This is a genomic window from Variovorax sp. UC122_21, assembly GCF_044056785.1.
GTDB lineage: Bacteria > Pseudomonadota > Gammaproteobacteria > Burkholderiales > Burkholderiaceae_C > Variovorax.
Map to the genome: position 1 here is coordinate 1,807,501 of NZ_CP172003.1, position 55,948 is coordinate 1,863,448.

At 65.9% G+C, this 55,948-nt stretch carries 52 protein-coding genes, 1 tRNA gene, 2 rRNA genes and 4 pseudogenes (2 of these 59 running past the window's edge); 29 read left to right on the top strand and 30 right to left on the bottom strand.

Features of this window, described 5'->3' with window-relative positions; genetic code table 11:
* From ACHMXE_RS09290 to rrf, 3 genes are all read left to right on the top strand, one after another.
* Positions 1–17 (top strand) — tRNA-Ala (locus ACHMXE_RS09290); it begins 59 nt to the left of the window's first position.
* A gap of 317 nt (positions 18–334) precedes the next feature.
* Positions 335–3,204 (top strand): 23S ribosomal RNA (locus ACHMXE_RS09295).
* Between the two features lie 141 nt (positions 3,205–3,345).
* Positions 3,346–3,458 (top strand): 5S ribosomal RNA (rrf, locus tag ACHMXE_RS09300).
* 143 nt (positions 3,459–3,601) lie between these two features.
* Here the strand turns inward: rrf and ACHMXE_RS09305 are convergent.
* The 7 genes and pseudogenes from ACHMXE_RS09305 to ACHMXE_RS09335 all read right to left on the bottom strand — a co-directional run bounded on the left by ACHMXE_RS09305 (position 3,602) and on the right by ACHMXE_RS09335 (position 8,666).
* Positions 3,602–4,225: an aldo/keto reductase gene (locus ACHMXE_RS09305; protein WP_395345802.1), complete on the bottom strand. Its 624-nt coding sequence runs from the start codon at positions 4,223–4,225 to the stop codon at positions 3,602–3,604.
* Between the two features lie 4 nt (positions 4,226–4,229).
* Entirely contained in the window at positions 4,230–4,658 is a 429-nt protein-coding gene (locus tag ACHMXE_RS09310; RefSeq protein WP_395345803.1) for an aldo/keto reductase, read from the bottom strand.
* 30 nt (positions 4,659–4,688) lie between these two features.
* Positions 4,689–5,417: a hypothetical protein gene (locus ACHMXE_RS09315; RefSeq protein ID WP_395347463.1), complete on the bottom strand. Its 729-nt coding sequence runs from the start codon at positions 5,415–5,417 to the stop codon at positions 4,689–4,691.
* 25 nt (positions 5,418–5,442) lie between these two features.
* Positions 5,443–6,285 (bottom strand): annotated as a pseudogene (locus ACHMXE_RS09320) (MFS transporter); the annotation flags it as partial.
* Between the two features lie 64 nt (positions 6,286–6,349).
* Complete coding sequence (locus ACHMXE_RS09325) at positions 6,350–6,808, bottom strand: MarR family winged helix-turn-helix transcriptional regulator (protein WP_395345804.1); 459 nt, start codon at positions 6,806–6,808, stop codon at positions 6,350–6,352.
* Between the two features lie 84 nt (positions 6,809–6,892).
* Positions 6,893–7,684, bottom strand: a complete 792-nt coding sequence (locus ACHMXE_RS09330) for an SDR family NAD(P)-dependent oxidoreductase (RefSeq protein WP_395345805.1) — start codon at positions 7,682–7,684, stop codon at positions 6,893–6,895.
* A 34-nt stretch (positions 7,685–7,718) separates the two neighbouring features.
* A complete protein-coding gene (locus ACHMXE_RS09335) occupies positions 7,719–8,666 on the bottom strand; it encodes an alpha/beta fold hydrolase (RefSeq protein ID WP_395345806.1) in 948 nt (315 codons plus the stop codon).
* 120 nt (positions 8,667–8,786) lie between these two features.
* On the opposite strand from ACHMXE_RS09335, the gene ACHMXE_RS09340 reads away from it, so the two are divergent.
* Positions 8,787–9,683 carry a LysR family transcriptional regulator gene (locus tag ACHMXE_RS09340; RefSeq protein ID WP_395345807.1) on the top strand — a complete coding sequence of 299 codons (897 nt, stop codon included), beginning with the start codon at positions 8,787–8,789 and terminating at the stop codon, positions 9,681–9,683.
* Between the two features lie 67 nt (positions 9,684–9,750).
* On the opposite strand, the gene ACHMXE_RS09345 is transcribed toward ACHMXE_RS09340, so the two are convergent.
* The gene (locus tag ACHMXE_RS09345) at positions 9,751–10,554 is read right to left on the bottom strand and encodes a helix-turn-helix domain-containing protein (RefSeq protein ID WP_395345808.1); all 804 of its coding nucleotides are present in this window, start codon (positions 10,552–10,554) and stop codon (positions 9,751–9,753) included.
* A gap of 176 nt (positions 10,555–10,730) precedes the next feature.
* On the opposite strand from ACHMXE_RS09345, the gene ACHMXE_RS09350 reads away from it, so the two are divergent.
* The 6 genes and pseudogenes from ACHMXE_RS09350 (at position 10,731) to ACHMXE_RS09375 (ending at position 16,329) form a co-directional block, all read left to right on the top strand.
* Complete coding sequence (locus ACHMXE_RS09350; protein ID WP_395345809.1) at positions 10,731–12,737, top strand: FUSC family protein; 2,007 nt, start codon at positions 10,731–10,733, stop codon at positions 12,735–12,737.
* Complete coding sequence (locus ACHMXE_RS09355; protein WP_203207753.1) at positions 12,734–12,940, top strand: DUF1656 domain-containing protein; 207 nt, start codon at positions 12,734–12,736, stop codon at positions 12,938–12,940. Before ACHMXE_RS09350 ends, ACHMXE_RS09355 begins: the two co-directional genes overlap by 4 nt.
* A gap of 30 nt (positions 12,941–12,970) precedes the next feature.
* Positions 12,971–13,948, top strand: a complete 978-nt coding sequence (locus tag ACHMXE_RS09360) for an HlyD family secretion protein (RefSeq protein WP_203207752.1) — start codon at positions 12,971–12,973, stop codon at positions 13,946–13,948.
* Positions 13,945–15,407 (top strand): annotated as a pseudogene (locus ACHMXE_RS09365) (efflux transporter outer membrane subunit). The gene ACHMXE_RS09360 and the pseudogene ACHMXE_RS09365 overlap by 4 nt, the downstream one beginning before the upstream one ends.
* Positions 15,408–15,410: 3 nt before the next feature.
* Positions 15,411–16,088 carry a LysR family transcriptional regulator gene (locus ACHMXE_RS09370; RefSeq protein WP_395345810.1) on the top strand — a complete coding sequence of 226 codons (678 nt, stop codon included), beginning with the start codon at positions 15,411–15,413 and terminating at the stop codon, positions 16,086–16,088.
* Positions 16,089–16,164: 76 nt separating this feature from the next.
* Positions 16,165–16,329 (top strand): hypothetical protein, encoded by a 165-nt coding sequence (locus ACHMXE_RS09375; RefSeq protein ID WP_395345811.1) that lies wholly within the window; start codon positions 16,165–16,167, stop codon positions 16,327–16,329.
* On the opposite strand, the gene ACHMXE_RS09380 is transcribed toward ACHMXE_RS09375, so the two are convergent.
* A complete protein-coding gene (locus ACHMXE_RS09380; RefSeq protein ID WP_203207749.1) occupies positions 16,319–16,927 on the bottom strand; it encodes a hypothetical protein in 609 nt (202 codons plus the stop codon). The genes ACHMXE_RS09375 and ACHMXE_RS09380 overlap by 11 nt on opposite strands.
* Before the next feature lie 120 nt (positions 16,928–17,047).
* Between ACHMXE_RS09380 and ACHMXE_RS09385 the strand changes: the two genes are divergently transcribed.
* On the top strand, positions 17,048–18,460 hold the full coding sequence (locus ACHMXE_RS09385; protein WP_395345812.1) for a hypothetical protein: 1,413 nt from the start codon (positions 17,048–17,050) through the stop codon (positions 18,458–18,460).
* Entirely contained in the window at positions 18,424–19,038 is a 615-nt protein-coding gene (locus ACHMXE_RS09390) for a hypothetical protein (RefSeq protein ID WP_395345813.1), read from the top strand. The genes ACHMXE_RS09385 and ACHMXE_RS09390 overlap by 37 nt, the downstream gene beginning before the upstream one ends.
* A gap of 191 nt (positions 19,039–19,229) precedes the next feature.
* Here the strand turns inward: ACHMXE_RS09390 and ACHMXE_RS09395 are convergent, their stop codons facing one another.
* Entirely contained in the window at positions 19,230–20,051 is an 822-nt protein-coding gene (locus tag ACHMXE_RS09395) for a LysR family transcriptional regulator (protein WP_395345814.1), read from the bottom strand.
* A gap of 299 nt (positions 20,052–20,350) precedes the next feature.
* Between ACHMXE_RS09395 and ACHMXE_RS09400 the strand changes: the two genes are divergently transcribed.
* Complete coding sequence (locus ACHMXE_RS09400) at positions 20,351–21,169, top strand: helix-turn-helix domain-containing protein (protein ID WP_395345815.1); 819 nt, start codon at positions 20,351–20,353, stop codon at positions 21,167–21,169.
* 20 nt (positions 21,170–21,189) lie between these two features.
* Here ACHMXE_RS09400 and ACHMXE_RS09405 read toward each other — a convergent pair whose 3' ends face one another.
* Both ACHMXE_RS09405 and ACHMXE_RS09410 read right to left on the bottom strand, forming a co-directional pair.
* Positions 21,190–21,726, bottom strand: coding sequence for a LysR substrate-binding domain-containing protein (locus ACHMXE_RS09405; protein WP_395345816.1), 537 nt, complete (start codon positions 21,724–21,726; stop codon positions 21,190–21,192).
* Positions 21,723–22,088, bottom strand: coding sequence for a LysR family transcriptional regulator (locus ACHMXE_RS09410; RefSeq protein ID WP_395345817.1), 366 nt, complete (start codon positions 22,086–22,088; stop codon positions 21,723–21,725). Before ACHMXE_RS09410 ends, ACHMXE_RS09405 begins: the two co-directional genes overlap by 4 nt.
* Before the next feature lie 476 nt (positions 22,089–22,564).
* Between ACHMXE_RS09410 and ACHMXE_RS09415 the strand changes: the two genes are divergently transcribed.
* Both ACHMXE_RS09415 and ACHMXE_RS09420 read left to right on the top strand, forming a co-directional pair.
* Positions 22,565–23,437, top strand: coding sequence for an MFS transporter (locus tag ACHMXE_RS09415; protein WP_395345818.1), 873 nt, complete (start codon positions 22,565–22,567; stop codon positions 23,435–23,437).
* 350 nt (positions 23,438–23,787) lie between these two features.
* Positions 23,788–23,997 carry a hypothetical protein gene (locus ACHMXE_RS09420; RefSeq protein WP_395345819.1) on the top strand — a complete coding sequence of 70 codons (210 nt, stop codon included), beginning with the start codon at positions 23,788–23,790 and terminating at the stop codon, positions 23,995–23,997.
* Positions 23,998–24,022: 25 nt separating this feature from the next.
* Here ACHMXE_RS09420 and ACHMXE_RS09425 read toward each other — a convergent pair whose 3' ends face one another.
* Both ACHMXE_RS09425 and ACHMXE_RS09430 read right to left on the bottom strand, forming a co-directional pair.
* The gene (locus ACHMXE_RS09425) at positions 24,023–24,253 is read right to left on the bottom strand and encodes a hypothetical protein (RefSeq protein WP_203207742.1); all 231 of its coding nucleotides are present in this window, start codon (positions 24,251–24,253) and stop codon (positions 24,023–24,025) included.
* Positions 24,254–24,450: 197 nt separating this feature from the next.
* Positions 24,451–24,906, bottom strand: a complete 456-nt coding sequence (locus ACHMXE_RS09430) for a MarR family winged helix-turn-helix transcriptional regulator (RefSeq protein WP_203207741.1) — start codon at positions 24,904–24,906, stop codon at positions 24,451–24,453.
* Between the two features lie 188 nt (positions 24,907–25,094).
* Here ACHMXE_RS09430 and ACHMXE_RS09435 point away from each other — a divergent pair, with 188 nt between their 5' ends.
* From ACHMXE_RS09435 to ACHMXE_RS09450, 4 genes are all read left to right on the top strand, one after another.
* A complete protein-coding gene (locus ACHMXE_RS09435; protein ID WP_209547583.1) occupies positions 25,095–25,469 on the top strand; it encodes a hypothetical protein in 375 nt (124 codons plus the stop codon).
* 64 nt (positions 25,470–25,533) lie between these two features.
* A complete protein-coding gene (locus tag ACHMXE_RS09440; protein WP_209547582.1) occupies positions 25,534–25,911 on the top strand; it encodes a DoxX family protein in 378 nt (125 codons plus the stop codon).
* Positions 25,912–26,109: 198 nt separating this feature from the next.
* Entirely contained in the window at positions 26,110–26,643 is a 534-nt protein-coding gene (locus ACHMXE_RS09445) for a hypothetical protein (RefSeq protein ID WP_203207738.1), read from the top strand.
* A gap of 53 nt (positions 26,644–26,696) precedes the next feature.
* A complete protein-coding gene (locus ACHMXE_RS09450; protein WP_203207737.1) occupies positions 26,697–27,461 on the top strand; it encodes an alpha/beta fold hydrolase in 765 nt (254 codons plus the stop codon).
* 100 nt (positions 27,462–27,561) lie between these two features.
* Here the strand turns inward: ACHMXE_RS09450 and ACHMXE_RS09455 are convergent, their stop codons facing one another.
* Positions 27,562–28,473 carry a LysR family transcriptional regulator gene (locus ACHMXE_RS09455; RefSeq protein WP_203207736.1) on the bottom strand — a complete coding sequence of 304 codons (912 nt, stop codon included), beginning with the start codon at positions 28,471–28,473 and terminating at the stop codon, positions 27,562–27,564.
* 425 nt (positions 28,474–28,898) lie between these two features.
* Between ACHMXE_RS09455 and ACHMXE_RS09460 the strand changes: the two genes are divergently transcribed.
* The 3 genes from ACHMXE_RS09460 (at position 28,899) to ACHMXE_RS09470 (ending at position 31,492) form a co-directional block, all read left to right on the top strand.
* On the top strand, positions 28,899–29,681 hold the full coding sequence (locus ACHMXE_RS09460; RefSeq protein ID WP_203207734.1) for an SDR family oxidoreductase: 783 nt from the start codon (positions 28,899–28,901) through the stop codon (positions 29,679–29,681).
* Positions 29,682–29,981: 300 nt separating this feature from the next.
* Positions 29,982–30,794 (top strand): response regulator transcription factor, encoded by an 813-nt coding sequence (locus ACHMXE_RS09465; protein WP_203207733.1) that lies wholly within the window; start codon positions 29,982–29,984, stop codon positions 30,792–30,794.
* Positions 30,795–30,871: 77 nt separating this feature from the next.
* On the top strand, positions 30,872–31,492 hold the full coding sequence (locus ACHMXE_RS09470) for a response regulator transcription factor (protein WP_203207732.1): 621 nt from the start codon (positions 30,872–30,874) through the stop codon (positions 31,490–31,492).
* A gap of 48 nt (positions 31,493–31,540) precedes the next feature.
* On the opposite strand, the gene ACHMXE_RS09475 is transcribed toward ACHMXE_RS09470, so the two are convergent.
* Positions 31,541–33,268 (bottom strand): hypothetical protein, encoded by a 1,728-nt coding sequence (locus ACHMXE_RS09475; RefSeq protein WP_395345820.1) that lies wholly within the window; start codon positions 33,266–33,268, stop codon positions 31,541–31,543.
* A complete protein-coding gene (locus ACHMXE_RS09480; protein ID WP_395345821.1) occupies positions 33,265–34,533 on the bottom strand; it encodes an ATP-binding protein in 1,269 nt (422 codons plus the stop codon). The genes ACHMXE_RS09475 and ACHMXE_RS09480 overlap by 4 nt, the downstream gene beginning before the upstream one ends.
* Positions 34,534–34,662: 129 nt before the next feature.
* Between ACHMXE_RS09480 and ACHMXE_RS09485 the strand changes: the two genes are divergently transcribed.
* Positions 34,663–35,271, top strand: a complete 609-nt coding sequence (locus tag ACHMXE_RS09485) for a MarR family winged helix-turn-helix transcriptional regulator (RefSeq protein ID WP_395345822.1) — start codon at positions 34,663–34,665, stop codon at positions 35,269–35,271.
* A 396-nt stretch (positions 35,272–35,667) separates the two neighbouring features.
* Positions 35,668–36,456: a substrate binding domain-containing protein gene (locus ACHMXE_RS09490; RefSeq protein WP_395345823.1), complete on the top strand. Its 789-nt coding sequence runs from the start codon at positions 35,668–35,670 to the stop codon at positions 36,454–36,456.
* 3 nt (positions 36,457–36,459) lie between these two features.
* On the opposite strand, the gene ACHMXE_RS09495 is transcribed toward ACHMXE_RS09490, so the two are convergent.
* Together ACHMXE_RS09495 and ACHMXE_RS09500 are read right to left on the bottom strand one after the other, a co-directional pair.
* Positions 36,460–37,167, bottom strand: coding sequence for an alpha/beta fold hydrolase (locus tag ACHMXE_RS09495; protein ID WP_395345824.1), 708 nt, complete (start codon positions 37,165–37,167; stop codon positions 36,460–36,462).
* Between the two features lie 363 nt (positions 37,168–37,530).
* The gene (locus ACHMXE_RS09500; protein ID WP_395345825.1) at positions 37,531–37,731 is read right to left on the bottom strand and encodes a hypothetical protein; all 201 of its coding nucleotides are present in this window, start codon (positions 37,729–37,731) and stop codon (positions 37,531–37,533) included.
* A gap of 571 nt (positions 37,732–38,302) precedes the next feature.
* Between ACHMXE_RS09500 and ACHMXE_RS09505 the strand changes: the two genes are divergently transcribed.
* The gene (locus ACHMXE_RS09505; protein WP_395345826.1) at positions 38,303–39,046 is read left to right on the top strand and encodes a hypothetical protein; all 744 of its coding nucleotides are present in this window, start codon (positions 38,303–38,305) and stop codon (positions 39,044–39,046) included.
* 334 nt (positions 39,047–39,380) lie between these two features.
* Here the strand turns inward: ACHMXE_RS09505 and ACHMXE_RS09510 are convergent, their stop codons facing one another.
* The 3 genes and pseudogenes from ACHMXE_RS09510 to ACHMXE_RS09520 form a co-directional block, all read right to left on the bottom strand.
* On the bottom strand, positions 39,381–39,698 hold the full coding sequence (locus ACHMXE_RS09510) for a hypothetical protein (RefSeq protein WP_395345827.1): 318 nt from the start codon (positions 39,696–39,698) through the stop codon (positions 39,381–39,383).
* Positions 39,699–40,114: 416 nt separating this feature from the next.
* Entirely contained in the window at positions 40,115–40,651 is a 537-nt protein-coding gene (locus ACHMXE_RS09515) for a GMC oxidoreductase (RefSeq protein ID WP_395347335.1), read from the bottom strand.
* A 165-nt stretch (positions 40,652–40,816) separates the two neighbouring features.
* Positions 40,817–41,837 (bottom strand): annotated as a pseudogene (locus ACHMXE_RS09520) (GMC family oxidoreductase); the annotation flags it as partial.
* Positions 41,838–41,919: 82 nt separating this feature from the next.
* Between ACHMXE_RS09520 and ACHMXE_RS09525 the strand changes: the two are divergent.
* Positions 41,920–42,978, top strand: coding sequence for a helix-turn-helix domain-containing protein (locus ACHMXE_RS09525; protein WP_203207724.1), 1,059 nt, complete (start codon positions 41,920–41,922; stop codon positions 42,976–42,978).
* A 47-nt stretch (positions 42,979–43,025) separates the two neighbouring features.
* Here the strand turns inward: ACHMXE_RS09525 and ACHMXE_RS09530 are convergent, their stop codons facing one another.
* From ACHMXE_RS09530 to ACHMXE_RS09565, 8 genes and pseudogenes are all read right to left on the bottom strand, one after another.
* On the bottom strand, positions 43,026–44,480 hold the full coding sequence (locus ACHMXE_RS09530) for a cytochrome P450 (RefSeq protein WP_395345828.1): 1,455 nt from the start codon (positions 44,478–44,480) through the stop codon (positions 43,026–43,028).
* A gap of 237 nt (positions 44,481–44,717) precedes the next feature.
* Positions 44,718–45,494 (bottom strand): ABC transporter ATP-binding protein, encoded by a 777-nt coding sequence (locus tag ACHMXE_RS09535; RefSeq protein WP_057595015.1) that lies wholly within the window; start codon positions 45,492–45,494, stop codon positions 44,718–44,720.
* Between the two features lies 1 nt (position 45,495).
* Positions 45,496–46,273, bottom strand: a pseudogene (locus tag ACHMXE_RS09540) (ABC transporter ATP-binding protein).
* Between the two features lie 17 nt (positions 46,274–46,290).
* Positions 46,291–47,499: a branched-chain amino acid ABC transporter permease gene (locus ACHMXE_RS09545; RefSeq protein ID WP_203204746.1), complete on the bottom strand. Its 1,209-nt coding sequence runs from the start codon at positions 47,497–47,499 to the stop codon at positions 46,291–46,293.
* Between the two features lie 14 nt (positions 47,500–47,513).
* Positions 47,514–48,443: a branched-chain amino acid ABC transporter permease gene (locus ACHMXE_RS09550; protein WP_203207722.1), complete on the bottom strand. Its 930-nt coding sequence runs from the start codon at positions 48,441–48,443 to the stop codon at positions 47,514–47,516.
* Positions 48,444–48,605: 162 nt separating this feature from the next.
* On the bottom strand, positions 48,606–49,637 hold the full coding sequence (locus tag ACHMXE_RS09555; protein ID WP_395345829.1) for a M14 family metallopeptidase: 1,032 nt from the start codon (positions 49,635–49,637) through the stop codon (positions 48,606–48,608).
* Between the two features lie 115 nt (positions 49,638–49,752).
* Positions 49,753–50,046, bottom strand: a complete 294-nt coding sequence (locus ACHMXE_RS09560; protein WP_395345830.1) for a hypothetical protein — start codon at positions 50,044–50,046, stop codon at positions 49,753–49,755.
* A 58-nt stretch (positions 50,047–50,104) separates the two neighbouring features.
* Positions 50,105–51,121 carry a 1-aminocyclopropane-1-carboxylate deaminase gene (locus ACHMXE_RS09565; protein ID WP_203207719.1) on the bottom strand — a complete coding sequence of 339 codons (1,017 nt, stop codon included), beginning with the start codon at positions 51,119–51,121 and terminating at the stop codon, positions 50,105–50,107.
* Between the two features lie 195 nt (positions 51,122–51,316).
* On the opposite strand from ACHMXE_RS09565, the gene ACHMXE_RS09570 reads away from it, so the two are divergent.
* The 3 genes from ACHMXE_RS09570 to mdeB form a co-directional block, all read left to right on the top strand.
* Entirely contained in the window at positions 51,317–51,835 is a 519-nt protein-coding gene (locus tag ACHMXE_RS09570) for an Lrp/AsnC family transcriptional regulator (protein ID WP_203207718.1), read from the top strand.
* Positions 51,836–52,057: 222 nt separating this feature from the next.
* On the top strand, positions 52,058–53,401 hold the full coding sequence (locus ACHMXE_RS09575; RefSeq protein ID WP_203207717.1) for a DUF3100 domain-containing protein: 1,344 nt from the start codon (positions 52,058–52,060) through the stop codon (positions 53,399–53,401).
* A gap of 158 nt (positions 53,402–53,559) precedes the next feature.
* On the top strand, positions 53,560–55,948 hold the 5' portion of the coding sequence (mdeB, locus tag ACHMXE_RS09580; RefSeq protein WP_395345831.1) for an alpha-ketoglutarate dehydrogenase. The gene runs 308 nt beyond the window's last position; 2,389 of the gene's 2,697 nt are visible here — the first part of the coding sequence; its start codon is at positions 53,560–53,562; its stop codon lies off the right edge, out of view.

Genomic DNA, 55,948 nt, shown 5'->3' on the forward strand with positions numbered 1-55,948 from the left:
CCCGTCATCCTCCACCACAACCAATCATCGGTTCCCCTCGGAACGTTTCAACACCAAAGCGGCTTCCTGCGAAGGCATGAGGCTTCTTTGTTGTTGATCGGGATCTCCTGATCAATCGGCTGTTCTTTAAAAATTCATAGAGTTGAATCAGCGTTGCTGACGGAAAGAGCTTCATGGCTCACCGTGCCGTCAGCAACTTGAATTTTTGATTGCGTCAATATGAACTTCAATTTCGAGTCAAATCGATTTATGAAGACGGCATAACGCGCCAGGTGAAAGACCTGGCAATTCCTTGATTGACTTTGGTTTCTGTGAAGAAACGTCAAAGTTATAGGGTCAAGTGAATAAGAGCACGTGGTGGATGCCTTGGCGATGATAGGCGACGAAGGACGTGATAGCCTGCGATAAGCTTCGGGGAGCTGGCAAATTAGCTTTGATCCGGAGATTTCCGAATGGGGAAACCCACCGAAAGGTATCGCATGATGAATACATAGTCATGCGAGGCGAACCGGGTGAACTGAAACATCTCAGTAGCTCGAGGAAAAGACATCAACCGAGATTCCGAAAGTAGTGGCGAGCGAAATCGGAAGAGCCTGCTAGTGATAGCACAAGACTTATCAGAACGGCTTGGAAAGGCCGGCCATAGTGGTGACAGCCCCGTACGTTAAAAGACTTGTGTGGTACTGAGCTAGCGAAAAGTAGGGCGGGACACGTGTAATCCTGTCTGAATATGGGGGGACCATCCTCCAAGGCTAAATACTCATCATCGACCGATAGTGAACTAGTACCGTGAGGGAAAGGCGAAAAGAACCCCGGGAGGGGAGTGAAATAGATCCTGAAACCGCGTGCTTACAAAAAGTAGGAGCCCGCAAGGGTGACTGCGTACCTTTTGTATAATGGGTCAGCGACTTACATTCAGTGGCAAGGTTAACCGAATAGGGAAGCCGTAGAGAAATCGAGTCCGAATAGGGCGATCAGTCGCTGGGTGTAGACCCGAAACCAAGTGATCTATCCATGGCCAGGATGAAGGTGCCGTAACAGGTACTGGAGGTCCGAACCGACTAGTGTTGCAAAACTAGCGGATGAGCTGTGGATAGGGGTGAAAGGCTAAACAAACTTGGAAATAGCTGGTTCTCTCCGAAAACTATTTAGGTAGTGCCTCAAGTATTACCTTCGGGGGTAGAGCACTGTTTTGGCTAGGGGGTCATGGCGACTTACCAAACCAAGGCAAACTCCGAATACCGAAGAGTACAGCTTGGGAGACAGAGCACCGGGTGCTAACGTCCGGACTCAAGAGGGAAACAACCCAGACCGCCAGCTAAGGTCCCTAAAATTGGCTAAGTGGGAAACGAAGTGGGAAGGCTAAAACAGTCAGGATGTTGGCTTAGAAGCAGCCATCATTTAAAGAAAGCGTAATAGCTCACTGATCGAGTCGTCCTGCGCGGAAGATGTAACGGGGCTAAGCCAGTTACCGAAGCTGCGGATTTGCAATTTATTGCAAGTGGTAGGAGAGCGTTCTGTAAGCCTGTGAAGGTGCGTTGTAAAGCGTGCTGGAGGTATCAGAAGTGCGAATGCTGACATGAGTAGCGTTAAAGGGGGTGAAAAGCCCCCTCGCCGTAAGCGCAAGGTTTTCTACGCAACGTTCATCGGCGTAGAGTGAGTCGGCCCCTAAGGCGAGGCAGAGATGCGTAGCTGATGGGAAACAGGTCAATATTCCTGTACCGTTATACAGTGCGATGTGGGGACGGATCTTAATAGGTCATCCGGGTGTTGGATATCCCGGTTTAGTTGGATGTAGGCGTGCATTAGGCAAATCCGGTGCACATATACCGAGGCCAACGATCGAGCGAGCTTGCTCGCGAAGTGACTGAACGAGGTTCCAGGAAAAGCCACTAAGCTTCAGCTGTATACGACCGTACCGCAAACCGACACTGGTGCGCGAGATGAGTATTCTAAGGCGCTTGAGAGAACTCAGGAGAAGGAACTCGGCAAATTGACACCGTAACTTCGGAAGAAGGTGTGCCCTATTAGTGTGAAGTGAACAACGGAGCATGAATGGGTTGCAAAAAATCGGTGGCTGCGACTGTTTATTAAAAACACAGCACTCTGCAAACACGAAAGTGGACGTATAGGGTGTGACGCCTGCCCGGTGCTGGAAGATTAAATGATGGGGTGCAAGCTCTTGATTGAAGTCCCAGTAAACGGCGGCCGTAACTATAACGGTCCTAAGGTAGCGAAATTCCTTGTCGGGTAAGTTCCGACCTGCACGAATGGCGTAACGATGGCCACACTGTCTCCTCCTGAGACTCAGCGAAGTTGAAATGTTTGTGATGATGCAATCTCCCCGCGGAAAGACGGAAAGACCCCATGAACCTTTACTGTAGCTTTGTATTGGACTTTGAACAGATCTGTGTAGGATAGGTGGGAGGCTTTGAAGCAGGGTCGCTAGATCTTGTGGAGCCAACGTTGAAATACCACCCTGGTGTGTTTGAGGTTCTAACCTAGGTCCATTATCTGGATCGGGGACAGTGCATGGTAGGCAGTTTGACTGGGGCGGTCTCCTCCCAAAGCGTAACGGAGGAGTTCGAAGGTACGCTAGTTACGGTCGGACATCGTGACGATAGTGCAATGGCATAAGCGTGCTTAACTGCGAGACTGACAAGTCGAGCAGATGCGAAAGCAGGACATAGTGATCCGGTGGTTCTGTATGGAAGGGCCATCGCTCAACGGATAAAAGGTACTCTGGGGATAACAGGCTGATACCGCCCAAGAGTTCATATCGACGGCGGTGTTTGGCACCTCGATGTCGGCTCATCTCATCCTGGGGCTGTAGCCGGTCCCAAGGGTATGGCTGTTCGCCATTTAAAGAGGTACGTGAGCTGGGTTTAAAACGTCGTGAGACAGTTTGGTCCCTATCTTCCGTGGGCGCTGCAGATTTGAGGAAGCCTGCTCCTAGTACGAGAGGACCGGAGTGGACACACCTCTGGTGTATCGGTTGTCACGCCAGTGGCATTGCCGAGTAGCTAAGTGTGGAAGAGATAACCGCTGAAAGCATCTAAGCGGGAAACTCGTTTCAAGATGAGATCTGCCGGGGCCTCGAGCCCCCTGAAGAGTCGTTCAAGACCAGGACGTTGATAGGTCAGGTGTGGAAGCGCAGTAATGCGTTAAGCTAACTGATACTAATTGCTCGTGCGGCTTGACCCTATAACTTTGATCAGTCAGATCAAGGTGTTATGCCAAGTTGACGCATTCAAAATACATTCAAATAACGCCACCGCGCGTGCTGATTCAAAACTCTATGAATTCGCTTGGTTGATCACGTGATCAGCCGGGCAACCGTTTATGCCTGATGACCATAGCGAGTTGGTACCACTCCTTCCCATCCCGAACAGGACAGTGAAACGACTCAGCGCCGATGATAGTGCGGGTTCCCGTGTGAAAGTAGGTCATCGTCAGGCTCTTACAGCCAAAAAAAGCCCCAACCAAACGGTTGGGGCTTTTTTCTTTGCGCATGCAAAAGAAGAAGCAGAAAAAAGCGCCCCCGTTCCCGACAGGGCGCTTTTTTTATTGGCAATTCAATTGCCGATACGCGAGAAGCTGATCAGGCAACTTTGAAGGCGGGCAAATCCACCAGGTGAGGACGTCCGCCCAGCATCCGCGGAAGCGTCTCCGCATTGACTTCGAACGGAACCCCAGGAGCGATCTGGCTGACTTGATCGAGCCGGTCCACCAAGTCCTGCGGCAGCGTCAGGTCGAGTGCCAGAAGGTTGTTGTCGAGCTGCTCCACCGTGCGCGGCCCGATGATCGGAATGATCGATGTGGTGGAAGTCCTTGCCTTGCTGCCGAGCCATGCCAGCGCCACTTCGGCCGGCGAACGCCCGAGCTGCGCGCCCGCATCGATCACGGCATCCACGACGGCCGCGTCGCGTCCGGTCTTCTCGGTTCGAATGACCCGGCCCATGCCCTGCAGCCGGCCCTGCTCACCGTTGCGGTACTTGCCCGTGAGCAGGCCGCCTCCGAGCGGAGACCACACAGCGGCCGCCAGGCCCAGCGCTTCGGCCATCGGCAGCAGCTCCCGGTCGGCGCTGCGTTCGATCAGGCTGTACTCGAACTGCACGCCCGCCAACGGCGACCAGCCGCGCAGCTCCGCCAGCAGATCCGCGCGCGCGACGCGCCAGGCCGGAAAGTTCGAGAAGCCGGCGTAGAGGATCTTGCCTGCGCGCACGAGGTCATCGAGCCCCCGGGAGAATCTCCTCGGTGGGCGTGACGTTGTCAGAGTGATGGACCCACAGCAGATCGACGCGATCCGTCTTGAGCCGTTGCAGGCTCTGCTCGACGGAGTAGACGAGGTTCTTGCGGCTGTTGCCGGTCTTCGCCAAGGTCGGCTCCTTCGCCGCGCCGCCGCTGTACTTGGTCGCCACCACGATGTCGTCGCGGATCGGCGCGATGAGCTCGCCCAGCATGGATTCGGACTGGCCGAACTGGTAGCCGTCGGCGGTGTCGAAGAAATTGCCGCCGGCCTCGAGGTAGCGGTCGAACACCTGGCGCGCCTCGGCATGTTCGGAGCCGTAGCCCCAGCCCGTGCCGAACAGGGCGACACCGAGAGCGAGTTCAGAGACACGGAGGCCGGACTTGCGGCCGAGAAGACGATAGCGCATGGGATTTCTCCTTCGTGGATGGACGATCGATCACTCACCTGGCGCCACCATGTGCGCCTCCTGCATCCCGTTCGCCGCATGGACATCGCGGCCGGGCATCAACAGCCGTGTCAGCACCAGCGCGACCACGGCCACGCCGGCGGCGGACCACGCCGCGGCCGCGAATCCGGTGCCGAATGCATATCGCAACGCGGTTGCGGCGGCCGCGGCCGCGTCGGCCGGAAGCGCCTGCAAGGCGTGCAGCGCCCCCGCCACATCGCCCGCGCTGAAGCGCTTGGCCACGTCCCGCGCCAGCGCGGGCGCCAACGGCCACTGCCGGGCCGTGCGCTCGAAGTCCGCACTGGCCACGGCCACCAGCACCGCGCCCGATCCGGCCACGCCCGCCAGCAGACCGCTGAAGCGCGTGGTGCCGGCCAGCCCCGAGGCCATGCCTGCGCGCTGCGGCAGGATCGCGCCCTGCATGGCCTTGGCCGTCTCGCCGTTGAGCAGGCCGGCGCCGGTGCCCGCGAGCGTCATCGCACAGGCGAAGGCAAGGTAGCCCGCGCCGCCGGTGGCCAACAACGCCATGGCCGCGTTCGCCGTGCCGCTCAGTCCCAGGCCCAGGCAGAGCAACGCGCGCGACGTCCACCCGGCCGTGTAGTGCGCCGCGATGCGCGGCACCAGGAACATGGGCAGCGCGAACGGCAGCATCGAGATGCCGGCGCTGGCGGGTGACAGGCCGAAGGCGTTCTGCAGATACAGCGGCAGATAGAACAGCATCACCTGCGCCCCCCGCCGCGTAGCCCACCATCGCAAAGGCGCTGCCGACGAAGGCCGGTGAGCGCAGCAGCCTGAAGTCGACCATGGGCCTCGACTGCAGGCCCTCGATCACCACGAAGGCCTCGAGCAGCACCACGCCACCGATCAGGCGCCCCAGTACCGCGGCCGAGGTCCAGCCCAGCGCGTTGCCGTCGATGGCCGCCCAGGTCAGCAGGAACAGCGCACCGCTGAAGGTGGCGACGCCGCCATAGTCCAGGCGAACGGCTTCCTTGTCGCGCGACTCCTCCACCACCCGCAGCGTGGCCGCGATCAGCACCACGCCGATCGGCAGGTTGATGAGGAACACCCAGTGCCAGCCGATGGTGCTGGAGATCACGCCGCCGAGGATGGGTCCGCAGGTGATCGCGATGCCGAGGCAGGCGCCCCAGAACGCGTAGGCCCGTGCGCGCGCCGCTCCCTGGAAGCCGTGGTTGATCACCGCCAGAGCCGCCGTCAGCAGCAGGGCCGCGCCGACGCCCTGGAATGCCCGCGACACATTCAGCACCCAGGCGGCCGGCGCCGTGCCGCAGAACAGCGAAGCGCCGACGAAGAGCAGCTGCCCGATCACCATGATGCGTCGCCGGCCGTACCGGTCGCACAGCGAGCCCGCAGCCATCAGCAGGGCCGCGAAGGGCAGCATGTATGCGGTGATCACCCATTGCATGTCCGCGAACTCGGCATGGAGCGTGTGCGCGATGGTGGGCAGGGCAACCGCGACCACGTTGGTGTCGAGCATCACCAGCGAGCACACCATAGAGGCCACCAGCAGGACGGCGCGCTGTCGACGCGAATCCTGCGCGGCGGCAGGGGATGGAGGAAGGGTGCTCATGAATTTAGGGGCATATGCCCATATTCGGGGCCAACAAAAAAGGCGGTGAATGAAAACCCGGAAATCAGGACGCCCGCAAGCTCAGCCGCTCGTCCGCGGCAATGTCCAGCAAGGTGACGCGCAACAGCGCCGCCTCCGCTTCGCCGAACGCCTCGCAGAAGCGGTCCTGCGCGCGCTGCCACAGCGGCTGCGCGCGGGCGACGAGCGCCTGGCCCTTGCGCGTCAGCACCACCTGGCGTTGGCGGCGGTCCGACTCGCCAGGCTGCAGTGCCAGCAGGCCGTCGCGTTCCAGCGGGCGCAGGGTGTGGCCGAGGGCGGAGCGGTCCATCACCAGCGCATCGGCCAGCACCTGCAGGCTCGGCGCCTCGCTGGCGCGCCGGCTCAGCTCCATCAGGATCGAGTACTGCGTGGAGCGCAGCCCCACCGGTGCCAGCGCCTCGTCATAGAGCTGCGTGACGCGGCGCGTGGCCTTGCGCAGCGCGGTGCTGCAGCACATGCCGTGGTGGTGATGGGCGGAGGTCATGCGCAATTATGGGTATATGCCCATAAACCGCGAGGCCGGTAGTGTCTCCGCGCGGGACGCTACCGGCCGTTCACCTCGTCTTCGTCAGAAGGCGCTCTTGACCACGCCGCCGTCCACGCGCAGCGACGCGCCCGTGGTCGCCGACGCCAGCGGGCTCGCCACATAGGCCACGAGCGAAGCCACCTCCTGCGGCGTCGCGAAGCGCTTGATCAGCGAGGTCGGGCGGATCTGCTCGAAGAACTCCGCCTCGACCTGCTCGAAGCTCTTGCTGCTCGAGCGCGCCATGCCCTCGACGAAGTCGCCGACGCCGCGCGATTTCGTCGGACCCGGAAGCACGCTGTTCACCGTGATGTTCGTGCCGGCCACCGATTCCGCGAGCCCGCGCGACACCGCGAGCTGCGCGGTCTTCGTCATGCCGTAGTGGATCATCTCGGTCGGTATCTGCACCGCGCTTTCGCTCGAGATGAAGATGATCCTGCCCCAGTTCGCCCGCTTCATCTCCGGCAGCACCAGGCGCGCGAGCCGCACGCCGCTCAGCACGTTGACGTCGAAGAAGCGCAGCCAATCCTCGTCGGGGATCTCCTCGAAGGCCTTGGCCTCGAAGATGCCGAGGTTGTTGACGAGGATGCCGATGCCGGGGTGACGGTGCACGACCTCCTCGGCGGCGTCGGCGCGGCTGAGGTCCCCGGCGTAGCCGACGACCGTGCCCTGCGTCTGCGAGCGGATGCGCTCCACCGCCTCGTCGACCGATGCCTGCGACCGGCCGTTGACGATGACGCTGGCGCCCTCGCGGGCCAGCGTGTGCGCGATCGCATAGCCGATGCCGGCGGTGCTGCCGCTGACCAGGGCCAGCTTGCCCTTCAGTTGAAGATCCATGTCGATGCTCCTTGTGTCGATGACGAGACGGGTGTCAGCCCACGAAATTGACCAGCGCGGGAATGACCTGGTCGGGCGCCTCTTCCATCAGCCAGTGACCGGACCCCTTGACGATCACGCCCTGCACGTTGGTCGCGACCATCTTGCCCTGTTCGATCAGGAAGGTGCCACCGGCCTTTTCCCCGGAGAGAACCAGCATCGGCATGGGCAGCGGCGTCTTGCCCAGTTCGGCGAACTCGGCCGCGTCCTGCTCGAAGGCCTTGAAGTATTCGAAGCCGGCGCGCATGCCGCCGGGCTGCGCATAGGCCTTGGCATAGAAGCGGCGATCGGCCTCGGGCACCGAGCGCTTGGGGTCGGCCGCGAAGTCGTTCCAGAAATGCTCGAAGTAGATGCGCTCGCGTCCGTGCACCAGCGCCAGCGGCGTCGCGCCGTGGAAATGGAAGTGCCAGAGGTCGCGCAGCAGCCAGACGTTCTGCCATTGGCCGATGCCGGGCAGGAAGGCGTCCATGAGCACCACCTTGTCGGTCTCCGAGGGGAACTGCGCGGCATAGGCGTAGGCCACCATCAGGCCGATGTCGTGGCCGACGATGCTCACGTTGCGGATGCCGAGCGACTTGACGAGCTCGTGGATGTCGACCGCCATGTTCTTCTTGCCGTAGCCGCTCTCGGGCTTCGACGAATTGCCGGCGCCGCGCATATCGGGCACGACCACGGTGTGCGTCTTCGCCAGCAGCGGCATCAGCGGGTTCCACATGTGGCCGGTCTCGGCGTAGCCGTGCAGCAGCACGATGGCCGGCCCGGTGCCGCCGATGCGGTAGTTGATGCGGGTGCCGTTCACCTCGGCGCTGCCGGCGCGGAAGCCCGGTACCGCGTCGACGGCGGGCGCGGCGTGCGCCACCGAGCCGAAGCTCAGCGTGGCGCCGAAGGCGGCGGCGCCGGCGATCAGCGCGCGGCGGGTGGGGGCGGGATGGGTGGTGTTCATGTCTGGGCCTTTCGGTCTGTGTTTGGGGGTGAAGCGAATTTATGATTCAGCTTCACTTCCAGAAAGGCCCCAAAAGTGGTTTACTCATTCAGCTTTCATGAATGATTGGAGCCCCTGGCCATGGACCGATTGCGTGCGTACGAGGTGTTCGTGACCGTGGTCGCGCGCGGCAGCTTCGTCAAGGCGGCCGATGCGCTCGACACCTCCCCGGCCAACGTGACGCGCTACGTCAACGAGCTCGAAGCGCACCTGCGCACGCGGCTGATCAACCGCACTTCGCGCCGGCTGTCGCTCACCGAAGGCGGCGAGGCCCTGTTCGACCGGGCGAAGTCGATCCTCGAGGAGGTGGCCGAGACCGAAGCGCTCGCGACCACCGCGTCGCTGCAGCCGCGCGGGCGCCTGCGCCTCGATGCGCCGCTGAGCTTCGGCAGCCTCGTGCTGGCGCCGCTGTGGCCGAAGTTCATGGCGAAGTACCCCGACGTCGAGCTCGACATCGCCCTCATCGATCGCGTGGTCGACATCGTCGAGGAGGGCTACGACCTGGCCATCCGCATCTCGCGGACCACGTCGGGCAATCACATCGCGCGCCACTTGGGCCGCTCGCAGAACCTCGTGTGCGCCTCGCCCGACTACCTCGCGAAGCACGGCATGCCCGAGGTGCCCGCGGACCTGTCACGGCACCCGTGCCTGGGCTACACCTACGGCGCGACCTCTGACGAGTGGCAGTTCGCCGGTCCCGGCGGAACGCTGGAATCGGTCCGCGTGCGCTGGGCCCTGCGCGCCAACAACGGCCAGACCGCGCGCGCCGCGGCGCTCGCCGGCGCCGGCGTCATCTGGCAGCCGAGCTTCGTCCTCGGCGAGGACGTGCGGGCCGGCCGACTCGTCGAGGTCATGCCGGGCTATCACATGCCTCCCATCGACATCCTCGCGATCTACGCCAGTCGCCGCCATCTCAGCGCGAAGGTGCGGGTGATGGTCGACTTCCTGGTCGACGCCTTCCAGGGGGCGACCCTCTAGCCGCGAGGGTGGCGCTGGTTCATCGCCGACGGCCAACCACCATCGGCCGCTCGTCGCCCGCGCGCGGTCAGGCGCCCACCTTGAAGCGCTCGGCGATGTAGGTGGCCGGCGGCTTGCCGAAGGCCTTCTTGAACATCGTGATGAAGGCGGACGGCGACTCGTAGCCCAGGCCATAGGCCACCTGCTGCACGGTCGCGCCGCCCGAGAGTTCGCGAAGCGCCACGATCATGTGCAACTGGCGCCGCCAGCGGCCGAAGCTCAGGCCGGTCTGCGCCGTGCACAGGCGGGTCAGGGTGCGCTCGCTGGTCCCGGTCTCGGCGGCCCAGTCCTGCAGGGTCCGGCGGTCCGAGGGGTCGAGCGTGATGGCGCGCGAAATCTTTCGAAGCCGCGCGTCCTGCGGCATCGGCAACGAGAAGTCCTCGTTCGGCATCGTGCCGAGCTGATCGAGCAGCACATGCGCGAGCCGGTCGGTCGCGCTGCCGGGCTCGTAGCTTGGCGGCAGTCCGGCGAGGTGCTGGATCATTTCGCTCAGCATGGTGCTGATGGCCAGGGTGCAGCACTTCGTCGGCAAGGCGCCCGTGCCCGGCGCGACGAACAGATAGAAGATCAGCGCGTTCGCCGTGCCGTGGTTGCTGTGCGGCGTGCCGCCCGGAATCCACACGCCCGCCTGCGGCGGCACCATCCACAACGCGCCCGGCACTTCGCACGACACGGCGCCGCGCAGCGCGATGACGAGCTGCCCCATCTGGTGCTGGTGGATCGGGATCTCGCGCGCACGCGCCTCGACGTCCACGCGCAGAGCCATGACCGGCACGGTGAGTTGGTAATCCAGGCCTTCGGGGACGACCTCGGGGCGGGGCATGGTCTCCATGATCGTTGCTGCGAGCCGGCCATTCTCGCTGCGTCGAATTGGGGGCTCTGAATGAAAGGGGCGCACGTTGCGCCGTGGCCGAAAAGAGAAATCGTTCGGCCAGGAATGCAATGTCCGACACGGGCACCGCTGCCTAGCATCGATGCATGCAAAGGATTCGCTTCTCTCGCCCCGAGATGCTCTTCTCCCTCAAGAGCTTCGCGGGCGCCATGCTCGCGCTGTACCTGGCCTGCCGCGCCGGCCTGCCACGGCCCTTCTGGGCCTTCATGACCGCCTACATCGTGGCGCATCCGCTCGCGGGCAACGTGCGCTCCAAGGCGCTCTATCGCTTCGTGGGCACCCTGCTCGGCTGCGCGGCCACGGTGGTGCTGATCCCGTCGCTGTCCGACGCGCCCGAACTGCTGACGCTGGCGCTCGCGCTGTGGACCGGACTGTGCCTCTACCTCTCGCTGCTGGACCGCAGCGCGCGCTCCTATGTCTTCCTGCTGGCGGGCTACTCGGCCGCGCTCATCGGCTTCCCGTTGGTGGAAGCGCCCGCGGCCATGTTCGACACCGCCGTGGCGCGCGTGCAGGAGATCGGGCTGGGCATCCTGGGCGCCAGTCTGGTCCACAGCCTCGTTCTGCCGGCGAGCCTCGCGCCATCGCTGCTGGCCCTGCTCGATCGCGCACTCGGCGACGCGCGCCGTTGGATGAGCGACCTGCTCGGTGACGGCCTCGCCCACGCGGATGGCGCGCGCATGGCCGCGGACCGCCAGCGGCTGGCGCTGGACATCACGCAGCTGCGCCTGCTGTCGACCCATGTGCCCTTCGACACGGGCAACCTGCGCTGGACCGCGGGCGCCCTCCGCGCCATGCAGGACCGCCTCTCGGCGCTCACGCCCACGCTGTCGGCGATCGAGGACCGGCTCGAGGCGCTGAGGGCCGCCGAGGGCGAGGTGCCGGCGGACATCGCCTCGGCGCTCGGGCGGCACGCGGGCTGGATGGCGCCGCAAGGCCTGAGCCTGCCGCCCGCGGCCATCGACGAAGCCTGCGCCACGTTTCGCGCGCTGGCCGATGGGCCGGCGTCGTCACCGTGGATTCGCGCATTGCGCATCGACCTCGCCGTGCGCCTCGAGGAACTGGTGCGCGAATGGCAGGCCTGCATCGCGCTGCGCGCCGACATCGACACCGGCCTCACCGGCGGCGCGCTGCCGTTGCGGCGCACCGCGGCACTCGGCGGAAGAGTGCTGCATCGCGACCGGGGCCTGGCACTGCGCTCGGCCGCGACGGCCGTGCTGGCCACCTGCGCCTGCTGCGCGGTCTGGATCGCCACCGCATGGCCCTCGGGCTCGGCCGCGGCGATGTCGGCCGCCGTCTTCTGCAGCTTCTTCGCGACGATGGACGATCCGGTGCCCGCCATGCACAAGTTCGTCGTCGCCTTGCTGTGGTCGTTGCCGGTGTCGGTGTTCTGCGTGCTGGTGGTGATGCCGCTGGCGCGCGACTTCGGCATGCTGGCGCTGTGCATCGCGCCGTTCTTCCTGCTGGTGGGCTGCTACATCGCGCGGCCCGCCAGTTCGCTCGCGGCACTGGGCATGTTCTTCGGCGTGGCCGGCACGCTCGCCTTGCAGGACACCGCCAGCGCGGACCTGCCGAGCCTGCTCAATTCGAACCTCGCGCTGATCCTGGGCGCGGTGGCCGCGGCGCGCATCACGGCGCTGGTGCGCAGCGTGGGCAGCGACTGGAGTGCCCGGCGCCTACGGCGCGCCACCTCGCTCGATCTGGCCGACCTTGCTGCCCGTCCCCAGGACGCGTCCGCGCGCGACGCCTATGCGGGCCGGATGCTGGACCGCATCGCGCTGCTCGCACCGCGCACGGCACCGGGCGCGGGCGAGGCGGCCCGGGCCGACGCGCGGCTCGCGCTGCGCGACCTGCGCATGGGTGCCGACATCGCGAGCCTGCAGCAGTGGCGCCGCTGCCTTCCCGCCGAAGCCGTCGGCCGCCTGCTCGCGGACGCGGCCCGGGTCTTCCGCGCCCAGGCCACGGGGGCGCCACGGCGCGATGAACCGCTGCTGCCGCAGATCGACCGCCTGCTGCTCGGCGCGCTGCATGGCGATGCCGCGCGGCCTGCCGATGCCGCCATCGCCGCGCTCGTGGGCCTTCGACGCAACCTCTTTCCAGCGGCCCAGTGCGCGCTCCACCCATGATCGAAACGAGTTTCCACGGTGTGTATCTGCCGGGGCTGATGCTGCTGGCCGGCGGCGCGCTGGCGTGTTCCTGGGCGCTGCGCCGCCTGCTGTCGCGGGCCGGCGTCTACCGCTGGGTATGGCACCCGGCCCTGTTCGACCTGGCGGTGTACGTGCTGCTGCTCTTCGCCCTGGCCCGTTTCACCGGCGTCTTCGCCACCTGATCTCCGCGCTTCGCACTCCCTTCCTTCTCCATGAAACCTGACGCCATTCCCTTTCCCGCCTGGGCCCGCCGCGGCATCCGGCTGCTCGTCACCCTGGCGTCCGTCGCGGCGGCCTGCTGGGCCGCCTGGCAACTGTGGGACCACTACGAGCTGGCCCCCTGGACCCGCAACGGACGCGTGCGCGCCGAGGTCGTGCAGGTCGCGCCCGACGTGTCCGGCCTGGTGACCGATGTCGCGGTGCGCGACAACCAGTTCGTCGCCGCCGGCGCGCCACTGTTCTCGCTGGACAAGGCCCGTTTCGAACTGGCCGTGCAGCAGGCCGAGGCGGCCGTTGCCGCGCAGGCCGTCGCGCTCGACAACCAGCGCATCCTCATCGCGCAGGCACAGCGCGAGAACAACCGCAACGCGGGCCTGGGCGAGCTGGTCTCGCAGGAGCTTCGCGAGCAGTCGCGCGCGCGGCTGGACCAGGCGAACGGCACGCTGCGCGCGGCCGAGGTGGCGCTGCGGCAGGCGCAGGTCGCGCTAGACACCGCACGGCTCAATCTGCGCCGCACGCAGGTGCATGCCCCCGCCGACGGCCTCGTGACCAACCTCGACCTGCGGCAAGGCGCCTATGCGAGCGCCGGCCATCCGGTGATGGCGCTGGTGGATGCGGGGTCGGTCTACGTCGAAGGCTATTTCGAGGAGAACAAGCTGCCGCGCATCCACCTGGGCGACCGCGTGCGCGTGACGCCGATGGACGCCGACGCGCTCGAAGGCACCGTGGAGAGCATCGCGGCCGGCATCGCCGATCGCGATCGCAGCACCGGCGCCAACCTGCTTCCCAGCGTGAACCCGACCTTCAACTGGGTGCGGCTCGCGCAGCGCGTGCCCGTGCGCGTGAAGCTCGACGCGATACCGGCGGGCACGCGGCTGGTCACGGGCCAGACGGTCACGGTGCAGGTGCTCGGTACATCGGCGGCGCCGGAGGCTGCGGCCGCGGCGCGCCGCTCGGAGCTTCCGGGATGAGCCGCCTTCATCGGTGCCTGATCGCCGTCGCGGCGGCCGCGTGCCTCGCCGGTTGCGCGCACTCGCCCGTCGGCCCCGACTACGTCGCGCCGGCCGCGCTCTCGCCCGCGCAGGCGGCCTCCGCGGGACCGTTCCTGTCGGCCAATGGCAACGCGGCGGACGCGGCCCTGCCGCCGAACTGGTGGCAGCTCTACCAGGACCCGCAGCTCGATGCGCTGGTCGCGCGGGCCTTCGCGCACAACGCCGACCTGCGTCAGGCCGTCGCCAGCTTCGAGCGCGACCAGGCGCTCGAGGCCGAGGTGCGCGCGCCGGAGCGTCCGACGCTGGCCCTGAGCGGCGGCCCCGGCTTCGGCCATGTCTCGGGCTGACGCTCGTGCAGAAGGACTACGAACCGCCGAGCCGCTTCACCTATGGCATGGGTGCGAACCTGTCCTACCAGCTCGACCTGTTCGGCCAGCTGCGCCGCGCCATCGAAGCGGCCGAGGCCGGCAGCGGCGCGGCACAGGCCGCCGTCGACCTGGTGCGCGTGAACGTCGCCGGCGGCACCGCCCGGGCCTACGCCGAGGCCTGCGCCACCGGCTTGCGTTTGCGCAGCGCCCACGAGTCGGTGCGGCTGCAGGAGGAGGCCGTACGGCTCGCGCAGCGGCTGCAGCAGGCCGGCAGGGTGGGGCCCATCGACACCGCGCGCGCACGCGGCCAGCTCGAACTGCTGCGCGCCGCGCTGCCGCCGCTGCAGGCGCAGCGCCAGAACGCGCTGTACCGCCTGGCCACGCTCACGGGCGAGGCCCCGCGCGACTTCCTGGCCCCGGTGGCCGCGTGCGACAGCCCGCCGCGCGTGACGGGCCCGCTGCCCGTGGGCGATGGTGCAAGCCTGCTGCGTCGCCGGCCCGACGTGCGCCAGGCCGAGCGCAACCTGGCGGCCGCCACCGCCCGCATCGGCGTGGCGACCGCCGAGCTCTACCCCAAGGTCGTGCTGGGTCTGTCGGCCGGTTCGGCCGGCTTCATGGACCGGTTCGGCAACCGCGAGTCGTTCAGCTACAGCCTGGGCCCGCTGATCAGCTGGACGCTGCCCACCAACGGTGTGGCCCGCGCGCGCATCGCGCAGGCCGAGGCCGCCACGCGGCAGGCCACCGCCCGCTTCGATGCCACCGTGCTCACGGCGCTGCGCGAGGTCGAGAGCGCTCTCGAGTCCTACGCCCGCGAACTGGACCGGCATGCGGCGCTGGCGGCCGCGCGCGACCAGAGCGCCGTCGTCGCGGCGCAGGCACGCGCGCTCTACGTCAACGGCAAGACCGCGCAGCTCGACGCACTCGACGCCATGCGCACGCTGGCGGCCAGCGAGGCCGCGCTGGCGGCATCGGAGGCCCGGCTCGCGGACGGCCAGTTCGCCGTGTTCATGGCGCTCGGCGGCGGCTGGGAAGGCGAAGGACAGGACCGGCTCGCGAAGGCTTCGCCCTAGGCCATGGAGGACCTGCAGCAGCTCAAGGTCTACGGCGAAGTCGTCGCCCGCAAGAGCTTCACGCGCGCGGCCGTCGCATTGGGCATCTCGAAGGCCAGCGTCACCAAGATCGTGGCCCAGCTCGAGAAGGGCGTGGGTGTGCGGCTGCTCAACCGCTCGACGCGTTCGGTCACGCCGACCGACGCCGGCGAGACGCTCGCGCGGCGGCTGGTGCCGCTGTTCGGCCTGCTGCGGGAGCTGAGCACGGAGTTGTCGGACTTCGCGGCGCATCCGCGCGGGCGGCTGCGGGTCGCGGCGCCGCACGGCCTGTCGCTGAGCCAGCTGGGCTGGCAGATCGAGGACTTCATCGCCGACCACCCCGACGTGCACGTGAGCATCCACCTGAGCAATCGCGACGACGACCTGGTGATGGGCGGCATCGATGTCGCTCTGCGCATCGGGCCCATCGAGGCCCGGGACGTCGTGGTGCGCAAGCTGCGGCCGGTGCCGCTGGTGCTGTGCGCGTCGCCGCGCTACTGGGCGCGCAGGGGCATGCCGTCGAAGCCCGAGGACCTGGCCCGGCACGACGTGCTGACCTACTCGCTGTGGGACGCTTCATCCCGGCTGCCCTTCCTGGTCGACGGCAAGACCCACTACGTGCCGTGCGCAGCCGCCTCGATGCGGACGATGCCGCGCCACTGATCGCGCTGGCGGTGAAGGGGCTCGGCGTCACCTGCGTGCCCGAGGTGCTGGCGCGCGCGCACCTGGGTTCGGTGCCTTGGTGCCCGTGCTGAAAGATGCGATGCCGCCGACGATCTGGCTCTATGCGACCTACGCGCACCGCGACCACAAGAGCGCGGCGCTGCGGGCGTTCCTCGACTTCCTGACGTCGAGCGCCGGGGACTCGCCCGCGGCATCACTGCGCCAGACCCTCAGCGATTGAGCAGCACCATGGCCTTGATCGTCGGCGCGAGGGTGACGGTCGATGTGTTGGTGTAGCTGGCTGCGACGGGGTCGATGGTGCGGCGGTAGAGATTGGAAGAATCCACGAGATGGTTCACGCCCTCGCGCGAAGAATCGAAGGCCGTGGCGATGGGGCCGCGCAGGCCCCGGATCGCAAACGGGGTCCCCAGTGTGCCGGTGGTCGTATCGGTGATCGCGCGCGTCTGCTGCACGTCGTTGGTCGTGTCGACCAGGCTGAGCATGCGTCCCCTTCCGTCGATGGCCAGGGAGGCCAATGCGGCTTCGAAGCCCTCCATGGCCAGGGTCAACGCGGTCTGCTTCAAGGCCACCGTCGACGCGTCGATCGAGAAGGTACGCAGCCGTCCGCCCGGAACGAATCGGTGCCACGGGTTGGCGAAACGGGGACGGGCGTGTGCCGCTGCATGAATCGATGGGCCCGGCGGCACGACGTGGCGAGCCCGGGGCAGGGTCAGGAAAACGAGCGATGCTAGGGAGCACCGGCCGGCGAACCAATCCCCGAAAACAGGTAAATCAAGGCGCCCGTGGCGTTCCTTGCGAACGTCGGGCTGTGTTTTCACGCGTGTTGGCTGTGGTCGATCCTCGGGGGCTCGCGAAGATCTCCTCCTTCTTGCCCCGCGAGCGCGCCGGGGCGGAGCGTTCTTTCCCCCTCGATTGAGTCTATGCAACGATCTTTTTGCGTGCGGCGTTTCCTCTTCGCCGCGTTCCTGTGCCTTGCCGTGACGTTGGGCGCTTGCGGTGGCGGCGGCAGCGGCGGCAACGGTTTCTTTCCCGGCGGAATTCCATCGGGCGGCGATCCCTCGGGGGGCGGTGACGCGCCGCCGCCGATCGAAGGCGAGGCCGCCAGCGTGGCCCGCCTGAATGCGATGGATCGCCTCGCGGACCAGTTCGAAACCATCACCGGCGGGCGCAAGAACGCCACGCCCGAGCAGTGGGAAGCGCTGCGCGCATGGACCGTCGCGCAGGCCGAATTCGACGATGCCGGCGTCGGCGATGCCAGCCTCTGGGCCCGCTTCAAGGACGGGCGCTACTACCTGTTCTCCGACAACTGGCGCGTGCCGAAGAACCAGCCCGAGCCGGAGCCCGCGCCCGACGAAGAAGAAGAGCAGCGCGCCGGCCTGCGTTCCGCCGGCGCGACCCCGGTGTCGTCGGTCGTGCGTGCCATCCCGGGTAGCACGAAGGCCGTGCTGCTCGTCCATTCCGGCGCGCCCGCGCCCCATCCGAACGAGTTCCGCTTCGGCGAGCCGCTGGTGCGTTCGATGAAGAAGGCGCTGACCGAGCGCGGCTACAGCGTGACGCGCCAGGCGATGACGGTGGCGAACGTCAAGGCCGTGGGCGATGTCGGCTTCCTGTACTTCAACTCGCATTCGGCCATGTACGGGCCCGGTGTGCAGAAGGAGTTCGCCGTGATGCTCGACGACTTCGCCACCGTGCTCAACGACGCGGTGCACCGCAAGGACCTCGAGGAAGGCAACCTCATCTACCACCGCGAGCGGACCATCTGGCAGGCGCTGGGCAAGGGCAATCCGCCGAAGCTCTCGTTCACCGACAAGTTCGTGCGCCGCTATCTGAAGTTCGCACCGAACGCGCTGGTCATCACCTTTTCGTGCAACAGCGGCAATGCCGAGTCGGCGAACTTCCGCAGCGCATTGAAGGCGAGCGGCGCGGGTTCGATCGTCGGCTGGGACGGCAGCTCCAACCCCAACGGCTACCCCGCCATCGGCCTGCTCGTCGACCGCATGGCCGGCGTCAACCAGTACGAGCCCGTGGCCGTGCCGAACCGCTCCTTCGTCTTCCAGGACGTGATGGCCTATCTGCAGAAGCGCGGCCTGATGTCGGCACCGGGCGTGGAGGACGACGACGGCCACATCACGCCCGATGCCTTCATCCGCGTCGATGGCGATCTCTTCACCAAGCTGGCGCCGGTGATCACCCACCTCGAGATGAAGGCCGGCAACCTGCTGGTGGTGCATGGCGATTTCGGCGACGAACCGGGCCGGGTGACGGTGGACGGGTGCCGGTCAACGCCACGTGGTCGTCGACGCAGATCAAGGCGGTGCTCGCCAACGCGACGCACGGCGAGGTCGTGGTGACGGCCAAGGAGCTGCGCAGCAATCCGCGCCAGCTCGGCTCCTGGCAGGGCCGCGTCACCTACCAGAGCAAGCGGGTCGACAGGAGCTGCGCGGGCGCCACCTTCCTGGCCGACGTGAATGTGGACCTGCACCTGCGCGCCGACATGCAGGCGCGGCGCGAGGAGGTCGATGGCCCGCTGAAGAACAACAATCTCGTGATCGTTCCCGCCGACGACACCCAGGGCCAGTGGGCGGCGAGCGGCCGGTGCGTGCAGGGCGACGAGATCATCCAGGCGCATTCGGGATCGGGCGCGCTCGCGATGCGGCCCTTCGTCGACTACGACGCGCTCACGCCGTTCTCGGATGCGGTCTATGCCCGCCTCGACGCTTTGCAGAAGCGCCTTCACATCGGCGGCACCTTCGGCAAGTCGAAGATGACCCTGCAGGCCAGGGACCGGGTCACGCAGAGCGAGCTGCAGATCTGGTTCCAGCTCTCGGACTACTTCTACGACGGCAGCCCGAACTGGCCGCACGACGAGCGCTTCCCCTATGCGTCCTATATCGCGCTCGGCCCGAGCTCGATGCCGCCGCGGGCGTGACCGACAGGCAGGAACCGTCGAACAACGGGATGAGCCTCCGGTTCCAGTGGGGCGCGATGCAGGTCTCGCCGGCCTTCGACGACAAGGTGGGCAACTGAGGCATCACCGAGATGCCGGCCGCGCCGCTCTCAGCATGTCGGTCGCCATGGCCGCCAAAACGTCGTGGTATTCCTGGGCGAGGCGCAGGGAGGTCAGCAGCACGAGCGGCACCATGATCCGCTCGCGCAGCGGCCGGGCTGCACGCCGGCATAGCGGTGCAGCGAGAACGGGGCGGGCAGGCAGGTGCATCCGCGACCCGATCCGATCTGCGCGAACACGTGCAGTGCATCGGGGCCTCCCGCCTCCTGCGAGGGGACGAAGCCATGCGAGGCGTATTGCCGCGTGAACTCGTCATACATGCGCGCGTTCTCGGCGCGAGCGAAGCGAAAGAAGGGCGGCAGCGCCTCCAGTTCGCGCACGGGGATGGCGCGCTTGCGCGCGAGCGCCGACGTGGCGGGCACGAAGGCCATCAGGGGCACCTCGCCGACCAGGTCGCCGCGCAGGCGATGCATCGAGGCCGGCCAGAGCACGATGGCCGCGTCGAGGTCGTTCTTACGCAGCGCCGACATCGCGGCGATGGTCGTGGTGGTGCGCGCGTCCACACCGCTGGCATGGCCGCCTTCGACCAGGCCGTGCTCCATGGCCGCGAGGCCGTCCAGCTGCACCCAGTTCAGCACGCCCAGCCGCAGGCGCGGCAATTGATGGGAGGCCTGCGCCACATGCGCGACCGCCGCGTCGAACTCCCCCATGAGCGACGAGAAGCGGCGCAGCGCCACCTCGCCCACCGGCGTCAGCCGCACGCCATGCGTGTTGCGGTCGAAGAGGCGAACGCCGAGTGCCGTTTCCAGCTCCGCGATCTGGCGCGACAACGGCGGCTGCGTGATGGACAGCCGCTCGGCGGCGCGCCGGAAGCTGCGCTCCTGCGCCACGGCGAGAAAGCATTGGAGCTGCCGGACGCTGATGGGCCTGGTCATTCAAAAACGGTATCACAAAAATCGAAATTCCCTGGCGCCGCGCGCTTTCCTAGAGTGCGGGGTGCCGAAGCGGCGACGGGCATTCCACTGCAACGACGATCCCCTCATCCGATGAATCAGCCATCCTTCTCGCGCCCGCGGTCGCAGGGCGCCGCGAGCCATCACGCATGTGTCGAGTCCTGGCGCTTCGATCCGATCCTTCACTTCCAGGTTCGCCTGGGCACGGGCTTCGCGGTCGGCATCGAAGACCGCCGGCGCGCACCGCTGTACGTCTTCTGGGCCAGCCCTGCCAGTTCCGCATGCACGGTGGCGCGCCGCTCCAGGTGGAACATGGCGACGTGCTGTTTCTCCCGCGCGGCGGCGCCCATCGCCTGTTCGACACGCCCCATGCGACGCCATTGCCCTTCGCCGCCATCGTCGCGCATCGATCGGCGCGCGCGGGCCTGACCTACGCCGTCGACCTCGAGGCCGCCACCGGCGGCACCGCTCGCGAGGAGCCGGAGCGGGCCACGGTGGTCAGCGGCAGCTTCTTCTGGAGCGAACGCCTGCAGGCGGAGCCGCTGCTCGCGCGGCTGCCCGAGGTGGTCCATCTGCGGCGGCGCAGCGATGCCTTGCCCTGGCTCGTGCCGATGACCGACCTGCTGCATTGGCTGTCCAACGTCGCCGAGGGCGGCCGTGGCGTGGGCATGACGGAGGCCGTGAATGCGCTGATCCGGCACGTCGTGCTCGAGCAACTGCGCCATGAGCGTCATGAGGGCCATGAGCGCCATGGCGAACCCCTGCCAGCCGGCGCGCGGCGCGACGCCCGCCTGCTTCCCGCCCTGCACGCCATGCACACGCGGCCGGAGCACCCGTGGACCATGGCATCGCTCGCCGGCCTGTGCCACATGGCGAGGACCACCTTCGCGACCCGGTTCCAGCAACACACCGGCGTTCCGCCCATGGGCTACCTCGCGCGCTGGCGCGTGCAGGCGGCGGCACGCCTGCTGCGCGAGCAGCGGATGTCGCTCGACGAGGCGGCCGACCGGGTCGGGTACTCCACGGGCGCGATCCTGGCCCGGGCCTACAAGCGCGTGTTGGGGACGTCGCCGCGCGCGCATGCGCAGTCGGCGCGCTGAAGGCGTTCGCGCAAGGCGCTTCAGGCGCTGAACAGCGCCCGGTTCTCCTTGAAGGCGTCGACCAGGTGGCGCATCACGGCACGGACCGGGCCCGCGTGCCGATCCTGGCCACGGATGAGCAGGCAGATCTCCTTCGACGGCGGCAGCGGCGCCAGCGCGCAGGGCCGCAGTTCGGGCACTTGCCGTCCGATGTAGTGCGGCAGCAGGGCCAGGCCGGCACCGGCCTTGGCCGCGGTGGCCTGCAGGATGTGGTTCTCCGCGCGCAGGGCGATGCGCGAGCGCGGAAAGTGCTGCGCCAGCCAGAGGGCCTCGGGCATGTTCGAGTGCGGCTCGTCGACGCTGACGAAGACGGGGGCCAGCCCCTGTCGTTCCACGCGTTCGCATTGCGCCTCGTCGCCGTAGAAGCCGAACACCAGCTTGCCGACGGGCTTGGCGATCAGGTCGCCATCCGAGGGCCTGCCGATGCGTACCGCGATGTCCGCCTTCCGGCGGTCCAGGCTGACGGTCTGCAGGTCCGTCGCCAAGTCGACGTCGAGGCCTGGATGGATCGCCGTCACCCTGGCCAGTTGTGTCGCGAGGAAGGCATGGCCGAGTGCCGGCGGTGCGTTCGATGCGCACCACCCCGCGCAGGTCCTCGTCCTCGTTGCGACCGGTCCGCGTGAGCCGCTGCGCAGCGGCTTCCATGTCCGTGGCCGCGTGCAGGGCCTCTTCGCCCGCGGGCGTCAGAACGTATCCGTCGGGCCTGCGCTCCACGAGCTTTTTCGCCCATGCTGTCCTCGAGCGACTGGAGGCGCCGCGCGATCGTTGCGTGATTGACCTGCAGCGCCCGGGCCGCGGCCGACAGGCTTCGGTAGCGGCCCAGGGCGAGGAAGACGCGCACGTCCTGCCAGTCGACCTCTGTGCGTTTTCTATCAGCCATTGTGCAAGGATAGCGGCTACCGCCCGTGCCGCCTCGTCCCTACGCTACGAGCAGCGTCGAGAGAACTCTGCGCCCTTCATCCAGAGACCTCTCGAGGAGCTTCACATGCGTCCGCAAGGCGAAACGATCCATGCCGATGGCGATTCACACGCCGCGCCCGGCGCGAACCGGGGCGTCGCCCGCACGGTGTACGCGCTCATGCTCGGCAACTTCATCACCGGTTCGGTGGTGCTCGCACCGGCGGGGATGCTGGTGGAGCTCGCCCATCATTTCGAGATCGGGCTGGGAGCGGCCGGGTTGCTGATGTCGGCCGGCGCGGTGGTGCTGTGCATCAGTTCACCGCTGATGACCTGGCTCACGAGCGGGATCGACCGGCGCACGCTGCTCGTGGCCACGATCGTCTTCGTGTCGGCCGCGCAGGCCGTCGCGGCGATGAGCAGCTCCTGGAGGTTCTGCTCGCGGTGCGCGTGGTCACGATGGCGGTCGCCGCCATCTTCACGCCGCAGGCGGCAGGCACGATCACGCTCGTTGTCGAAGGTCGCGCGCGCCCCGCCGCGATCGCGACGGCATTCCTCGGCTGGTCGCTCGCGCTCGCGGTCGGCGTGCCGTTGATCTCGGCCCTGGCCTCGTCCCTCGGTTGGCGCCAGGCCGACTTCGCGCTGGCTGCGCTGGGCCTGTGCACTAGTGCGGTCCTTGCCAGGGGCGTGCCGGCGCGGCTGGTCGGTGCGCGGGTGTCGTTCGCCAGCTGGAAGGCGATCGCCGGGTCGCGGGTCCTGCTGGCGATCCTGCTGGTGACCGTGTTCGCGGGGGCCGGCCAGTTCCTGCTCTTCACCTACCTGCGTCCCTTCCTCGCCGCCTTGACGGGTGCGTCGGGACTGCGCATCACGTTGGAGCTCACGCTGTTCGGGCTGATGAGCATCGCCGGGAACATGCTGGCCACCCGCCTCGTTTCGAGCCTCGGCGTGTTCCGCACCTGCGTGCTCAGCCTGTTCGCCATCCTGAGCGGTATGGTGCTGCTGCACGACGGCATGGGCTCCCAGCTGGCGGTGACGGCCGGACTGGTGGTGTGGGGCCTGGGTTTCGCCTCGACCAATTCCATGCAGCAGGGGCGGCTGGCCGCCGAGGCGCCCTCGCTGACCGCCGCGTCCATCGCGTTGAACACCTCCTCGATCTACATCGGCCAGGCCGTGGGCGCGAGCCTGGGGGGCGCCATGGTGGGTCATGGATGGCTCGCGAACCTCGGCGCCGCCGCGGCGGGGTTCATCGCGCTGGCCGTCGTCACGGCATTCGTCAGCGAGCGGCTTCGCAACGCACGGGCTCGCGCGGAGGTTCTCTCGCCATTGCCCTAGGAGTCTTCGGGGGCGCAGACAAGGGGGGCACCAGGCCGATGGCAGCTTGAAGTGACCTACGCTGCGCTCCTCGGTCTGGTTGCAGGTTGGCGATCTGTGGCCGTTCCTCCGCCACCAGCGAACGCCCGCGAGCGAAGGCTGGCAAGCCGCCATCGCGCAAAACAGGCGCCGTGGGACAGGCTCCTCGTGCGCATACCAAACAAGACCCTGCTGAGCGCATCGGCACATCCTCCTTTTGGAGGAGCTGAAAGTGCCGGCTCGGGGAGTCGATCCGACATGTAGCGCTTTAGCATTGAGAAGCGGTCGACGTGCGCTCGCACGTCGCGTGCACGAATGCAAAGGAGACCACGATGCCGCCATTCGACGAGGATCTCTACGCTGCATGGGCTGCGTCCGAGACCGCCCTCCACGACACCTTGCGCGAGCTCGGCCCCGGCGCCCCGCTGAGCGCGCTCAACGAACTGGCCGAACTCAAGCTCGAGGCGAATCGGCGGTTCATGGACCTCTGGGCCTCGGGCGCCGCGCCCTCCTTCGACCCGGGCGGCCCGCCTCCCGAATAGTCCGTTCGCGCGAGCGCGACGAGCCTCAGCGCGCGGGCGGCTGGTGCGCGGGCGAGGGCGTGATCAGGTCGCGCCGCAGGCTCCAGATGCAGGCGCCCAGCTTGAGCAGGCGTTCCACCTTTCGATCGTAGGAATCCCAGGCCGGGTTTTCCTTGGCGATGAGTTCCGCGATGAATTCGAACGCGTCGGAGGGGTTGAGGGCCAGTCCATCCCTTGCCATTGCCATGGAGGTGGCCAAAACATCGGTCTTTTTCATTACATGGCGTACGCCGCACGCCATGGCATCGGATGCACCCACGTTGCATGGATACTTGCGAAAGCGTGAAAAAAGTCCGGGAAAACCACCTCGACCGGCGCTGCGCGGCGCACAGGACCTCAGGGCCGGGCGAGCCAGATCGCCCACTGCGCATTAGCGGCTCGGGCAACCCTCCATCCGCTCGCGCCGATGACCACTCACAGGCCGGCGCGGGCCGCCGATTCTTGCAACGCGTCGCGAAGTCTGCGGACTTGCGCGTTGAGGATCGCCAGTTCTTCGGCCGTCATTCCGGACCGAGAGCCCAAGGTTTCGGTCAAGCAACTCGTTTTCTTCTGGAGATCGCGGCCCTGCTCGGTCACCGAAACGTGCACCTGCCGCTCGTCTGCGACGCTGCGCTGCCGTTCCACAAAACCGTTGAGTTCCAGGCGCTTCACCAGCGGCGTGATGGTGCTTGATTCGAGGGCCAGCCGGGCCGCGAGGGCGCCGATGGTCAAGCTACCGCTCTCCCATAGCGCATTCAGGACCAGGTACTGAGGGTAGGTGATCCCGAACTCGTCCAGCATCGGCTTGTAAGTCCGATTGATGGCAATGCCTGCACCGTACAGCGTGAAGCACAGATGTTCGTCCAGAGGAAGGGGGGCTGGGTCCGCCATGGTCGCTCCTCGAGCCTGATCGTGAGTTTTACAGCGATTCATTATCGCGGCAAATAATGGCTTGACAAGAAAAAGCAAGCAATGCTCAAATACATATCGCGATAACAAAGATTGCGATATCAAATCATTGCGAATGTCGCACGTATCCGTGCCAGTTCGTTTTCCAGACCTTCGATCCCTCTACATCCATGAAAAAAGCCATCGTCATCCTTGCCATGCCCCTCTTCGCCGGCGCCGCCTCTCAGGCGGCTGCAGAGGAATATCAGGGCGTCCTGCGTCATGAATCGAACCAGAGTCGTCACGTCGTGCAGGCCGAGGCGCGTGCCGCAACGCGCGCCTCGAATCCTTACGCCGAAGGTGCGTCGTCGGGCGTGGCAACAGCCTTGATCTCGCCGCGCGATCGCGCGGAGGTGGAGATGGAAGCCCGAACACGGGCACGCGCGGCGAACCAGAACCTCCGCGCCGGCGCGTTCTTCAACAGCCGGATCCCGACGGACTTCGGTGGCCAGGCGAGGCCGGCCGTCGATCAGGCGGCTTCCAAGGCAGGCGTCCCGGCTTATTGATGCCGTCGACATGCATTGCGAATCTCACCGTCCGTCGCCTGCCGCTGCGTGGACCGGGCGCGTCGTGGGCGCCCTCGTCGTCCTGATTCTGTCGATCGATGCGGGGGTATGCCTCTTCGCCCCCGAGCTCCTGGCCGAGAACATGCAGAGAACGGGGTTCCCCCAGGCTCTTTGCGCGGTCATTGGAGGCGTTCTCGTCGTGTGCATCGCCTTGTTCGTGATTCCCGTCACCAGCGTGCTTGGCGCGGTGCTGCTGACCGGGTTCCTGGGTGGAGCGATCTGTACCCATCTGCGTCTGGGCGAAATCGGATCGCCGCCCCAACTGGTGTGCCTGCTGTTGGGGGGCGGCGCGTGGCTTTCTCTGTACCTTCGAAACCGGGCCGTCCGCCGCGTCTTCGTGCCGGTCCGGGATACGCAATCGCAACATCGTGGCGACAGATGAGGTGATCGATGGATCGGACCGCGCAGCCCCGGCGTATAACTTTTTGCCGAGATCGGGGCTTGCCTCGAGTTCGAGGGCGCCTACATGCCTGCAGCCCAGCGCGGTCCCCTGCGCGAGGACGATGTAGAGAAGCACACGCAAAGTGAAACTTCAGGCACAGGCTCACACAGACCTGTGTCCTTCTTCTTACAACCCTCTTTGGAAGTCAACGTCATGAAGTCAAACCGAACTTTCCGCAGCGCCGCCACGATCGCATGCCTGCTGGGTGTCGCCACGTGGGCCCAGTCGCAAAGCCTCAAGCGAGAACATGTGCGTGCCGAAACGGCGCAATCGATCCGCAACGGCGACATCATCATTGCAGGCGAAATCGGCCTCACCGAGTGCGAGATCCGACGTGAGCGCTGCGGGTCCCGAGCCGAATGGTCCGGGGTATCGCGTGGCCAGGTCAAGATGGAGTTCGTGGAGGCGGTGCGATCGGGTGCCATCGTCGACCACGGCGTGCTCATGCTCAGCGCCGCCGAGCTCGCTCCCCATCGCTATCCCGCACGCTTGCCGGTGCAAGGAAAAACTCGCCAGCTGGTTGCCGAGGAATTCGAACTGGCAAAACGCCTAGGGGACGCACCCACGGGCAGCGAAGATGGCCTCACTCCCGCGCAGCGCATGCCCGCCAGGTTCGCTGCTGTGCGCGCCGAGCATCGACTGGCTCTGAAGAATCTCGCCGCGGCACAGTGAGCCGAACCCAACCTCCTCGAACACCTCCCCAAATTCCATTCCGAAAGACAGTCATGAAAGCCGTTCAAAACATCAAGTTCGCCTCCGCCGCCATCGTCGCGAGCCTCGCGCTCACATCGGTCGCCAGCGCAACCGAAAAGCCGAGCGTGGTCATCGTCCACGGTGCGTTCGCCGACGGGTCCGACTGGGCCAAGGTGATCCCGCTGCTCCAGGCCAAGGGCCTGAACGTGGTCGCGGTGCAGAACCCGCTGACCTCGCTCGAGGACGACGTGGCCGCTGCGAAACGCGCCATCGACGCGCAGCCCGGCAAGGTTGTCCTGGTCGGTCACTCCTGGGGTGGCTCGGTCATCACCGAGGCCGGCGCGAACGAGAAGGTGTCGTCGCTGGTGTATGTCGCCGCATTCGCACCCGATGCGGGTCAGACCTCCGCCGAGCTCGGAAAGGGATATCCGACGCCCCCCGGCACCGCGCATATCACGGCCGACGCTTCCGGCTTCCTGACGATGACGAAGGAGGGCATCGCGAAGTATTTCGCCCAAGACCTTCCGGCAGCCACCACCTCGGTGATGACCGCGACCCAGGGGCCGATCCTCGGGAAGTCGTTCGAGCAGAAGATCAACGTGGCTGCTTGGAAGACCAAGCCGTCGTGGTACATCGTCGCGAGCGCGGACCGCATGATTCAACCGGCGCTGCAGCACGACCTCGCGAAGAAGATCGGTGCTCGCGTCACGACCCTGAATGCCAGCCATGTACCGCAACAATCGCAGCCCGCTCGTGTCGCGAAGGTGATTCTGGACGCCGTCGGTCAGACCAAATAGTGGCGTATCGCCACAGGGCGAGCGCTCTGCAATTGCCGCGCTCCGCCCCTGTGGGCCTGACGCTTCTGTATCAAGCCCATGCAACCGCATGCGTACCCCGCTAGATCTCGCCGGACGGCTCCCGGTCCAGCAGGCAGTCGATGAACGAGCCCAGCAGCGCGGGGCGGTGCTGCCGGTTCGAGTAGTAGAGAAACAACCCCGGGCGCGAGATGGACCAGTCGGCGAGCACCTGGACCAGCCGTCCCTGCGCCAGCCAATCGCCCACCTGATCGAGCTCGAAGTGATAGGCGATACCCAGTCCGTCGAGCGCCGCCGCCACGCCGATGTCGGCGTGATTGGTGACGACGGGACCTTCCACGGCAACCTCGAGTCGCTTGCCGCGTTTTTCGAACTCCCATCGGTAGAGCCTCCCGTCCATCCGGAGTCGCCAGTTGATGCACCGATGGCCGTGCAGATCATGAGGTGACTTCGGCGTGCCATGGCGCGCCAGGTAGTCCGGGGAGGCCACGGCCACCATCTTCAAATCGGGCGTCAGGCGGACGGCCACCATGTCCTTCTCGAGCTGTCCACCCACGCGAATCCCGGCATCGAAACGGCCCGTGACGATATCGGCCAGCGCATCGTCCACGACGATGTCGAGCACGACGTCCGGATGCGCGCGATGGAAGCGGCCGAGTCGCGGCCCGATGATTTCTCTTGCAGCGATCCCGAGGGTGTTGATGCGCAGGGTCCCGCTCATCTGCCCGGTGGCGTCGCTGGCCTCGGCCACCGCGTCGGCCATCTCGCGGAACAGCGGGGCTACGCGTCGATAGAGCTGTTCGCCGCTGGCCGATGGAGCGACGCTGCGTGTGGTGCGGTTCAACAGGCGCGCGCCGATGCGCGACTCGAGCTGTCGGATGGTCTGGCTCAGCGCCGACGGCGACAGACCCAGGTGCTCCGCTGCACGGGCAAAGCTTTGCCTCTCGACGACGGCGATGAAAGCCTTGAGTTCGGCAAAGTCGGAGCCTCGCATTATGTGCTTTTCTCTACATGAGCCGTTCGGATTCTAGGAGATTCTCTAAAGGGACACGCGGGCGCATCCTTCGACCTGTCCCAACCAAGCAGCACACCATGACCTCTCCCACTCTTCCCGAACCCATCGCCGCCTACTTCGCGGCGGACCCGCAAGGGCCCGACAGCGTCGCGCAATGCTTCACCCCCAAGGCCGTCGTGAAGGATGACGGCCACACGTACATCGGTCGCGACGCCATCAGGGCGTGGAAGGAAGCAGCCGACGCCAAGTACACCTGCACGACCGACCCCTTCTCCTCGGAGTTGGTCGACGGTGTCCACCAGGGTGCAGGCCCACGTGGCCGGCAACTTTCGCGGCAGCCCGATCGACCTCAAGTTCTTCTTCCGCCTCGAGCGCGGCCTGATCGCAAACCTGGAGATTGCCGTATGAGCTTCGATCTCAAACTGGATGGCCTTCGGGCAGTCGTCACCGGCGGCACCCTGGGCCTTGGCGCCGCGGTCGTGCGTGCCCTCGTGGATGCCGGCGCCCGGGTGGCGACTTCCGCGCGCAAGGCACCGGCCGCACCGGTGGAAGGCGTTTCGTACGTCCTCGCCGACCTGATGACCGCCGATGGCGTGAAACGCCTCGCCGAATCCGTCCTTGAAGAATGGGGCGGTGTCGACATCGTGATCAATGTGCTTGGCGGCTCGAGCACGCCGGGCGGCGGCTTCGCGGCCATCAGTGACGAGCATTGGTTCGCCGAACTGAATCTGAACCTCATGCCGGCCGTGCGCCTGGACCGTGCGCTGCTGCCGTCGATGCTTGCGCAAGGCTCGGGTGTCATCGTTCATGTCAGCTCCATCCAGCGCCTGCTGCCGCTGCCCGCGTCCACCACCGCCTACGCCGCGGCCAAGGGTGCGCTCACGACTTACAGCAAGTCGTTGTCGAAGGAGGTGACGCCCAAGGGGGTGCGGGTGCTCAGCGTCGCACCGGGCTGGATCGAGACGGAGGCCTCCGTCGCGTTCGCGGAACGCGTGGCCGCCGACGCGGGCACCGACTACGGCGGTGGCAAGAAGATCATCATGGATGCGCTCGGAGGCATCCCAGTCGGCAGGCCCGCCACGCCGGAAGAGGTGGCCGACCTGATCGTGTTCCTGGCGTCGCCGCGCTCGGCATCGTCCGCCGGGTCGGAGTACCGCATCGACGGTGGCACCGTCTCTACCCTGTAGCAATCGCCTGCGCGGCCAGTCCGGAGGGCTGGCCGACCCCCGCCATGAGCAGGTCGCGGCTTGCGTGGCTTGCGCGTCGCATCGCGTCGTGATGCGAACGATGAATTCGCAGCTCCGCGCGTCGGAGCTGTTGCTGCTTGCCGGCAGCCCGGCCGGCGAGCGCCCGCGTCCTGCCAGGGCGGGCCCTGCACCAAGGCGCCGAGCCGCGGCGCGACCGCCAGCCACACCGCTCCCCACGCCGATCGACGCAGCGTCTCGCACAGCCGGGTGGCGCAGCGTTGGCGTTGCCACCCGACGGGCGTGGCGCACACCATCCTCGCCGTCATTGCCGGACCGCCCAAGAAGAGTTCACAGGACGTGAACTCCCGGCCTTCCCAACGTTTAACAACGCATTACTGGCTCACAGACTTCGCCGCGATCACGATAGCGTCCATCCACAGACAGTCCCGTCCGTGGCAAGAACTGGAGATCTTGATGGAAGCTTTGCACAAGAGCGTGCCCCTTCGGGTTGGCGTCTGGCATCACGAACCGATCGTGGAACTCGGCCTCAGAGCAACACTGGACGCGCAGCCCGGTCTCGCCATCCAGGCCGGCGTGGAGCTGGGTGAACTGCAGCAGCGCTGCGAGGTTCTGGTCTGCGATTTCGATACGGCCATGGCCGTCATGGCTGCCCCGCAGTCTGCGCCCAAGGCATCCATGCTTCGTGTGCTCGTCTTCACCGAACACATGAGCGAACGTCATGTCCGGCAAGCGCTCTCCCAAGGCGTTCATGGGTACGTCGTGCCAGGTCCCTCGACCACAGAAGTCGAACAGGCGGTCTGGTCGGTCGCCGCGGGCCAGCGCTACCTGAGCGCGGCCGTGGCTCACCGCGTGGCCGAAAGCCTTTCCTATGCGTCCCTGACGCCTCGCGAGACGGACGTGCTCGACGGCCTCAGTGGCGGGCGGTGCAACAAGCTCATCGCGCGCCAGCTTGGAATTTCCGTCGCCACGGTGAAGGCGCACGTCAACGCGATCATGAAGAAGATGAGCGCCGGCAGCCGCACGCAGGTGGTGAGCGTTGCGGCGCAGCGGGGGCTCGTCGGCCTGTCGCAGGCCTATGCGCACATTGCTTGATCCGTTTCGTAGAAGGCACCGATTCAGCGGACCGCTCCGTCGATGCCGCCCTCGCTAGAACCCACTGGGAATCCATGATGTTCACCTCGATCCATGCCCATCGCACCCGTGTCCGTGTGCAGCACGCGGATGCCGTCGTCGCCGCGGGGCTGGCCGCAGCGCTTCGAGCCAACCCTGAGTTCGAGATCTGCGATGACCTCGAGGACACGCCAAGCCTGGTGATCTGCGACTACTCGACCGGGCTGCGACTGGCGCAGTCCAACCGCGAGCTTGCAAGGCCGCAGGCGATGACCCGGTTGTTGGTGCTGACCACGCAGGATCGGGAGCAAGTGGTGCGGCATGCGCTTCAAAGCGGCGTCCATGGCTACCTTCTGACGTGTACGCGCGTAGAGGAACTGCTCGACGCGGTGCGCACGGTGGCCGAAGGAAAGAGCTTCGTCGGCTTGGATCTGGCCCGACGCATGGCCGACAGCATCACGCGCGAGGCGCTCACGGCGCGCGAGGCGCAAGTGCTGAACCTTCTCTCCGCGGGGCACGGCAACAAGGTGATTGCGTGCCGCCTGGGCATTGCCGTGGGCACCGTCAAGACCCATGTCAACGCGATCATGACCAAGCTCGGCGTGAACAGCCGCACGCATGCGGTCAGTGTCGCTGCGCAAAGAGGTTTGGTGAACCTCGACTTCCGTGTCCTGCATTGACCGCTGCGATCGCGCGGACCGGGTCCGGGCGCGAGGCCATCGAAGGGCTCACTCGGGCTGGCGGCGCAGAGTCTCCAGGCATCGAGTGGCGAGCTGCAGGTCGGGCGTGGCGAAGCCTTCCTCGAATCGGCTCAATGTGCTGTCGAGCAGAGCAACGCCCTCCGCCGATCGGCCGCATTCCCCCAGCAGGCGCGCGAGACTGGTGCTGCTGCGCAAGATCCACGCGTGCGAGTGCTGGGCACGTGCAAGTTCGAGGCTCTTGCGGAAAGTTTCGAGCGCTTCGATGGGCGAGCCGCCCTCGCGTTGGCGCTCGCCCTGGATGCGAAGAAGCTCCGGGGTGCACCAGCCGGATTGTCCGGTCGTGGCGCGCTCGAGCAAGGCTTCGTCGAAGAACGCCGGTTGAACGGTGCACAAGGTCTCGTGCAAGGACGTGCTGAGGATGGCGGGCCCGGAGCGCACATCGGCGCCGGACTGCGTCCGATCCGTCATCTCCAGCAATTGTTGGTAGCCCTCGCCGAACGACTTCCAGAAATGCAGTGAGCGCCCATGGGCGGTTCGATGCAGCAGGTCGACCCACTCGCGGGCCTGCTCCATATCCCCGCACCACAAGACAACGGGAGCTGCTCCGATGGCAATTGCGTAGCACAGCGACAGCGCATGGTCGATGGCCAATGCTTCCCGGACCGCGGCACGAGCGTGGTCGAGTGCCTGTTCTGCGTTCCCTTGCAGCCACAGGATGCGAGCCATCACGGTGAGTCCCGCGACCCGCTGATCGAAGTGAAAGCCGGTGCCGCGCAGGGTCTGTTCCAGAACCAGCGGCTGCTTCAACACGCGCGTCGCGAATTCCTTCGCCCGGGCTTGATCGCCTTCGAAGTGCGTACCGAGCGCCATCATGCGCTCGTAGGTGTATTGCACCGCCGGGGTGGCGCCGGCGACCGCGATCTCGCCGAATTGCTCGGCCTGCCGTCGAGAACCGGTGTAGTCCGCTTCGGCATTGCACACCAGCCACAGGCCCCAGCGACAGCGCAACTGGTAGGAGGTTGCCTGGAGGCGGTCGGCAATGGCCAGCGCTCGGCTGAATGTCTTCTGCATTGCCGCGCCGCCGCCGTGGGTATGCCAGATCGCATGTCCCAGCGTCTCGCACAGTCGCATCTCCTCTTCGGCGCTCACAGCGCTTGGCTTGCCCGTATCGAGCGCCTCGAGCGCGCGATCGGCCAGTTTTCTGTATTCCGACAGCATGGACAACGAGAACCAGAGCGGCCCCGACCATGCCACCAGGGAGATAGCGAGGTCCCGGGTTTCCTCGGCGTCGAAAGCCCAATGGATCGCCGCGCGCAAGTCCTCGACGCCACGAGCGAGGCCTGCGAGTTCGCTGGAGGCGGTGAGCCTTGCGCAGTCCGACGCATCCGCCCGCAGGGCCGACAGCAGGTACCTGGCGTGGCGCGTCGCGGCGTCGTTGGCCTCGGCGCTCGCGGCCAGGCGCTCCGCCGCGTACTCCCTCGTGGTTTCGAGCAGACGGTAGACCACCATGTCGTTGCTCTGTTCGCTCACGACGAGCGACTTGCTCACGAGTGCGGCGAGGCAGGCGTCCATCGATTCGAGCGGGCGGTCGAATACCGCCGACGCTGCCGCATGGGTGAACACGCCCCGGAAGATCGACAGGTGAACCAGGAGCTCCTGCTCTTCGAGCGGCAGGAGTCCGAAGCTCCAGTCCAGCGTGGCGCGCAGCGTTTGATGGCGGGGCAAGGCGGTGCGGCGCCCGCGTCCCGTCATCACGAGGCGATTTCCCAACCGTCCCCCAGTCGTTCGACGAGTCCCCGCAACCCGACCGCCTCGATGGCACCCGCCGCGAGTTCGATGGCCAGGGGAATGCCGTCGAGACGGCGACAGATGCCGCAGACGAGCGGAGCCTCTGCGTCGCCCATCGAGAACGTGCTGGTGTTCGCGGACGCGCGCTTGACGAACAACTGGACGGCGGAGTACTGGAGGGCATCGGCCGCCCGGCTCTGCATCGCCGGTGGCGGCAGCGACAAGGATTCGAGGCGCTGCACCGATTCGCCATGGATCCGAAGCGATTCCCGGCTGGTCGCGAGCAAGTGGACTTCCGGCACTTGCGCCAGGATGTGCTCCGCGACCGTCGCGACGCAATCGATGACGTGCTCGCAGTTGTCCAGCACGATCAGCTGGCGGCCCTTGCCGCGCAGGAATGCCGCGATGGCGAGCAGCGGCGGCTGGCCGTCCGAAATGATCAGCCCCAGCGACGAGGCGATGGTCATCGGGACCAGGTCCGGATGCGACAGGGCACCGAGCTCGACGATCACCACCGCAGCGCCTTCGACGTCCGCGAAACGCCGTGCCACGGGCAAGGCAACGCTGGTCTTGCCGATGCCTCCCGCGCCGACGAGGGTGACGCAGCGATATTCCCGCAGGCGCTGCATCAGCTCATCGCTCTCCTGATTGCGTCCGATCAGGCCATGGGCATGCGGCGGCGCGCACAGCCCTGCGTCGACGTTCGGCCTGACGATCTCGCGAGGAACCGGCGGTGTTGCCGCTTCCGGGTTCGCATCGCCGGCGATTTCGACCGGCGCCACGAGACAGTAGCCGCGCAGCGGCACGTTCGTGATGTAGCGCTTGCCCGCCTGGCCGTCTCCCAACGCCTTTCGCAGCGTCGCGATGTGGACCCGCACGCTGCTTTCGTCAACGATCTGGTTCGGCCAGGCGGCGGCCAGCAGTTCCTGGGTGGAAACGATCGAGCCGGGGCGCCGGCACAGCGCAACCAGCAGATCGAAGGCGCGGCTTCCAAGGCGCAGGGGGCGACCCTCTTCCAGCAACGCCCGCTGCTCAGGGTGAACCTGGAACCGATCGAAACTGAAACGGACTCCTGCCTGCGCGATGGCCGCGGCGGACGCGGGCTCCGCGGCATCGAGACTGTCTACGGCCGGGCTTACCGGCTGCAGCGCTGTATCGCTTAACCACGGCGAGCCCGACAGGGGCCGTCTATGGAGCGAGTCAGCGGCGGGCCTTTGAAGCAAACGGTCCATCTGCATGTTCCATCGAGAGTGGGTTGACGCCTGCAGCTGCTCGCGTCGCGATGCTTGCAAGTATTTTAGACAGTGGTATAACGAATTTTCAAGTATCTTAAATTTTAAGGTTATGTTGGTCTGTCACCCATGAAAAACGCGCATGTCCCCACTGAATCGGAGGAGAACACCCGGTTGATGAACGCCTATGCGCTAGAGCAACCCGCGGCAGGCGCGGCGAACCTTCATCCCATATGGGGCAACGCGGATGTGCTCGTCGAACAATGGCGCGGCGAGCTTCCGCCCGATGGTGTCGATGGCATCCTGATGGGTATGCGCATCCGCCGGATCGGCATGGTGATCGACAAGTTCATCATCGAGCAGTGCGACGCCTTCGGCATCAAGCACCATGAATTCATCCTGCTGATGGCCCTGCGGCGCATCGGTGACCCTTACGTGCTCCGTCCCAGCGACATCCTCAAGATGTACAGCGTGACCTCGGGCACGGCGACGTACCGCCTCGATCAACTCGTCAAGCGCGACCTCGCGGCGCGCGAACCGGACCCGAAGGACCGCCGCGGCTACCTGATCCGTCTGACTCCCCACGGCAAGCAAAGCGTCGACAAGATCCTCGCCAACCTGCAGATGCAGTTCAACGACCGGATGGCGCCGTTCTCCCGCATTGCCGGGGGGCTCGGCGCACTCGAGGCAGGTCTGCGCCTGTTCGAGGCCTGCCTTCTCGCGCCCGAATCGCATTGAGCTCGAGGGCCGCCAGCCGGTTTTCGCGCATCTGCCATCCATCCCCTGCTTCTGGTAGAGGCGTGCACGGCGCACCCTTCCTAGACTGCCATTTGCGCGGGACGCTGCCGTGACTCGCCGCATCCGTTGCGTCAGGAGCTGGGGTTCCTGACGGCAATCCATCGCTTTGGGGATCGCACGCTCGAGAAATCGGAATGGCCAAGACAACTGAGAGATCAACGCTGGGGGACCCCGTCGACTCGATGCGGGAGTACCTTCGAATCGTCGATGCATGCGGGCTCGCCAGCGACGACGTATCGATGGAGAGGATTCCTGCCGCCGCGGCGAGCAAACTGTCCGAACCCTCAGGCGCGGCTCGGCGCCAGGCTGTTCCATCGCGCGCCACGCCGTATCGAGTTGACGGACAAGGGAATCCAGTATCTGGGCGATGCGCGAGCCCGCGTAGGCGAAGCGACCCTGCCCCACAGCGCCTCCTGGCAGGCCCGACGCGAAACGCAAGGTGTCGTCCGGCTGCGGGCGCCGATCGACTTCGCCGTTCATCAACTGACGAAGCATCTTCCACGCTTCAATGCCTTGTTCCCGCGCATTGCAATCGATGTCGATACGTCGGTGCATGCTGGACGGACGAAGTTGGGCGCAGACCTGCTCATCGCGCTGAGGCGGCATCCGCCCAGGGGCGACCATGACGTGCGAGGTCTGGCCCTGAGCAGGACGGTCATGTGTGCCGCGCCCGACTACCTCGATCGGCATGGCCGACCCAGTCATCCTCGCGAACTGGCCGACCATGCATTGCTCCTGCGGCCCGCGGCCGCGGGAAGCAGCCAGACGCTGAGTCTCCGTCGCGATGCCGCGGACTCCGATGGCGGTGCCGGGCATGTGCATCGATTCGATCCTGGGGTGAGAGCCGCGCTGAGCAGCTCGAACACCCATCTCTCCTATGCGGGTGCGTTGGCGGGATTGGGCGTGTGCTGCTTGCCTTCGTTCGTCATCGAGGATGCCTTGCTCGAAAGCGCGCTCGAGCGGGTGTTGCCGCAGTGGAGTCTTCCCGCCCGAACCGTGTGGCTCTGCATGCCTTCCAGCAAGGCGGCATCTTCGGCGGTGTGGCTCACGCATGAATATCTGCTCGCCATGTTCGGTGCGTCGGATGGCGATCCGTGGTTGAACAGCGAGAACGCCAATGGATGAGCGTCAGGGACGCACGACGCTTGCGGATGTTTGGACGTCCCGAACGAATCGCTCGAGAAACGGCGCGAACAGGTCGGGCCCACTCCAGAACGGCGCATGGCCAACGCCTCGCAGTCGATGGCACCGCGCTTCCCAAAGGTTGGCATAGGCGACCTCGTCGAAAAAATCGATGTTGACGAATGGATCGTCGGCGCCATTGACGACCGCAAGGGGAATTCCGCTGCTCTCCACCATGCGGCGCTGATCGATGCCTGCGCCCGCGTCCCGGGCCTTGAACAGAATTTCGCGCGATCTCCCATCGCAACGCGCTATCGCGTCGAGCAGGAAGGAGGGCGTCGGTTCGCCCGCCATGCCGCGCGCGAAATCCGCCCTCTCCGAAGCCGAAAGAAACCGCTTTCTGCCAAGGCCCGCGTGCGCGGCCGAAGTGAAGCCTCTGGCTGCCTGACCCGGCCCGATCGGCGGTGATCCGCAGACCATGACGCCACGCAGGTTCTGCAGCGTTGCCATCATCTCGATGGCGATATGGCCGCCCAAGGACCAGCCAACGACGATGGGGTTGCTCACCGAGATGAGTCGGCTGAGTTCGATGGCCGCGGCGGCGAAACCGGGTCGGGTGTAGGTGCGATAGGGGTCGATGGCATCGTCGGAGTCTCCGTGACCGGGCAAGTCGAAGGCGACGAGCCGGCAGCTGCGGGAAAGCGGCCCCAGCAACTGGTGCTCGAAAACTTTTGCGCAGGAAGAATTGCCGTGGATGCAACATCACCGTGGTCTCGCCCTTGCCGATCTCGGCGACGGCGATGTTCCCGTGCGACGTGCCGACGCGGTAGCGCAGCAATGCTGATTGGTGCATCGACTCGATCACTGGCTGTGCATGGATGATTTTCATTGGATCGCTTTTTCAAAAGGGGATGCCCGATGAGACGCCATCCGCGAGCGCGCTGCGGCCCGCGCAGCGAAGCGATATGCGAACAAGCGAACCCATGCGATGCGGACTGCAATACAGCCTTTTGCATCTCCTGAGTTTTCGCGAGGATTCCATCGCAAGGATGTGAGCCTGCCCGCTGCCCGATCCGCCTAGCATCGTCCGGCCCGATAGAACGGAAGAAGAGGATTGCTTTGATCTTGCTGCTTGCAATGGCGTGCCTGCGCGGCGACGAACGCGATGGCGATGTCACCCGTGCGGTGCGGGCCGGCGACATCCATGACGCGCTGCGCATCGGCCTCACGCGGCTCGAGCGGGCCTGCGCGCACCGGATCCGAACCGATGGGCGGCACTGGGCCAGCTCATGGGCCAGGCCTTGCTCGCGGCAGGGCGCGAGGAGCATGCCGAGGAACTGTTCCAGAGTCAGCTTCGCCTCTACCGGAGACTTCCGCGGGACCAGGCGCGCTGGTTTTCCTCGATGGACCGCGGCTGCCTGCTTCTTTCTCTCAACAGGCTCGGCCGAGCCGCGGAGTGCTTCAACGTCGTCGCCGACAGCAAGGATGCGCCCGCGATGCTGCGCGTGGAGGCACTGTCCGGCCTTGGCGAGGCGGTGCAGGGCATCGGGAGAACGGCGCCGCGCCTCGCGAACACTTGCGCTTGCCGCGGATCTGGCAGTTCATGTCGGCCCTGCGTGGCGGCAATTGATCGAAGTCGCCGGCCTCGAGCTGGAAATGACCAGCCAGCTGCGCCGCTTCGAAGAGCCCGGGATGGACATGTGTCGCCCCGCAGGATCGGAGATGTCTGCGCGGCGATTGCGAACGGCTTCGGCTGGATTGTCGGCAACGCCCCTGATATCGCGCCGGCTCGACTTCCCTCGCCGCGCTGGCGGATCCGGCGATCGAATCGATGGCCGGAGTGGCGCGGATGTCTGACGAACTGAACTGGTGGCGCGATCGACGCATCGGCCGGGTGGAAGAGGCCGCCCGCGTCGAGGCGGCGCTCGTGCTTGTCGATCGAGGGCGGGCGCACGCGGCGATCGATGTGCTCGGGCCGCTGGCGACCGACGCCGCGCGCCATCGGGATCATCGCCATGCGATGGAGTTGGCGTACTGTGCCTCGAGCTGGATGCGATGCAGGGCAAGCATGCGGAGGCATTGCGTTCTTTCCGGCAGTACGCAGCCCAGGCCATGTCGAGGCTGCGTTGCGAGCTGCACCGGCTGCCGTATTCGCGCTTCCTGGAACGTCGAAGAGCGCGCCTGCGAAGCGGGCGCTGATTTTCTGCGCTTGCCGACGCGCTACCGCCGGGCTTACCAGTTCATGCTCGATCACCTGGACGAGAGCACCTTGACGATTCGGCGTGTGGCGGCACACATCGAAGTCACCGAACGCGCGCTGCAGATGGCGTTCCGGACGCATCTCGGCTCTCCCGGCCAACTTATTCGGCAACTTCGCATGGCGGGCCTGCGGGCCGAACTTCAGCAGTCGCCGGGCCGCGAAAGCATTGCCGCCGTGGCGCAACGTTGGGGGAGTAGCCCATCGCTCGACCCTGGCAAGGAACTCACCGCGAGCATTTCGATGAGGCCCCGACGGACACGCCACCTGGCCTGGCTTGGCACGAGGATGCCAGCTAGGCCGCTGGCCGCGCGCTCTACAGCTGGCAGCCTGTAGCCGATCCCTAGACCGTCTGGATCCGGAGTCGGTGGCAGGCGTGCGAAGTACCCGCACCGAGCTTGCGCCGCAGCTTGTAGACATGCTGCTCGAGCGCGCGCTTGCCGATGTCCGCGGAGCGGCCCGATCTCGGCGCACAGGGTGCGCAGGTCGACCACTCTGCCGAAGTTCTCGAAGAGCATCCAGGCAAGCGCAAACTCGCGCGACGTGAGGCCTGTCTCGCCGGATGGCGAGACGAGCGTCTGCGTGCCGGCATGCAGTTCATGGGGTCCGACACGCAGCGACTCGGGGCGACCTCTTGCCTGGGCTTTGACCCGCGCGCGCAGCCGGCAGATCAGCCATCTGCATCGACATCGACGATGGCATAGTCGGTGCGCGCCCTTCTGCAGCGCCAGGGCCATGCGGCTGGGTCCCGAGGCCCGACGACGATGCATGGAACTTGCACCAGCCGGTCGGCCTGGAGGCTTGCGAGCCAGCCGTCGAGATGGTCTGCATGGTCTTCGAGCAATACCGCCCCGAATTCCGCTCTCTGCAGGGCGATCTTCAAGGGCGCAGGCGCCTGGAAGTGGGTCACATGGATGTCCGCTTCTTCCAGGAGGATCGCCGTCAAGGCGGTGGATGCGGACACATGACTCACGACCGCAACATTCATTGCTTGCTGCTTCCTCCAGCCCGGGGGGTCGATGTCATTGCCTGAGCGGGCATTGCGTCGTGGGTCCACTTTCCATCTCGCAAGCTCAGCACGCCAGCGCCCGCATGGTCCCGTATCGATTGCCCGCGCGCGCGGCTTCGGCGGTGGAGCGCATGACGTCGGCCCGGCTCGACTGGTGGACGCGGACGGCCGAGTGGACAGCGTAGGACGCCTCTCCCGCGTCGGGAGACCTGGCTGCCGTGCGCGCTTCGGCCGAAACGGCAGCGCGAGGCCGCTCCGATCGTATGTGGGTCACGCCCTCATAGGTCTGGCCTTCGCGAGGCCGATGAATCCGAAGATGGAAAGAACGATGCTCAAGGTTCGCTGGGTGGTCATTGATTTGTTCCAGGAGGTGGATGAAGGATGGATGGAGGGACTCAGATGCCGTGGCTCGCGCGGATTTCCTCGACCGCACGTTCCCCGATGACGACGCAAGGTGCCATGGTGTTGCCGCTCGTGACGTGGGGCATGATGGATGCGTCCGCGATTCGCAGACCTTCGACGCCATACACCCGGAGCTTTCCGTCGACCACGGACATTGCGTCACGGCCCATCTTGGCCGTGCACGACTGGTGCCAGTAGGTCACGGCGGCATTGCGCGCATAGTTCTCCAGCGATTTCGCATCCAGCTTCCCCGGAAGACTTTCGCCCTTGACCAGGCCCTTGAACGATGCCTGGGCACCGAGCTCCCGCACGAACCGGATGTTCTCCAGGGCGCCGCGCAGGTCGGCCGGGTCCGACAAGGTGTTCGGCTGGACGATCGGAGCGTCGTTCACACGCGGCCCCGACAGCGTGACGCGGCCGCGGCTCTCGGGGTGCGCGAGGCCGGCGAACATGGTCCAGCCATGTGACGGAACGCCAAGCGAGGCATTCTCCGCGCTGGGTACCGGGAACTCGACCTGGCAATGGAACATGTCCGGCAGCCGCAGCCCGCTCGAGCTGCTCCAGTAGAGCGTTGCCTCGGAGCCGCCATGGCCCACGGGCTGCGGCGTCTCGTATTCGAAGATGACTGCGAACGACACGTGGTCCTGGTGGTTGGCGCCGACGCCCGGCAGGTGCTGGACGATGGGGATGCCGTGGCGGCGCAGCTCTTCCTCGGGACCGATGCCCGATTGCATCAGGACTTTGGGCGTGTTCACCGCGCCGAGCGAGAGCACCACCTCCTTGTGCGCGCAGAAGCGCTGCGTCCGGCCGTCCTTCACGGTCTCCACGCCGATGACCCGTTTGCCGTCGAACACCAGGCGGCTGACGAGGGTGTCGGTCAGAACGGTGAGATTGGATTGACCACGTCGTGGATGCACGTAGGCGCGGTAGATGGAATTGCGCTTCCCGTTCTTGACGATCAGGTCGTTGATCGCGGCACCTCCACGGCCCTCCATCATTTCTCCGTTGGGATTGTCGAAGGTCGGGATGCCCAGATCCTTGGCGGCGCGGATCATGGCGTGGGCGATCGGCTCGGGGTTCCCGGGCGGGACCGACGTGAACCGGGCCCCCGGTGCCGCGACGGGCGGCATCGGGCGTGCCCCAGTAGTCCTCGACGCGCTGGTAGATCTTCAGCACGGACTCGTAGCCCCAGGCCGGGTCACCGCTCTCGCTCGCGAAGTCTTCCCAATCGTTCTTGTGGCCGCGGGCCCAGAGCATGACGTTGACGCTGGAGCCGCCGCCGAGGCCGCGACCCATGTTCAAGGGAATCTGCCGGTTGTTGACATGCGGGTTGGGAGCCCCCGCGAAATTCCAGTCGCGATCGCTGCCGAGATTCAGTGGCCAGTTACCGGGCTCGAGCACATTCGGATGCTCGTCATCGCCACCGGCTTCGATGAGCAGGACGCGCGCCTCCGGGTTTTCGGCCAGCCGGCCGGCAACCACGGAACCCGCGGTGCCGGCACCACAGACGATGAAATCGTAGTGGGCGTCGGGAGCTGTCTGAGGAATGGCAGGGGTGTGAGGGCGTTCGTTGGTCGAGGTCATGGTTGGTAGTGCTGAAGGGTTGGACTCACCTCTCGCGACGGGCGAAGGGTAGGCGTGAGTATCTTTCAAAATTATCAAAACTATCAAATTTGCACGAATAAACGACCAATTGGGACGGTCTTTGCAATACATTCGATTGACATAAAGCGCGCTCGCTTAAGCTTCGGGTGTCGCGGATCCCGTGAACAACCCCTACTTTTCGTGATCGAGCCAGATGGAAGACAGCGTCCTGACAACCACGGAGACCGCCAAGCTGCTTGGCATATCCGTTCGTACGGCCCAGCTCCTGATCGAAAGCGGCAGGCTCCCGTCCTGGAAAACGCCGGGGGGACACAGGCGTGTTCACCGGTCCGACGTGGACCTTCTGATGGACCAGTCCCATGCGGCCGGGCATGCCGGCTCGGCAATGGTCCTCGTCGTGACGACAGCGGAGCGGGCACCGCTCTTTCGCCAGCTGTTCGCGAAGATCGGCCATGTGGTGCCTCAGTTCGTGACCAGCACCTGGACGGCCGCGGTGGTCGCGGGAAACCGGCCACCCGCCATCGTCGTGGTGGACCTCGAGGGCTGGAGAAGCGAGGGCGTGGCGCTCTTGCAGAGCATCGCGATGGACAGCCGGCTCAAGAACACGGACTTTCTCGCGGTCCTTCGCGAAGGCGAGACGCTCGATGAGCCACTGCCTTCGAATGTGCGTCTCGAGTCACGCAAGACGCTGGCAAGCGTGATCAAGCTCCTGGTGGACGATCCTCGCGATCTGCTCGCCAAGGTTTCGGCCGCTGATTTCCCGGTCGCACCCAACGAGGCGAGCCGGCTGCAGGCCGTGCAGCGCTCGGGCCTCGTGGCAACGCCGGCCGAAGCGGCATTCGATCGAGTGACCTGGCTCGCGGCGGAGGGACTCAAGAGCCCGATCGCGCTGATGACCGTTCTCACGCCCGATCTGCAATGGTTCAAGTCCCGGCAAGGGCTTGACCTGGTCGACACCCCCCGAAGCTGGGCGTTTTGCAATCACACGGTGCTCCAGACGGGTGTCTTCGAAGTCGACGATCTGGCTGCGCATTCGAGCTTCTCGCAGAACCCCGCGGTAGCCCAGGCGCCGTACTTCCGGTTCTACGCGGGAGCGCCCGTCTACGATCCCGATGGCTTCGCCCTGGGATCGATCTGCATCATCGATTTTCATCCGCGCAAGCTGGACAAAAGCCAGCGACGCGTCCTGCTGGAACTCGCGGCGATCGCATCAGACGAAGTGAAGCTCCGGGACGCGATCGCCAAGACCTAGCAGGTCCGCGGAGCGGCTGGGGGCTGGTCGGGCCCGCGTGAGCGCATTCATCGTCTGGGACGCAGCCGCACGGGCATCTGGCTCGGCATCACGGTGAAGGCGTTGATCTCCTCGATCGCGTCGGGCGCGCACGCCAGCTCGATCCGGAAATTCCTCAGCAGGGTCGTCAGTACCAGCCGCATCTGCACGCTTGCGAGATGGCGACCCGGGCAAACGCGTGGCCCGGCACCAAACTGCACAAAGGCTCGGGGCTCGTGCGCAATCCCCTCCCTGCGTTCGAGCCAGCGTCGCGGGTCGAAGCGCAGCGGATCGTGAAAGTTCGACGCATCGACCATGGCCGGGCCCGTGATGAAGTACGCGATGCAGTCCGGTGTGAGCTCGACGCCATCGAGCACCGTCGTCGAAGTCGGCGTGAATGAAAGCATGCCCACCACGGGCTGCAGGCGCTGAGACTCGGTCACCACGGCCTCGAAGAGGTCGAAGTGCTTCAGCAACCCATAGTCGGCGCAGACCACGTCCTGGCCCATCAGCGTGCTCGCTTGAACGGCCAGCTCCTCCTGCAAGGCCGTGTCCGCGCAAAGACGGGGAATGGACCACGCCAGGGAGTGGGCGGTCGTGTCTTCGCCCGCCAGCAACAGCGTCAGCACGTTGGCCGCGATGGCATCGTCGGACAGCGACCGGGCGTCGCCGCCCTCCGCGGATGCGTGCGACTGCGCCATCAGCATGGACTGCAGCAGGTTCGTGGCGGGGTGCGCGGGATTCGCCAGAATCTCTTGGCGCGCGTGGTCGATGAGGCCGCGGACGAAGCCATGGACCTCATCGAGCGCCGCATCCAGCGCGCGATCTTGCGGCAGCTTGAACCAGTTCCAGTACGGCAGCGGCGCGAGCAACCGTTTCATGAACATCGGGAAGATCTTTTTCAGGTGCTGCTGAATGCGGTCCGGGCCCTGTTCCATGGTGTCGGGGTCCGAGCCGAATGCGAGGGCGCAGACGGTATCCACGGTGAAGCCGGTGAGTTCTTCCAGCAAATCCACGACCTGGTCTTCGTCGCTCAGTCGCGCGAGCCGTCGATGCAGGCGCAGCGCGATCGTGCGCATGACAGGAAAGAACGCCGGAAAGTGCGTTCCGTTCAGGGCCTGCATCACCATCCTGCGTTGAGGCAACCAGGCCGCGCCCTCGGCGGCGAACAGACCGCCGATGCGCATCTGATCCAGGACCTCCGAAATGCGCCCTCCGCGGCGAAATCGCTCGGGCCGGTCGCGCATCAACTGTTGGGCGACATGGTGGCTGTCCCAGACCACGACCTGTTTCGGGCCCAGCTTCAGACGGAAGGGCGTGCCATGCTCGGCCGCCCATCGCTCGAACTGCCGGCGAGCCTTGGAGGGATCGATCTGCCAAGCGTTGCCAAGGATGGGAATGCCCTCGGGGCCGGGCAGGTCGGAAACGGCGCGAATGCGTTCCGACGTGTTCGCGGCAGGGGGCTTGCGGATATCGGATGTCATTTTCTTCGGGGAGTGAGTTCAACGCGCACCTGGCGGTCACCGCGGTCGACCGGATGGGATTCGAGAGATGACCAGGGACAGAAGCAGACGAGGAAGCCCGACGAGTCACAGTCCGGCCATTGGAAAGGCAGGACGAGCCGAAGGCCGAAGGCTCTGCGAAGTTTCGGGCGGCAATGCGAAGTTCGCAATGCCTGCACCCCCCCTTCGTTGCACGGCCGCCGGGACCGTCGCGCAAGCCTACTCCCCCAGGTACGCCGCGCGCACCTTCGGATCGCTGAGCAGCCCCTTGGCATCGCCCGACATGGTGATCAGGCCCGACTCCATCACGTAGCCGCGGTCGGCCAGCTGCAGCGCGCGGTTGGCGTTCTGCTCGACCAGCAGGATGGTCACGCCCTGCGCGGCCACGGCCTGCACCACCTCGAAGATCTTGTCGCACATGATCGGCGACAGGCCCATGGTGGGTTCGTCCAGCAGCAGCACCTTGGGGCGCGCCATCAGCGCGCGGCCCATGGCCAGCATCTGCTGCTCGCCGCCCGACATCGTGCCGGCCAGCTGGTCCTTGCGCTCGCGCAGCCGCGGGAAGGTCACGAACACGCGCTCCATGTCGCTCGCGATGCCGGCCTTGTCCTTGCGGATGTAGGCGCCGATCTGCAGGTTCTCGGTGATCGTCATGCGCGTGAACACGCCGCGGCCCTCGGGCACCATCACCAGGCCCTCGCCCACCAGGTCCCAGGCGCCGCGGCCCTTGATGCTGCGGCCCAGGAACTCGATGTCGCCCGCGCCCGCGGGCAGCGTGCCGGTGATCGCCTTCATGGTGGTGGTCTTGCCCGCGCCGTTGGAGCCGATCAGCGAGACCAGCTCGCCCTCGCGCACCTCGAAGTCCACGCCCTTGACGGCCTGGATGCCGCCATAGCCCACCTTCAGGCCGCTGACCTTGAGCAACACCTTGCCCGCGGCCTTGCGTTGCGAAGCGCCCGCCGCGACTTCCTCTTGGGTTTGCACTGCTGCGCTCATCTCAATGTCCTCCGGTGCCGAGGTAAGCCTCGATCACCTTTTCGTTCTTCTGTACGTCCGCCGGCGTGCCTTCGGCGATCTGCTTGCCGTAGTCGAGCACCGTGACGCGATCGCACAGGCCCATGATCAGCTTCACGTCGTGCTCGATGATCAGGATCGTGCGGTCGTCGCGGCGGATGCGGTCGATCAGCTCGCGCAGCTGGACCTTCTCGGTCATGTTCATGCCGGCCGCGGGCTCGTCCAGCGCGATGAGCTGCGGGTCGGTGGCCAGGGCGCGCGCGATCTCCAGGCGGCGCTGGTCGCCGTAGCTCAGCGTGCGCGCCTTGTAGTCGGCGAACTTGCCGATGCCCACGTAGTCGAGCAGTTCCTGCGCGCGTTGCGCAATGGCTTTCTCTTTCGGCCTTGAAGGAGCTGGTGCGCAGCATCGCGCCGACCACGCCGGAGCGGGTGCGGATGTGGCGACCGACCATCACGTTCTCGAGCGCCGTCATCTCGGCGAACAGGCGGATGTTCTGGAAGGTGCGCGCGATGCCGGCCTTGGCCACCTCGTGCACGGCCGTGGGCTGGTAGGGCTTGCCGGCGAGCTCGAAGCTGCCGCTGTCGGGCGTGTAGAGCCCGGTGATGACGTTGAAGAAGGTGGTCTTGCCGGCGCCGTTCGGGCCGATCAGGCCATAGACCTGGCCGCGCTGGATGGTGATGCCGACGTCGGACAGGGCCTGCAGGCCGCCGAAGCGCTTGGAGATGCCGCGAACGTCGAGGATGGTGTCTGCCTTGCTCATGGGATGCGTCTCCTCGCTCACGGATTGATCGACATGGGACGCGAGGCCGCACCGGGCAGCTCGTCGGCCGGGGTGTCGACGCCCGGTGCGTGGGTCTGCAGCGAGCCCGGCGCCACGGCGGCATGGGCCGGATCGACCGGCACGCCGCCCTTGCGCTGGAGCGTCTTGCCGTGCTCGGGCGAGGGCCACAGGCCGCGCGGGCGCACCAGCATGATGACGATCATGGCCAGCGCGATGAACAGCTGGCGCAGGATGGAAGCGTCGAGGCGCCCGTCGGTCAGCGCCTGCAGCGGGCCGGCGACATAGCGCAGCACCTCGGGCAGGGCCGCCAGCAGCACGGCACCCAGGATCACGCCGGGCAGGTGGCCGATGCCGCCGAGCACGACCATGGCGACGATCATCACCGACTCCATGAGGCTGAACGACTCGGGCGAGACGAAGCCCTGGAAGGCCGCGAACATGGAACCCGACACGCCGCCGAAGCTCGCGCCCATGCCGAAGGCCAAGAGCTTCATGTTGCGGGTGTTGATGCCCATCGCCTTGGCGGCGATCTCGTCCTCGCGGATCGCCATCCAGGCGCGGCCGATGCGCGAGACCTGCAGGCGGTGCGAGATCACGATGGTGACCACCACCAGCGCGAGGAACAGGTAGTAGTACAGCGTGACCGAGGAGATGGTGAAGCCGTCGAACTTCCAGGCCTTGCCGAGGTCCAGGCCCCAGAACTTAATCGAGTCGATCGAGGTGATGCCCTTGGGACCGTTCGTGATGTTGATCGGCTGGTCGAGGTTGTTCAGGAACACGCGGATGATTTCGCCGAAGCCCAGCGTGACGATGGCGAGGTAGTCGCCGCGCAGCTTGAGCGTGGGCGCCCCCAGCAGCACGCCGAGCAGCGCCGCGAACACGAAGGCCAGCGGTATCACGATCAGCAGCGAGGTGTGCAGGCCGTTCGGGAAGGTGGCCTTGAACCACTCGAAGGTCTCCGACAGGTGGCCCGAGCCCATGAGGGCGTAGAGGTAGGCGCCGACCGCGAAGAAGGCGACGTAGCCCAGGTCGAGCAGGCCGGCATAGCCGACCACGATGTTCAGGCCCAGTGCGAGCAGCACGTAGAGCAGTGCGATGTCGGCGATGCGCACCCAGGCATTGCCCTGGCTTTGCAGCAGCAGCGGCAGCGCGAGCACGGCGATGACGCCGACCAGGTAGAGCGCGAGGTTCTTGCTGTTCTTCATGATGGCAAGCTCCTTCAGGCGCGATCGGCCACGCGTTCGCCGAGCAGGCCGGCCGGGCGCAGCGTGAGCATCACGATCAGCACGATGAACGCGAAGATGTCGCTGTAGTTGCTGCCGAGCACGCCACCGGTGAGGGTGCCGATGTAGCCCGAGCCGATGGCTTCGATGAGCCCCAGCAGCAGGCCGCCGACGACCGCGCCCGCGAGGTTGCCGATGCCGCCGAACACGGCCGCGGTGAAGGCCTTGAGGCCGGGCAAAAAGCCCATCGCGTGCTGCGCGATGCCGTAGTTGGAGGCGTACATCACGCCCGCGATGGCCGCGAGCACGGCACCGATGATGAAGGTGGCCGAGATGACCATGTCGGGGCGAATGCCCATCAGCGCGGCCACGCGCGGGTTCTCGGCGGTGGCGCGCATCGCGCGGCCGAGCTTCGTGTAATTGACCAGCCACATGAGGATGGCCAGCGAGACGGCCGTGACGCCGAGGATCATCACCTGCGTCGGCGAGATGACGGCGCCGGCGATGTGGATGGGGTCCGAGGGCAGCAGGGTCGGGTAGGCCTTGTTGGTGGGCTTCCAGATGATCATCGCCAGCGTCTGCAGCAGGATCGACATGCCGATGGCGGTGATCAGCGGTGCGAGCTTGGGCGAGTTGCGCAGCGGCCGGTAGGCGACCTTCTCGATCACGAAGTTCAGCGTGGCGGCGACGACGCACGCGATGACCAGCGCGATGATCAATATCAGCCAGCCCGGCGTGCCGGGCATCGACGACTGCATGAGCCCGATGATGGACCAGCTCGTGAGCGCCCCCACCATGAGCACTTCACCGTGCGCGAAATTGATCAGATTGATGATGCCGTACACCATGGTGTAGCCCAAGGCTATCAAGGCGTACATGCTGCCGAGAACCAGACCGTTGATGATCTGTTGGAAAAACTGCTCCATGAAGTCTCCGGGCGCACCCGACGATGCGCTTTTTCTTTTAGTGTTGGAATCGATCCTCTCGCTCGATCGCTCTGCATGGCAGAGGTGGGAGAAGGAGTCGAATCGATGCGCTCAGCCGTTCGCACCGATGCGCGGCCGGCGCCTGGCCGAGGCGTGTGCCGCTCAGACGCGAGTCATGCCGATGACGGCCTGGGTGGCGGCACTCATGGCCTGTTCCACGACCTGTTCCTTCCATGCGAGGGTGTCCGTGTAGAACGCATCCCGGATCTGATGTTTGACGATCCGTCGTTGCTCGCTCGAGCAATCCGGATGGTTCTCGAGCCATTGGTCGGCGCGCAGCGCATCGATCATCTCGTCGATGGCGACCGTTCCGAACTCGAGGCCCATCGCCGTGTACTCGGCATGCGGGCATTCTTCATGCGGGGCGTGCCAGAGCAGGCCCTGGAGCGGGGCGGAGGTGGAGCTGCCATCGTCCAGCTGGGTCACGTCCTTTCCCCACCATGACCTGGCCCTCGCGATGCTTGCATCGTCGTGCCGGCAGCCGAAGATCTTCTCGCCCACGCCGCTCGGTCCCAGGCCCGTATGGATGTCGATCCATGCCAGCTTCGAAGCCTTCGACGCATGCTCGCGAAGAAGCTGGCGTACGACGAGGTTGTTCCAGGTCGGCGCGTTCCCGCCGTAGAAGATGCCGTCCGGATGCCGATACTGCCCGCCGGACGCGGCGGCCTGGTAGGCGGCATGGCCGTGGGCTTTAACATAGCGATCGAGCGCCAGCGCAACCTCGGGTGCCGGGGGCCAGCTGTCCGGCACCAGCCAGTCCGCGATCTCGTCGTAGCCCTCGTTGGGCGGAAGTGCCGCGCTGAAATCGATGAAGTTGCGATTGAGGTCGACGTTCTCGTGCGTCGTGCGCCGCCACCAGGAAAACCCATGGGGATTGAGTGCGTGGACATAGAGCACGGCAACGCCTGCCTGCTTGGCGAAGCGCTGCCACTGCATGTCGCGCAGCATGAACGACTGGATGCCCGACCCGCAGAAGCCTTCGACGCCGTGGCATCCACTGCTGATGATCAGCAGGCTGGTCGCCTCCGGAGCGCCGGACCTCGCGATGTCCATCGCGAGCAACTCTCCGTCGCGTCCGCGCTTCGGATGCTCTCTACATTGAAGCGGCAGTCCTGCTTCGTCGGATGCGAGCAAGAATTTCCCCGCGTGCTTCTTCGTAGGTCTGTGAAAAGTGCTGCTCGATGGCCGAAGTCATGAATGAAAAGCCTTTGTTCTCTTGAAGCGCAAGCCGCTCGGGACTCGAGCGCTGCTAGATGCACGCGATGGCCATCAAGTCGCGGATCTGGGCGGCGGTCAGCGCGTTGGAGGGGACTGCACGGTCCAGTTCCAGCCTGGCAGGAAGAAGGAGCGCCGCGCCCGTCAATTCGATCCGACGCCGGCTGATGTCGTTCAGCAGCAGGCTCAGCAGCATCCGCACGCGCTGGCCGCCCTCATCCGCTCCACAGGTTGAGAGGAGGCGCTCGATCACGTCGTTCCAGGACGTGATGAGCTCCTGAATGGACTGGTCGAGGGCCTCTATCGATGCGGCATCCAGTGGTTTCACCTCGACGCTCCTTGAAGTGACGCTGCCAGGAAGGCCAGCACGTGCTCGGTGCTGTGGATCAGCCGTTGCGGAACAGGAAGCTGTAGGCGTTGAGCGCCGGCACGCCGCCCAGGTGCGCATACAGCACCTTCGAGCCGGCCGGGAATTCGCCCAGGCGCACCTTCTCGATCATCCCGTGCATCGACTTGCCCTCGTACACCGGGTCGGTCAGCATGCCCTCGAAGCGCGCGCTCAGGCGGATCGCCTCCAGCGTGCCCTCGTTCGGCAGGCCGTACTCGGGGCCGCCGAAGCGGCGGTCGAGCACCACGTCCTGCTCGGTGATGTCGCGGCCCAGCTCGACCAGTTCGGCCGTGTTGCGCGCGATGCGCAGGATCTGTTCGAAGGTCTGCTGCGGCTTGGCCGAGGCGTCGATGCCGATCACGCGGTCGGCCCGGCCGTCCGCCGCGAAGCCGACAACCATGCCGGCCTGCGTGCTGCCGGTCACGGCGCAGACCACGATGTAGTCGAACTTGAAGCCGAGCTCGGCTTCCTGTTGCCGCACCTCTTCGGCGAAGCTGACAAACCCCAGGCCGCCCAGCGGATGCTCGGAACAGCCCGCGGGGATCGGGAACGGCTTGCCGCCGGCGGCGCGCACGTCCTCCATCGCCTGTTCCCAGCTCTTGCGGATGCCGATGTCGAAGCCGGCCGCGTCGAGCCGCACGTCGGCGCCCATGATGCGCGACATCTCGATGTTGCCCACGCGGTCGTACACCGCGTCGGAGTAGTTGACCCAGTTCTCCTGCACCAGCACGCACTTCAGGCCCAGGTGCGCGGCCACCGCGGCCACCTGGCGGGTCTGGTTCGACTGGATGCCGCCGATCGACACCAGCGTGTCGTAGCCACCCTCGAGCGCCTCGGGGATCAGGTACTCGAGCTTGCGCGTCTTGTTGCCGCCGAAGGCGAGGCCGCTGTTGCAGTCCTCGCGCTTCGCATAGAGCTCGACCTTGCCGCCGAGGTGGGCGCTCAGGCGCTTGAGCGGATGGATCGGCGTCGGGCCGAAGGTCAGTGGATAGCGTGGGAACTTGTTCAGATTCATGGCCATGACTTGGGTTGGTTGAAAGTGGATCCGTGCATCTCGTTCGCGAAGCACGCATGCATCGCGCACACCTCGATACCAAACAGCGGACGATGAGAATCTTAGAGATATTCCCCTGAACAAGGATTGCAAATAAAATAGCAAAGGCAAAATCAATAATTTGAAAAATCGATATTCAACTAATTTAAGTTCGCCATGCCTGAAAAACGCGCAACAAAAGTTCTTCGCCAGAATGTCGAAGCGGTGCCCAGCCTCGACAAGCTCGATCGCACCGACCGAGCCATCCTGAAAGCGTTGCAGAGGGATGCGTCCCTTTCGAACGTGGCACTCGCGGAGAAGGTGAGCCTCAGTGCCCCTGCCTGTCTGCGCAGGGTCGAGCGGCTGAAGGAGCTCGGGCTCATCAAGGGGATCGTCGCGCTGCTGAATCCCCAGGCATTGGACGTAGGCACGCTGGTGATGATCGGCGTGATGCTCGATCGTTCGACGCCGGATTCATTCACCGCGTTCGAAGAGGCGGTGCACAAGGTTTCGGGCTGTCTGGAATGCCACGTCGTGACCGGCGAGTTCGACTACTTCATGCTCGTGCGAACGCGCGACAACGAAAGCTACAACCGCCTCCACGCGGAGCAGCTGCTGTATCTGCCCGGCGTTCGGCAGATCCGTACCTTCATGGTGCTCAAGCAGGTTCTGTCGACCACGTACCTGCCCGTCTAGCATCGAAAAAGAACTTTCATTCTCGACGCGCAATGAATCGTCGATATCTGCATATCGCTCCAAACATTCATCGAGAGAAGATCGTTTTTCAGTCTTTTTCGTTTGTCGTTCGAAGGAATTACGCAAGCACATTCAAAGCCATCAAAACTACGATTCCCGGCCTGGCAACGCCTTGATCTCCAGGGCTTGCTGCACGCATCCAAGATCAATGAGGAACATTGCATGGCTGAGAATCTGACTGGTTTTGTCCCCCTGGCGAGCGCGAGCAATGGCCGCCTTCGCCTCTACACCATCGCGCTGGTGCTCGTGCTCCTGGCGGAGTTCATCGGCAACATCAGCCTGCAGTTGGGACCGGCGCGGATCGTGCTGTTGCCCCTGCTATGGGCCTTGCTCATGGGAGCGACGCTGGGGCTGCTCCAGCATCGGATGCCTCCCGCCTTGCGAGTCACCACCGACATGCAGGGCCTGGCCGCAACCATTCTTCAGCCCGCGTTGCTGATGTTCATCGCGAAGCTCGGATTGCTGGTGGGCGGCTCGATCCCGAAACTCGCGGCCGCGGGATGGGCACTCGTGTTCCAGGAGTTCGGACATTTCTTCGGGACCATGGTCCTGGGACTGCCGATCGCATTGCTGCTAGGCATCAAGCGTCAGGCGGTGGGTGCCACCTTCTCCGTGGGCAGGGAACCAAGCCTGGCGATCATCAGCGAGAAATACGGAATGCAATCGCCCGAGGGACACGGCGTTCTCGCCGAATACCTCACCACCGCGGTCTTTGGAGCGATCTTCATGGCCATCCTCGCGGGTGTGCTGGCGAGTCTCAAGATCTTCGACCCGCTGGCATTGGCGATGGGGGCGGGCGTGGGGTCCGGCAGCATGATGGCGGCCGCGGCCGCGTCGATCGCCGCGCAGCAGACACCCGAGGTCGCCAAGGAGGTCATCACCTTCGCCGCGGCAAGCAACCTGATCACGACCACCGTCGGCACCTACTTCACGCTGTTCCTCTCCTTGCCGTTCACGGCCTGGCTCTACAAGGTGCTCGAGCCCCGGATCGGCCGGACCACCTCGGCCAGCGTCGAGAGTTCGGATCTGTCGGGTCATCTGCACTCGGAACATGCCGCACCTGCGTTCGGCGCCCGCCTGTTCACCTGGATTGCCGTTGCGATCTTCGCGCTCGGAGGAAACTGGATCACCTATCACGCCGCAGCCTCCGATCCGTCGGTGCTGGGTGGCATGGGCATCGTGATCGCCGTGGTGATCGTCGGCGACATGCTGTACCGATTGACCCGGCGCAAGGTCCCCGCCGTCGTATGGGTGTCGCTCGTGGGGATGACGTTGACGTATCCCGCATTTCCGGGAGCCGCGGTCGTCGCCGACATGACCGGCAAGATCAATTTCCTCGCACTCGCCACGCCGATCCTGGCGTTCGCGGGTCTTTCGATCGCCAAGGATGTCCCCGTCCTGCGCCGCCTCGGCTGGCGCATCGTCGTGACCTCGTTCGCGGCCAACGCCGGCACCTTTCTCGGTGCCACCGTCGTGGCGCAGTTCTTCATGCACAAGCCCGTGTAGCAGGACTCCCGGGGTCGGGCCGCAACGGCTCGACCGATGGAGCTTCCACGCGGGTCTTCCTTCGCGCCGCGCATCTCCCAGACGCCAGACGAAGCGAACGCGTTGTCGACGCGAGATTCAGCGCGAATCGACACCTTCCAGATCGAGACATCCATTTCATGAAAACCATCGACCACGAAATCCCGCAGCCAGCCTTTGCCGATGCGAATGTGCTGTCGCACGACCCCGATCCCGCCGAGACCGCCGAATGGCGCGAGTCCTTCCTCGCGCTGGCGCAGGTCCATGGCCCGCAGCGCGCGCGCCAGATGCTCGACGAACTCGCGCGGCTCGCGCGCCAGCAGCGCATCGGCTGGCAGCCGGAGCTGTCGACGCCGTACGTCAACACCATCGCGGCCGAGGACCAGCCGCCGTTCCCGGGCGACCTCGCGGTCGAGGAGAAGCTGGCCTCGCTGATGCGCTGGAACGCGCTCGCGATGGTGGCCAAGGCCAACCAGGCCTATGGCGAACTCGGCGGCCATATCGCGAGCTATGCGAGCGCGGCCGACCTGTTCGAGACCGGCTTCAACCATTTCTTCCACGCGCGCAGCGCCGCCCACGGCGGTGACCTCGTGTTCTTCCAGCCGCACAGCGCGCCGGGCGTCTATGCGCGCGCCTACCTCGAGGGGCGCCTGAGCGAAGGCGACCTCGCCCACTACCGCCAGGAACTCACCGCGCCCGCCTTCGTCGACGGCAGCGGCGCGCGCGGCCTGTGCAGCTATCCGCATCCCTACCTGATGCCGGACTTCTGGCAGTTCCCCACCGGCTCGATGGGGATCGGTCCGATCAGCTCGATCTACCACGCGCGCTTCATGCGCTACCTCTCGCACCGCAACCTGCTGAACTGCGAAGGCCGAAAGGTCTGGGGCGTGTTCGGCGACGGCGAGATGGACGAGCCCGAATCGATGAGCGCGCTGACCCTGGCCGCGCGCGAGAAGCTCGACAACCTCGTGTGGGTGGTCAATTGCAACCTGCAGCGCCTCGACGGCCCGGTGCGCGGCAACGGCCGCATCATCGACGAGCTCGAGAAGCTGTTCGCGGGCGCCGGCTGGAACGTCATCAAGCTGGTCTGGGGCAGCGACTGGGACGGCCTGTTCGCGCGCGACACCAGCGGTGCGCTGGCGCGCGCCTTCGCCGCCACCGTCGACGGCCAGATGCAGACCTTCGCGGCCAAGGACGGGCGCTTCAACCGCGACAACTTCTTCGGCCAGAACCCCGAGCTCGCGCGCCTGGCCGAGGGCATGACCGACGAGCAGATCGACCGCCTCAAGCGCGGCGGCCACGACCTCGTGAAGATCCATGCCGCCTATGCCGCGGCCGCCGCCCACAAGGGCCGGCCCACCGTGATCCTGGCCCACACCAAGAAGGGCTACGGCATGGGCAGCGCGGCCCAGGGCAAGATGACCACGCACTCGCACAAGAAGATGGGCGAGGTCGACCTGATCGAGTTCCGCGACCGCTTCGACCTGCCGCTGAGCGACGCGCAGGCCGCCGCGATGGACTTCTACCGCCCGGCCGAGGACAGCGCCGAGATGCGCTACCTGCGCCAGCACCGCGAGGCGCTCGGCGGCGCCATGCCGCGTCGCGAGACCGCCTGCGAGCCCGTGGCCAAGCCCGAGCTCGCGAACTACGCGCAGTTCGCGGTCGCGGCCGCCGGCAAGGAGATGAGCACCACCATGGCCTTCGTGCGCCTCTTGGGCAACCTGCTCAAGGACAAGGCGCTGGGCCCGCGCATCGTGCCGATCGTGGCCGACGAGGCGCGCACCTTCGGCATGGCGAACCTGTTCAAGCAGGTCGGCATCTATTCGAGCGTGGGCCAGCGCTACGCGCCCGAGGACATCGGTTCGGTGCTCAGCTACCGCGAGGCCACCGACGGCCAGATCCTCGAGGAAGGCATCAGCGAGGCCGGCGCCATCGCGAGCTGGACCGCCGCGGCCACCAGCTACAGCGTGCACGGCCTGGCGATGCTGCCGTTCTACATCTACTACTCGATGTTCGGCTTCCAGCGCGTGGGCGACGCGATCTGGGCCGCGGCCGACCAGCGCGCGCGCGGCTTCCTGCTCGGCGCCACCTCGGGGCGCACCACGCTCGGCGGCGAGGGGCTGCAGCACCAGGACGGCAGCAGCCACCTCGTGGCCGCGACCATTCCCAACTGCAAGGCCTACGACCCGGCCTACGCGGGCGAGATGGCGGTGATCGTCGACGCGGGCATCCGCGAGATGATGGTCGAGCAGCAGGACGTGTTCTATTACGTCACGCTGATGAACGAGAACTACGCGCAGCCCGACGTGCCCGCGGGCGCCGAGGCCGACATCCTGCGCGGCTGCTACCGCTTCGGCACCTACGCGCCGGCCGCGGGCAAGGCGAAGAAGAAGGTCACGCTGATGGGCTCGGGCGCGATCCTCACCGAGGTGGTGAAGGCCGCGCAGCTGCTGGCCGACGAGGGCGTCGAGGCCGAGGTGTTCAGTGTGACGAGCTGGAGCGAGCTCGCACGCGACGGACTGGCCTGCG

Coding starts and splice junctions, on each gene's coding strand:
- ACHMXE_RS09310 (WP_395345803.1), bottom strand. CDS start 4,658: ATGCGCTATCGTCTTCTCGGCCGCAAGTCCGGCCTCCGTGTCTCTGAA.
- ACHMXE_RS09315 (WP_395347463.1), bottom strand. CDS start 5,417: ATGCTGTTCTATCTGCCGCTGTATCTGCAGAACGCCTTCGGCCTGTCA.
- ACHMXE_RS09325 (WP_395345804.1), bottom strand. CDS start 6,808: ATGACCTCCGCCCATCACCACCACGGCATGTGCTGCAGCACCGCGCTG.
- ACHMXE_RS09330 (WP_395345805.1), bottom strand. CDS start 7,684: ATGGATCTTCAACTGAAGGGCAAGCTGGCCCTGGTCAGCGGCAGCACC.
- ACHMXE_RS09335 (WP_395345806.1), bottom strand. CDS start 8,666: ATGAACACCACCCATCCCGCCCCCACCCGCCGCGCGCTGATCGCCGGC.
- ACHMXE_RS09340 (WP_395345807.1), top strand. CDS start 8,787: ATGGACCGATTGCGTGCGTACGAGGTGTTCGTGACCGTGGTCGCGCGC.
- ACHMXE_RS09345 (WP_395345808.1), bottom strand. CDS start 10,554: ATGGAGACCATGCCCCGCCCCGAGGTCGTCCCCGAAGGCCTGGATTAC.
- ACHMXE_RS09350 (WP_395345809.1), top strand. CDS start 10,731: ATGCTCTTCTCCCTCAAGAGCTTCGCGGGCGCCATGCTCGCGCTGTAC.
- ACHMXE_RS09355 (WP_203207753.1), top strand. CDS start 12,734: ATGATCGAAACGAGTTTCCACGGTGTGTATCTGCCGGGGCTGATGCTG.
- ACHMXE_RS09360 (WP_203207752.1), top strand. CDS start 12,971: ATGAAACCTGACGCCATTCCCTTTCCCGCCTGGGCCCGCCGCGGCATC.
- ACHMXE_RS09370 (WP_395345810.1), top strand. CDS start 15,411: ATGGAGGACCTGCAGCAGCTCAAGGTCTACGGCGAAGTCGTCGCCCGC.
- ACHMXE_RS09395 (WP_395345814.1), bottom strand. CDS start 20,051: ATGACCAGGCCCATCAGCGTCCGGCAGCTCCAATGCTTTCTCGCCGTG.
- ACHMXE_RS09400 (WP_395345815.1), top strand. CDS start 20,351: ATGCACGGTGGCGCGCCGCTCCAGGTGGAACATGGCGACGTGCTGTTT.
- ACHMXE_RS09410 (WP_395345817.1), bottom strand. CDS start 22,088: ATGGCTGATAGAAAACGCACAGAGGTCGACTGGCAGGACGTGCGCGTC.
- ACHMXE_RS09415 (WP_395345818.1), top strand. CDS start 22,565: ATGGCGGTCGCCGCCATCTTCACGCCGCAGGCGGCAGGCACGATCACG.
- ACHMXE_RS09420 (WP_395345819.1), top strand. CDS start 23,788: ATGCCGCCATTCGACGAGGATCTCTACGCTGCATGGGCTGCGTCCGAG.
- ACHMXE_RS09425 (WP_203207742.1), bottom strand. CDS start 24,253: ATGAAAAAGACCGATGTTTTGGCCACCTCCATGGCAATGGCAAGGGAT.
- ACHMXE_RS09430 (WP_203207741.1), bottom strand. CDS start 24,906: ATGGCGGACCCAGCCCCCCTTCCTCTGGACGAACATCTGTGCTTCACG.
- ACHMXE_RS09435 (WP_209547583.1), top strand. CDS start 25,095: ATGAAAAAAGCCATCGTCATCCTTGCCATGCCCCTCTTCGCCGGCGCC.
- ACHMXE_RS09450 (WP_203207737.1), top strand. CDS start 26,697: ATGAAAGCCGTTCAAAACATCAAGTTCGCCTCCGCCGCCATCGTCGCG.
- ACHMXE_RS09455 (WP_203207736.1), bottom strand. CDS start 28,473: ATGCGAGGCTCCGACTTTGCCGAACTCAAGGCTTTCATCGCCGTCGTC.
- ACHMXE_RS09460 (WP_203207734.1), top strand. CDS start 28,899: ATGAGCTTCGATCTCAAACTGGATGGCCTTCGGGCAGTCGTCACCGGC.
- ACHMXE_RS09470 (WP_203207732.1), top strand. CDS start 30,872: ATGTTCACCTCGATCCATGCCCATCGCACCCGTGTCCGTGTGCAGCAC.
- ACHMXE_RS09480 (WP_395345821.1), bottom strand. CDS start 34,533: ATGGACCGTTTGCTTCAAAGGCCCGCCGCTGACTCGCTCCATAGACGG.
- ACHMXE_RS09485 (WP_395345822.1), top strand. CDS start 34,663: ATGAAAAACGCGCATGTCCCCACTGAATCGGAGGAGAACACCCGGTTG.
- ACHMXE_RS09505 (WP_395345826.1), top strand. CDS start 38,303: ATGTCTGACGAACTGAACTGGTGGCGCGATCGACGCATCGGCCGGGTG.
- ACHMXE_RS09510 (WP_395345827.1), bottom strand. CDS start 39,698: ATGAATGTTGCGGTCGTGAGTCATGTGTCCGCATCCACCGCCTTGACG.
- ACHMXE_RS09515 (WP_395347335.1), bottom strand. CDS start 40,651: ATGTTCCATTGCCAGGTCGAGTTCCCGGTACCCAGCGCGGAGAATGCC.
- ACHMXE_RS09525 (WP_203207724.1), top strand. CDS start 41,920: ATGGAAGACAGCGTCCTGACAACCACGGAGACCGCCAAGCTGCTTGGC.
- ACHMXE_RS09530 (WP_395345828.1), bottom strand. CDS start 44,480: ATGACATCCGATATCCGCAAGCCCCCTGCCGCGAACACGTCGGAACGC.
- ACHMXE_RS09535 (WP_057595015.1), bottom strand. CDS start 45,494: ATGAGCGCAGCAGTGCAAACCCAAGAGGAAGTCGCGGCGGGCGCTTCG.
- ACHMXE_RS09545 (WP_203204746.1), bottom strand. CDS start 47,499: ATGAAGAACAGCAAGAACCTCGCGCTCTACCTGGTCGGCGTCATCGCC.
- ACHMXE_RS09550 (WP_203207722.1), bottom strand. CDS start 48,443: ATGGAGCAGTTTTTCCAACAGATCATCAACGGTCTGGTTCTCGGCAGC.
- ACHMXE_RS09565 (WP_203207719.1), bottom strand. CDS start 51,121: ATGAATCTGAACAAGTTCCCACGCTATCCACTGACCTTCGGCCCGACG.
- ACHMXE_RS09570 (WP_203207718.1), top strand. CDS start 51,317: ATGCCTGAAAAACGCGCAACAAAAGTTCTTCGCCAGAATGTCGAAGCG.
- ACHMXE_RS09575 (WP_203207717.1), top strand. CDS start 52,058: ATGGCTGAGAATCTGACTGGTTTTGTCCCCCTGGCGAGCGCGAGCAAT.